Source organism: Marinobacter gelidimuriae (genome assembly GCF_000372805.1).
GTDB classification, from domain to species: Bacteria; Pseudomonadota; Gammaproteobacteria; order Pseudomonadales; family Oleiphilaceae; genus Marinobacter; species Marinobacter gelidimuriae.
Window position 1 is genome coordinate 1 of sequence record NZ_KB889869.1, and the last position, 54,688, is coordinate 54,688.

65 protein-coding genes, 3 tRNA genes and 4 pseudogenes are annotated in these 54,688 nt (G+C 55.0%); 22 read left to right on the forward strand and 50 right to left on the reverse strand.

All coding sequences use genetic code 11. The features are described 5' to 3' along the window. Positions 1-626: 626 nt before the first annotated feature. The 3 genes from A3OI_RS19315 to A3OI_RS0104195 form a co-directional block, all read right to left on the reverse strand. On the reverse strand, positions 627-1,007 hold the full coding sequence (locus tag A3OI_RS19315) for a hypothetical protein (protein WP_018403079.1): 381 nt from the start codon (positions 1,005-1,007) through the stop codon (positions 627-629). 240 nt (positions 1,008-1,247) lie between these two features. Continuing rightward, the gene (locus A3OI_RS0104190) at positions 1,248-1,472 is read right to left on the reverse strand and encodes a BrnA antitoxin family protein (RefSeq protein ID WP_018403080.1); all 225 of its coding nucleotides are present in this window, start codon (positions 1,470-1,472) and stop codon (positions 1,248-1,250) included. Next, positions 1,469-1,813 carry a BrnT family toxin gene (locus A3OI_RS0104195; protein WP_228702884.1) on the reverse strand — a complete coding sequence of 115 codons (345 nt, stop codon included), beginning with the start codon at positions 1,811-1,813 and terminating at the stop codon, positions 1,469-1,471. Before A3OI_RS0104195 ends, A3OI_RS0104190 begins: the two co-directional genes overlap by 4 nt. A 186-nt stretch (positions 1,814-1,999) precedes the next feature. Here A3OI_RS0104195 and A3OI_RS24595 point away from each other — a divergent pair. Beyond that, positions 2,000-2,592 (forward strand): annotated as a pseudogene (locus tag A3OI_RS24595) (SDR family oxidoreductase); the annotation flags it as partial. A gap of 868 nt (positions 2,593-3,460) precedes the next feature. Here A3OI_RS24595 and bamE read toward each other — a convergent pair. From bamE to A3OI_RS0104285, 16 genes are all read right to left on the reverse strand, one after another. Continuing rightward, positions 3,461-3,958, reverse strand: coding sequence for an outer membrane protein assembly factor BamE domain-containing protein (gene bamE, locus A3OI_RS21055; RefSeq protein ID WP_018403082.1), 498 nt, complete (start codon positions 3,956-3,958; stop codon positions 3,461-3,463). A 208-nt stretch (positions 3,959-4,166) separates the two neighbouring features. Continuing rightward, a complete protein-coding gene (locus A3OI_RS0104215) occupies positions 4,167-4,535 on the reverse strand; it encodes a hypothetical protein (RefSeq protein ID WP_155903016.1) in 369 nt (122 codons plus the stop codon). 178 nt (positions 4,536-4,713) lie between these two features. After that, complete coding sequence (locus tag A3OI_RS0104220) at positions 4,714-4,923, reverse strand: ribbon-helix-helix domain-containing protein (protein ID WP_018403084.1); 210 nt, start codon at positions 4,921-4,923, stop codon at positions 4,714-4,716. Continuing rightward, the gene (locus A3OI_RS22585) at positions 4,920-5,084 is read right to left on the reverse strand and encodes a hypothetical protein (RefSeq protein WP_018403085.1); all 165 of its coding nucleotides are present in this window, start codon (positions 5,082-5,084) and stop codon (positions 4,920-4,922) included. Before A3OI_RS22585 ends, A3OI_RS0104220 begins: the two co-directional genes overlap by 4 nt. 35 nt (positions 5,085-5,119) lie before the next feature. Further along, positions 5,120-5,788 (reverse strand): hypothetical protein, encoded by a 669-nt coding sequence (locus A3OI_RS19325; protein WP_018403086.1) that lies wholly within the window; start codon positions 5,786-5,788, stop codon positions 5,120-5,122. Then, positions 5,781-7,328: a YfjI family protein gene (locus tag A3OI_RS19330; RefSeq protein ID WP_018403087.1), complete on the reverse strand. Its 1,548-nt coding sequence runs from the start codon at positions 7,326-7,328 to the stop codon at positions 5,781-5,783. Before A3OI_RS19330 ends, A3OI_RS19325 begins: the two co-directional genes overlap by 8 nt. Further along, a complete protein-coding gene (locus A3OI_RS0104240) occupies positions 7,325-8,305 on the reverse strand; it encodes a toprim domain-containing protein (RefSeq protein ID WP_018403088.1) in 981 nt (326 codons plus the stop codon). The genes A3OI_RS19330 and A3OI_RS0104240 overlap by 4 nt, the downstream gene beginning before the upstream one ends. Then, positions 8,302-8,520 (reverse strand): hypothetical protein, encoded by a 219-nt coding sequence (locus A3OI_RS0104245; protein WP_018403089.1) that lies wholly within the window; start codon positions 8,518-8,520, stop codon positions 8,302-8,304. The genes A3OI_RS0104240 and A3OI_RS0104245 overlap by 4 nt, the downstream gene beginning before the upstream one ends. Next, positions 8,517-8,744 carry a helix-turn-helix transcriptional regulator gene (locus A3OI_RS0104250; RefSeq protein ID WP_018403090.1) on the reverse strand — a complete coding sequence of 76 codons (228 nt, stop codon included), beginning with the start codon at positions 8,742-8,744 and terminating at the stop codon, positions 8,517-8,519. The genes A3OI_RS0104245 and A3OI_RS0104250 overlap by 4 nt, the downstream gene beginning before the upstream one ends. A 146-nt stretch (positions 8,745-8,890) precedes the next feature. Then, entirely contained in the window at positions 8,891-9,718 is an 828-nt protein-coding gene (locus tag A3OI_RS0104255) for a hypothetical protein (protein ID WP_018403091.1), read from the reverse strand. Between the two features lie 134 nt (positions 9,719-9,852). After that, positions 9,853-10,068 carry a hypothetical protein gene (locus A3OI_RS19335; protein WP_040474917.1) on the reverse strand — a complete coding sequence of 72 codons (216 nt, stop codon included), beginning with the start codon at positions 10,066-10,068 and terminating at the stop codon, positions 9,853-9,855. Between the two features lie 15 nt (positions 10,069-10,083). Beyond that, positions 10,084-11,316: a tyrosine-type recombinase/integrase gene (locus tag A3OI_RS0104265; RefSeq protein ID WP_018403092.1), complete on the reverse strand. Its 1,233-nt coding sequence runs from the start codon at positions 11,314-11,316 to the stop codon at positions 10,084-10,086. A gap of 200 nt (positions 11,317-11,516) precedes the next feature. Continuing rightward, positions 11,517-11,592, reverse strand: a tRNA-Val gene (locus A3OI_RS0104270). 7 nt (positions 11,593-11,599) lie between these two features. Then, positions 11,600-11,676 (reverse strand) — tRNA-Asp (locus tag A3OI_RS0104275). 66 nt (positions 11,677-11,742) lie between these two features. Next, a tRNA-Val gene (locus tag A3OI_RS0104280) sits at positions 11,743-11,818 on the reverse strand. A gap of 176 nt (positions 11,819-11,994) precedes the next feature. Beyond that, a complete protein-coding gene (locus A3OI_RS0104285; RefSeq protein WP_026223992.1) occupies positions 11,995-12,990 on the reverse strand; it encodes a coiled-coil domain-containing protein in 996 nt (331 codons plus the stop codon). Between the two features lie 109 nt (positions 12,991-13,099). Between A3OI_RS0104285 and purE the strand changes: the two genes are divergently transcribed. From purE to A3OI_RS24245, 5 genes are all read left to right on the forward strand, one after another. Next, positions 13,100-13,591 (forward strand): 5-(carboxyamino)imidazole ribonucleotide mutase, encoded by a 492-nt coding sequence (gene purE / locus A3OI_RS0104290; RefSeq protein ID WP_018403094.1) that lies wholly within the window; start codon positions 13,100-13,102, stop codon positions 13,589-13,591. A 72-nt stretch (positions 13,592-13,663) separates the two neighbouring features. Next, positions 13,664-14,782, forward strand: a complete 1,119-nt coding sequence (locus A3OI_RS0104295; protein ID WP_018403095.1) for a 5-(carboxyamino)imidazole ribonucleotide synthase — start codon at positions 13,664-13,666, stop codon at positions 14,780-14,782. 108 nt (positions 14,783-14,890) lie between these two features. Then, positions 14,891-15,469: a superoxide dismutase gene (locus A3OI_RS0104300; RefSeq protein WP_018403096.1), complete on the forward strand. Its 579-nt coding sequence runs from the start codon at positions 14,891-14,893 to the stop codon at positions 15,467-15,469. 76 nt (positions 15,470-15,545) lie between these two features. Continuing rightward, on the forward strand, positions 15,546-15,857 hold the full coding sequence (locus A3OI_RS24240) for a LemA family protein (RefSeq protein WP_267283274.1): 312 nt from the start codon (positions 15,546-15,548) through the stop codon (positions 15,855-15,857). After that, positions 15,811-16,116: a LemA family protein gene (locus tag A3OI_RS24245; RefSeq protein WP_267283275.1), complete on the forward strand. Its 306-nt coding sequence runs from the start codon at positions 15,811-15,813 to the stop codon at positions 16,114-16,116. Before A3OI_RS24240 ends, A3OI_RS24245 begins: the two co-directional genes overlap by 47 nt. 259 nt (positions 16,117-16,375) lie before the next feature. On the opposite strand, the gene groL is transcribed toward A3OI_RS24245, so the two are convergent. The 3 genes from groL to A3OI_RS0104320 all read right to left on the reverse strand — a co-directional run bounded on the left by groL (position 16,376) and on the right by A3OI_RS0104320 (position 19,081). Beyond that, positions 16,376-18,028, reverse strand: coding sequence for a chaperonin GroEL (groL, locus tag A3OI_RS0104310; protein WP_018403097.1), 1,653 nt, complete (start codon positions 18,026-18,028; stop codon positions 16,376-16,378). An 82-nt stretch (positions 18,029-18,110) separates the two neighbouring features. Then, entirely contained in the window at positions 18,111-18,398 is a 288-nt protein-coding gene (gene groES / locus A3OI_RS0104315) for a co-chaperone GroES (protein WP_007348748.1), read from the reverse strand. Positions 18,399-18,559: 161 nt separating this feature from the next. Beyond that, on the reverse strand, positions 18,560-19,081 hold the full coding sequence (locus tag A3OI_RS0104320; protein ID WP_018403098.1) for an FxsA family protein: 522 nt from the start codon (positions 19,079-19,081) through the stop codon (positions 18,560-18,562). Positions 19,082-19,220: 139 nt separating this feature from the next. On the opposite strand from A3OI_RS0104320, the gene A3OI_RS0104325 reads away from it, so the two are divergent. The 3 genes from A3OI_RS0104325 (at position 19,221) to A3OI_RS19345 (ending at position 21,533) form a co-directional block, all read left to right on the forward strand. Beyond that, a complete protein-coding gene (locus A3OI_RS0104325; protein ID WP_018403099.1) occupies positions 19,221-19,982 on the forward strand; it encodes an SDR family oxidoreductase in 762 nt (253 codons plus the stop codon). 137 nt (positions 19,983-20,119) lie between these two features. Next, positions 20,120-20,362 (forward strand): helix-turn-helix domain-containing protein, encoded by a 243-nt coding sequence (locus A3OI_RS0104330; protein ID WP_018403100.1) that lies wholly within the window; start codon positions 20,120-20,122, stop codon positions 20,360-20,362. Beyond that, a complete protein-coding gene (locus A3OI_RS19345; RefSeq protein WP_018403101.1) occupies positions 20,352-21,533 on the forward strand; it encodes a type II toxin-antitoxin system HipA family toxin in 1,182 nt (393 codons plus the stop codon). The genes A3OI_RS0104330 and A3OI_RS19345 overlap by 11 nt, the downstream gene beginning before the upstream one ends. Here the strand turns inward: A3OI_RS19345 and A3OI_RS0104340 are convergent. From A3OI_RS0104340 to fliD, 6 genes and pseudogenes are all read right to left on the reverse strand, one after another. Further along, entirely contained in the window at positions 21,496-21,846 is a 351-nt protein-coding gene (locus A3OI_RS0104340; protein WP_018403102.1) for an MGMT family protein, read from the reverse strand. The two genes, A3OI_RS19345 and A3OI_RS0104340, sit on opposite strands and share 38 nt — an antisense overlap. 4 nt (positions 21,847-21,850) lie before the next feature. Beyond that, on the reverse strand, positions 21,851-23,197 hold the full coding sequence (locus A3OI_RS0104345; RefSeq protein ID WP_018403103.1) for an AmpG family muropeptide MFS transporter: 1,347 nt from the start codon (positions 23,195-23,197) through the stop codon (positions 21,851-21,853). Positions 23,198-23,271: 74 nt separating this feature from the next. Next, positions 23,272-23,754: a YajQ family cyclic di-GMP-binding protein gene (locus tag A3OI_RS0104350; RefSeq protein WP_007348755.1), complete on the reverse strand. Its 483-nt coding sequence runs from the start codon at positions 23,752-23,754 to the stop codon at positions 23,272-23,274. Positions 23,755-23,876: 122 nt separating this feature from the next. Then, complete coding sequence (locus A3OI_RS0104355; protein WP_018403104.1) at positions 23,877-25,088, reverse strand: argininosuccinate synthase; 1,212 nt, start codon at positions 25,086-25,088, stop codon at positions 23,877-23,879. Between the two features lie 88 nt (positions 25,089-25,176). Further along, positions 25,177-25,419, reverse strand: a pseudogene (gene fliS, locus A3OI_RS19350) (flagellar export chaperone FliS); the annotation flags it as partial. A gap of 57 nt (positions 25,420-25,476) precedes the next feature. Then, positions 25,477-25,794 (reverse strand): flagellar filament capping protein FliD, encoded by a 318-nt coding sequence (gene fliD, locus A3OI_RS0104365; protein WP_228702888.1) that lies wholly within the window; start codon positions 25,792-25,794, stop codon positions 25,477-25,479. Between the two features lie 447 nt (positions 25,795-26,241). Here fliD and A3OI_RS22590 point away from each other — a divergent pair, with 447 nt between their 5' ends. Beyond that, complete coding sequence (locus tag A3OI_RS22590; RefSeq protein ID WP_267283277.1) at positions 26,242-26,322, forward strand: flagellin; 81 nt, start codon at positions 26,242-26,244, stop codon at positions 26,320-26,322. 62 nt (positions 26,323-26,384) lie between these two features. Here A3OI_RS22590 and A3OI_RS0104375 read toward each other — a convergent pair whose 3' ends face one another. From A3OI_RS0104375 to A3OI_RS24600, 4 genes are all read right to left on the reverse strand, one after another. Further along, positions 26,385-27,794, reverse strand: coding sequence for a plasmid pRiA4b ORF-3 family protein (locus A3OI_RS0104375; RefSeq protein WP_018403107.1), 1,410 nt, complete (start codon positions 27,792-27,794; stop codon positions 26,385-26,387). 133 nt (positions 27,795-27,927) lie between these two features. Then, complete coding sequence (locus A3OI_RS0104380) at positions 27,928-28,218, reverse strand: helix-turn-helix domain-containing protein (protein ID WP_018403108.1); 291 nt, start codon at positions 28,216-28,218, stop codon at positions 27,928-27,930. Further along, positions 28,215-28,538: a type II toxin-antitoxin system RelE/ParE family toxin gene (locus A3OI_RS0104385; protein ID WP_018403109.1), complete on the reverse strand. Its 324-nt coding sequence runs from the start codon at positions 28,536-28,538 to the stop codon at positions 28,215-28,217. The genes A3OI_RS0104380 and A3OI_RS0104385 overlap by 4 nt, the downstream gene beginning before the upstream one ends. 51 nt (positions 28,539-28,589) lie before the next feature. Further along, positions 28,590-28,694, reverse strand: coding sequence for a BrnA antitoxin family protein (locus A3OI_RS24600; protein ID WP_155903017.1), 105 nt, complete (start codon positions 28,692-28,694; stop codon positions 28,590-28,592). 95 nt (positions 28,695-28,789) lie between these two features. Here A3OI_RS24600 and A3OI_RS0104390 point away from each other — a divergent pair, with 95 nt between their 5' ends. Next, the gene (locus A3OI_RS0104390; protein WP_018403110.1) at positions 28,790-29,050 is read left to right on the forward strand and encodes a type II toxin-antitoxin system RelE/ParE family toxin; all 261 of its coding nucleotides are present in this window, start codon (positions 28,790-28,792) and stop codon (positions 29,048-29,050) included. Between the two features lie 13 nt (positions 29,051-29,063). Then, complete coding sequence (locus tag A3OI_RS0104395; RefSeq protein WP_018403111.1) at positions 29,064-29,351, forward strand: HigA family addiction module antitoxin; 288 nt, start codon at positions 29,064-29,066, stop codon at positions 29,349-29,351. Between the two features lie 242 nt (positions 29,352-29,593). Here A3OI_RS0104395 and recJ read toward each other — a convergent pair whose 3' ends face one another. The 9 genes and pseudogenes from recJ to ffh all read right to left on the reverse strand — a co-directional run bounded on the left by recJ (position 29,594) and on the right by ffh (position 38,086). Then, positions 29,594-31,324, reverse strand: coding sequence for a single-stranded-DNA-specific exonuclease RecJ (recJ, locus tag A3OI_RS0104400; protein WP_018403112.1), 1,731 nt, complete (start codon positions 31,322-31,324; stop codon positions 29,594-29,596). Between the two features lie 5 nt (positions 31,325-31,329). After that, positions 31,330-32,730, reverse strand: coding sequence for a threonine synthase (gene thrC, locus A3OI_RS0104405; protein ID WP_018403113.1), 1,401 nt, complete (start codon positions 32,728-32,730; stop codon positions 31,330-31,332). A gap of 12 nt (positions 32,731-32,742) precedes the next feature. Then, on the reverse strand, positions 32,743-34,044 hold the full coding sequence (locus tag A3OI_RS0104410) for a homoserine dehydrogenase (RefSeq protein WP_026223994.1): 1,302 nt from the start codon (positions 34,042-34,044) through the stop codon (positions 32,743-32,745). 159 nt (positions 34,045-34,203) lie between these two features. Then, positions 34,204-34,386, reverse strand: a pseudogene (locus A3OI_RS0104415) (thioredoxin fold domain-containing protein); the annotation flags it as partial. A gap of 195 nt (positions 34,387-34,581) precedes the next feature. Further along, a complete protein-coding gene (gene rplS, locus A3OI_RS0104420; protein WP_018403116.1) occupies positions 34,582-34,938 on the reverse strand; it encodes a 50S ribosomal protein L19 in 357 nt (118 codons plus the stop codon). Positions 34,939-34,963: 25 nt separating this feature from the next. Beyond that, positions 34,964-35,722 carry a tRNA (guanosine(37)-N1)-methyltransferase TrmD gene (trmD, locus tag A3OI_RS0104425; RefSeq protein WP_018403117.1) on the reverse strand — a complete coding sequence of 253 codons (759 nt, stop codon included), beginning with the start codon at positions 35,720-35,722 and terminating at the stop codon, positions 34,964-34,966. A 1-nt stretch (position 35,723) separates the two neighbouring features. Then, positions 35,724-36,251 (reverse strand): ribosome maturation factor RimM, encoded by a 528-nt coding sequence (gene rimM, locus A3OI_RS0104430; RefSeq protein ID WP_018403118.1) that lies wholly within the window; start codon positions 36,249-36,251, stop codon positions 35,724-35,726. Between the two features lie 50 nt (positions 36,252-36,301). Beyond that, entirely contained in the window at positions 36,302-36,541 is a 240-nt protein-coding gene (gene rpsP, locus A3OI_RS0104435; protein WP_007348783.1) for a 30S ribosomal protein S16, read from the reverse strand. 159 nt (positions 36,542-36,700) lie between these two features. Continuing rightward, entirely contained in the window at positions 36,701-38,086 is a 1,386-nt protein-coding gene (ffh, locus tag A3OI_RS0104445) for a signal recognition particle protein (RefSeq protein WP_018403119.1), read from the reverse strand. 192 nt (positions 38,087-38,278) lie between these two features. Between ffh and A3OI_RS0104450 the strand changes: the two genes are divergently transcribed. Together A3OI_RS0104450 and A3OI_RS0104455 are read left to right on the forward strand one after the other, a co-directional pair. Continuing rightward, entirely contained in the window at positions 38,279-39,085 is an 807-nt protein-coding gene (locus A3OI_RS0104450; protein WP_018403120.1) for a cytochrome C assembly family protein, read from the forward strand. 99 nt (positions 39,086-39,184) lie between these two features. Next, positions 39,185-40,465: an HlyC/CorC family transporter gene (locus A3OI_RS0104455; RefSeq protein WP_018403121.1), complete on the forward strand. Its 1,281-nt coding sequence runs from the start codon at positions 39,185-39,187 to the stop codon at positions 40,463-40,465. 242 nt (positions 40,466-40,707) lie between these two features. On the opposite strand, the gene grxD is transcribed toward A3OI_RS0104455, so the two are convergent. Beyond that, entirely contained in the window at positions 40,708-41,034 is a 327-nt protein-coding gene (gene grxD / locus A3OI_RS0104460; protein WP_018403122.1) for a Grx4 family monothiol glutaredoxin, read from the reverse strand. A gap of 306 nt (positions 41,035-41,340) precedes the next feature. Here grxD and argF point away from each other — a divergent pair, with 306 nt between their 5' ends. Next, the gene (argF, locus tag A3OI_RS0104465; protein ID WP_018403123.1) at positions 41,341-42,255 is read left to right on the forward strand and encodes an ornithine carbamoyltransferase; all 915 of its coding nucleotides are present in this window, start codon (positions 41,341-41,343) and stop codon (positions 42,253-42,255) included. Beyond that, entirely contained in the window at positions 42,256-43,371 is a 1,116-nt protein-coding gene (locus A3OI_RS19355) for an ABC transporter ATP-binding protein (protein ID WP_018403124.1), read from the forward strand. A gap of 186 nt (positions 43,372-43,557) precedes the next feature. On the opposite strand, the pseudogene A3OI_RS21655 reads toward A3OI_RS19355, so the two are convergent. The 5 genes and pseudogenes from A3OI_RS21655 to dinB form a co-directional block, all read right to left on the reverse strand. Beyond that, positions 43,558-43,798, reverse strand: a pseudogene (locus tag A3OI_RS21655) (DNA-binding response regulator); the annotation flags it as partial. A gap of 22 nt (positions 43,799-43,820) precedes the next feature. Next, complete coding sequence (locus A3OI_RS0104480; protein ID WP_018403125.1) at positions 43,821-44,291, reverse strand: FKBP-type peptidyl-prolyl cis-trans isomerase; 471 nt, start codon at positions 44,289-44,291, stop codon at positions 43,821-43,823. A 17-nt stretch (positions 44,292-44,308) separates the two neighbouring features. After that, entirely contained in the window at positions 44,309-46,501 is a 2,193-nt protein-coding gene (locus tag A3OI_RS0104485; protein WP_018403126.1) for an acetyl-CoA hydrolase/transferase C-terminal domain-containing protein, read from the reverse strand. A 117-nt stretch (positions 46,502-46,618) separates the two neighbouring features. Next, complete coding sequence (locus tag A3OI_RS23085; protein ID WP_177313680.1) at positions 46,619-46,768, reverse strand: hypothetical protein; 150 nt, start codon at positions 46,766-46,768, stop codon at positions 46,619-46,621. Between the two features lie 117 nt (positions 46,769-46,885). Beyond that, complete coding sequence (gene dinB / locus A3OI_RS0104495; RefSeq protein ID WP_026223995.1) at positions 46,886-47,950, reverse strand: DNA polymerase IV; 1,065 nt, start codon at positions 47,948-47,950, stop codon at positions 46,886-46,888. Positions 47,951-48,108: 158 nt separating this feature from the next. On the opposite strand from dinB, the gene A3OI_RS0104500 reads away from it, so the two are divergent. From A3OI_RS0104500 to A3OI_RS0104525, 6 genes are all read left to right on the forward strand, one after another. Then, positions 48,109-48,387 (forward strand): DUF1244 domain-containing protein, encoded by a 279-nt coding sequence (locus A3OI_RS0104500; RefSeq protein ID WP_026223996.1) that lies wholly within the window; start codon positions 48,109-48,111, stop codon positions 48,385-48,387. Then, positions 48,387-49,145 (forward strand): septum site-determining protein MinC, encoded by a 759-nt coding sequence (gene minC, locus A3OI_RS0104505; protein ID WP_018403130.1) that lies wholly within the window; start codon positions 48,387-48,389, stop codon positions 49,143-49,145. Before A3OI_RS0104500 ends, minC begins: the two co-directional genes overlap by 1 nt. 76 nt (positions 49,146-49,221) lie before the next feature. Beyond that, positions 49,222-50,034 (forward strand): septum site-determining protein MinD, encoded by an 813-nt coding sequence (minD, locus tag A3OI_RS0104510; protein WP_018403131.1) that lies wholly within the window; start codon positions 49,222-49,224, stop codon positions 50,032-50,034. 3 nt (positions 50,035-50,037) lie between these two features. Then, entirely contained in the window at positions 50,038-50,295 is a 258-nt protein-coding gene (gene minE, locus A3OI_RS0104515) for a cell division topological specificity factor MinE (protein ID WP_018403132.1), read from the forward strand. 57 nt (positions 50,296-50,352) lie between these two features. Then, positions 50,353-50,844 (forward strand): CBS domain-containing protein, encoded by a 492-nt coding sequence (locus tag A3OI_RS0104520; RefSeq protein WP_018403133.1) that lies wholly within the window; start codon positions 50,353-50,355, stop codon positions 50,842-50,844. An 85-nt stretch (positions 50,845-50,929) separates the two neighbouring features. After that, a complete protein-coding gene (locus A3OI_RS0104525) occupies positions 50,930-52,285 on the forward strand; it encodes a PhoH family protein (RefSeq protein ID WP_051078065.1) in 1,356 nt (451 codons plus the stop codon). A gap of 82 nt (positions 52,286-52,367) precedes the next feature. Here the strand turns inward: A3OI_RS0104525 and A3OI_RS0104530 are convergent, their stop codons facing one another. The 3 genes from A3OI_RS0104530 to A3OI_RS0104550 all read right to left on the reverse strand — a co-directional run bounded on the left by A3OI_RS0104530 (position 52,368) and on the right by A3OI_RS0104550 (position 54,652). After that, on the reverse strand, positions 52,368-53,117 hold the full coding sequence (locus A3OI_RS0104530; protein WP_018403135.1) for a ZIP family metal transporter: 750 nt from the start codon (positions 53,115-53,117) through the stop codon (positions 52,368-52,370). A gap of 444 nt (positions 53,118-53,561) precedes the next feature. Continuing rightward, a complete protein-coding gene (locus tag A3OI_RS0104540) occupies positions 53,562-54,170 on the reverse strand; it encodes a Yip1 family protein (RefSeq protein ID WP_018403137.1) in 609 nt (202 codons plus the stop codon). A gap of 212 nt (positions 54,171-54,382) precedes the next feature. Continuing rightward, positions 54,383-54,652, reverse strand: coding sequence for a hypothetical protein (locus A3OI_RS0104550; RefSeq protein WP_018403139.1), 270 nt, complete (start codon positions 54,650-54,652; stop codon positions 54,383-54,385). Positions 54,653-54,688: the final 36 nt, after the last annotated feature.

Here is a 54,688-nt window from a genome sequence, read left to right on the forward strand (position 1 = left end):
TGTAAAGCTGAAAGAAAACAATCGAACACTGTTAGAACAGGTGCTACTTGCACTGAAGGAGTTTGAGCCGCCGCCCATTTAACCCAATACCGAACAGGAATGACGGCTTATACAGGATAGGTCCGTCCAAAATGGCCAAATAGGCACTGAATATGCGCCGAGGAACGGTTTTTGACTAAACCTCTCTGCCATATCCGCTGTGCTGGCCAGCAATAAGACGTGAAAGAGGGACTCAGAGGCCCTTGAGGCGCTAGCGGGGCTCTATCTGGGGATTTGGGATTGATGCCGCAGTTGACGCTGCCGACCAAGATGACTTCCGAGAACGCAGCAAGAACGAGTGCCTGTCCATGCGTCGATGCGTCGTGCGCCAACACTGCGAGGCTCACGACCCAAGTGAAAACCACACAACGCTAAAGTCACTTGAGCCAGGAATCCCTAGTAGCCGCTGCCAACACAGCAAGCTCTGTCGTACCACTGGCTCGCTTGGCAAGCACTACCTGCTGGGTATCAAACTGGATCCTGGGATGCCCCTTGTAGCAGCCTGAGGGCCGTTACCTCCATATAGATACAGCAAGGGCAGCCAATGGGCTGCCCTTGTCATGTTTGTAACTCACATTGAATATCGGTCAGTGCTTGATCTCTGGCCTTAACCGACTGACTTCATCAACTGTCAAACCAGCAATCTCTGCAATCATCTGATCATCCATTTCGGTGCGGTTGATCAGGTTGCGGGCGATTTGTTCAGCCTTCATGTGTTCACCTTCTTGGCGACCTTCTTGACGGCCTTCCTGGCGCTCTGCCAGCATGCCTTCAAGCCGTTCTTTCTTAACCAAATTCTCTAAGTTCTCTGCCAACATATCTCTGTCCTCCACCAAATGGCTCCTGAGTGTGCTGAAATCCATCAGGCTCGCAATCTCGTTCGGCGCAAAGCCCTCTACCAGCTGCTGAACAAATTCCGGGTGACTGAACAATTCCTTGTAACCGGTATCGTGGTGGTTCGTTGCCATGCATCCTCCTGATTCAACGAATTCCACTATACCACGCCAAGGTTTTTCATTAGAGGGAACAGGAATGCATGAGGAAGGAGTGCCTGTCCATGACTTACTGACCTCAAGGCGGCAGCTTCGGTGCAGACGTTACCCAACTGACCGCGGTGCGCACCATTTCAGATGACGATGGCTGGGGCTGACCGGGGACAGATTTGAAATCTGTCCCCTATATTGAATCATCCGGACGCGCGCGTATTGTTAGGGCTGTGATGGCCAGTCGATACTCAACTTGCGATGTTGAGCCACACAATCTCTGAGATACAGATTGATAAGGCTTTGATAAGGAACTCCAGACTCATCTGCCATGCCCTTGAAATAAGCAATGACATCTTCGCTCAAGCGCATAGTGACAGGCTTCTTGAGTTTGGAGGCATAAGGATTCTTGCGGGAACTCATTTTCGAAAGATCATATTCAGTTTTCATGATAGCCCACCGTGGTAATGCATACATTCGTTGCTAGTGGCTTTGCGAGCAGAGATAATGCGAATCGTATCGCCACCGTCACGCTCGCAGTGACAAACGAGGAGAAGCTTAGCCTCACCACTCATGCCGAGCATGAAAAAGCGATCTTCAGTTGCTGAATTCTCCGCATCAAAAAACTGAAGGGCGAACTCGTCATAGAACACCGACTGTGCCTCTCCGAAGGAGACGCCATGTTTCTTCAGGTTTGAAGCTGCCTTGACGGAACCCCACTCGAATTTAATCATTTGTACATTGTATGTATGGAAATGTGCGGCGTCAAGAAGCCCTAACGCCCGGTTCACACGCCGGTCTGAAGCCGCGGAGCGGCGTAAAATCGGTCATTGTGCAGCTGATTGTTAAATCTTTATACGGACCGGGGACAGATTTGAAATCTGTCCCCTATATTGATGCCGCAGTTGACGCTGCCGACCAAGATGACTTCCGAGAACGCAGCAAGAACGAGTGCCTGTCCATGCGTCGTCCTTTTCGTGTTGAGGGTAACCACGGGCGCCCAAAACAACCTGAACTCCAGCCTGCGGTTTTTCTGTCCGCGAAATCAGCGTATGTGTCCGGACAGATTGTACAGATCGATAAAAGTACCAGCGCAGCAGCCACCAACCCTGTAGCACCTCTTACCGGCAAGCTGGCCCTGGTTACCGGCGCGGCCCGCGGTATTGGCTTGGCCATCGCACAAACCCTAAGCCGCGACGGCGCTACCGTCATCGGAGTGGACTTGCCCGCGACAAAACCCTGGGTAATATGCCAGAACAGTCCTGGGACGCAGCCATTAGTGTGAATTTGACAGCGGCCATGGCCATTACCGAAAGAATTCAAAGGCATCAGTTATTGCACACCAACGGGCACATTGTGTGCCTGTCATCGGTTAGCGGTATTGCCGGCAATCGCGGGCAAAGCAATTACGCTGCGGCAAAAAGCGGGCTTATTGGCCATGTACAGGCTGTCCCAAGGTGGGCAGCCTGTGGATGTGGCCGAAACCGTCAGCTGGCTTTGCAGCCCGGGGTCGGGTGGCTTAAACGGCAATGTGGTGCGGGCTTGCGGGCAGTCTTTACTGGGCGCTTAGCGCCGGCAATTATCATTGCACATAAAAAACGGGCAGCCTCAATGAGACTGCCCGTTTTTCAAATATGGTGGGTGGTACTGCCCCCACATAGACTACCTAAGTAATTGAATTTGAAAGCCATATAAAAATTACTTCAGTTTCATACCCACAACGATACCCACAACTGAACACCTATACCCCGTGGAACTTACAGGCAGTTAAAAGAGCAATGGCAGGCTCAGAAACTTTTTCACGGTGCGGAAATTACTTATAAGAATACCCTCCCCGTCCGCTCGCTGCCAGGCAATCCGCCAGCCGCGACGTTGTGGGTGTGCAAAGTTATTGCAGCCCCTACCCCAGACCGCCAGCAGCAGCCCTTTTATAGTCGGTAAATATCATCAGACACAAAAAAACCGGCAGCGGGGTGTGCGAAGATTTCGGATGCCCCGTGGCCAGCGGGTAAACTCTCAGGCGTTGCGGATATGCGCTCCCGTGTAGGCTTTGGCTTACAAGGTTGTCAGCGATAGCGTACAGGCTTTGTAGGCTGTGGCTTACAAGTTGTGTAAGTTTCGGCTTACAGGCTTGTCAGCAATCACTTACAGGTGGTGTAGGCGCTGGCTTACACGGTCCACACACTCAAAGCTCTACCGCCCCCACGGCCTTTTCCAGCGTCCTTGTCCGAATTGCATGTGAAAACATACAGGGTTCTGATTGCGGCTTGCTGGCGGGCTCTCTGGGGCGTCCTGCCTGTTATGGCCTGTATGCAGGTAAGCAACGCTCCCGAACTTTTGGGGACGCTCACGGGCGCGTATTGCGCAGAAACTGCACCCGCATGCAGGGTGTTGTGGGGGCTCAGAGTTAGATACCCTCGGCTACCCGATTAGCGCGCTTACTTGCCAAACGACGCGGGTATCATTGGAACACTAACCACAACGCCCTCTTTAAACTCGGCGCTCATTTTTTCAGGACTACCGCCAGTCAGCATATTGACATTCACCCATACCCATCGGTAAGTACCATCGTTCCCCACTACTTGGGCTTGATACGGCCGACCCATAAGTGAAGCCACCTGTGCCTCCGTCATACCCACTTTAAGTGAACGAGCTTGATCCCACTTTATTGTTCCACTACCGGCACAGGCCGTAAGCAGAGCCGCCACTAGTATTGCAACCCATTTTTTCATGTGTTTCTTCCTTGTTGAAATTTCGCGGGCCTGTTTGGTTTCCGTCACAATGTTGGCCAGCTTCCCCCACTGGGGGAACACTGCCAGCTTTTCAGCAGCGTCACCAGTGATTTGGTTTTCAGGTTTTATCAGGTTCAAATGCCTACGATTGCTTACAATATTCCAGTGCGCACCAATGCCGCGTACTAGCTTGAACCTTAGCATTTCTCAGCATCCTAGACCCCTACGTCTTCACGCGCACCCACGTACTGCGCCGAAAGTCCCAGTGCCTTTTTTATAGTCGGGAAATATCATCAGACACAAAAAAACCGGCAACTTGGCCGGCTCCCCCCTTTACGGTTACTCGAAATCATCAAGCCCTCGCGTAAAGATACGCAAAAATTATCAATGGCTGGCGGTGTAGCTACTTTTTTCACTCGTATGGACTCGGGTAGAACTTCCGCATCATTGAGTCAAGTGCGGCTTCCGACCTTGCAGTGGATCCAGCCAGCCATTCATCAGCCCGCGCTTTATCCTGCTCCATTGTTTCCGCGTTCCAGTAGCAGGCGACGGCGCGCGGGTAATGCCCTGGCTTCGGTACGCTACACCACTGGTCACGTAATCGCGTTTCACTCACTGCCAGCCCCTGGCCAGTCATCAGCCGCAGCGTTCTGGACGTGTTGGGCACGTTGCCGCCAATCATTAACACCACATCAGCGGCGCAATAGGGCGGCGGGCCGTACTCTATAAATTCGCCATCGCCTCGCAAGGCTTCCAGCATACGGCGTTTGTTCTCGGTCATTCGCATTAGGTCAGCCCAACGGTGGTTATCAATAAGGTTTACAGGCTATGGCTGGCGGTGTAGCTAACGTGTGCAAAAATCATCAGCTTCACGTGCGCGCGATACTTGTTCCGAAATTCTAATCAGCCTCGCGCGCGTTACCTGTTCTGACATATTCCCTGCTCCAGGGATTTGCGACCTAATCAGCCTCGCGCGCGTTACTGGTCCGAAAATCATCAAACTGGCATCGTCTAAGCTCACGCTCTACAGCAAGGCGGACGAATTCCGAACGGTTGCGGTGGCAGTGATAGCCGGACTTCATCAAGGCATCAATCGCGTTCACTGTAACGGCTTCCACTGAAACGATGAGGCGGACGGGTTCTCGAAACTTGCGGGGATTACTACTCATCGCTTCACCCCTTCCGTTGGCGCTGGCAACTCCAGGTCAATATCCGGCAACTCAAAATCAATCAGCGGCAACTCCAGATCAAAAGCCGGTGCTGTGAAGTCAATCGGCGGCTCTGCCTCAAGTGCAAAAATGTCTGTGACGGTTACGGGGTTATTGCTCATAAATGCGGCTCTCTCTGGTAAAGGGTTTTTTGGTTTCAAGTTTTATCAACACCTGGCGGGCTGGTGGCGCTCTGGTGAGCCTCCAAGTAAACCCGGCGCAAGCCTGCCCCCTCGTTGCAATACCGGCCCTGTGGGGCACGGCAAGCGGTGCAGCCCGTAACGTGGTTCATCATGGCTTCGTGCGCTGGCTTCCATGCCTGTGCGCTCTCTAGGTAGCTCTGCGGTGGTTCGGTGGCCTTGGCTGGCAGTGGGTCTGTGCAAACGGGTAGCGTTCCATCAGCTCGCATCAGTCGGAAGTATTCCAGCATATAGGCCCGGCTGTTCGCCCCATCGGCTATGTCCTGAAGGTCGTCTGTACTCAGCAGGGCGCGTAACTGGCCGGGGCTGGCCTGAAGCATTACGGCAATATCCAGCAGTAGGGCATCAGGGTTTTGCTGTTTCTGTTCTACGGGGGGCTGCGGATTCTGCGGATCTGCGGATAAATCAGCGAAGCCCCCGCCAATAGGGGCTTTACAGACATTTAGCGTTTGCGGATTTTTGCGGATAGTTGCGGAAAAATATTCACCCGCTGAAAAATCCGCAGTTTTCCGCAAATTATCCGCAAGTTCTAAGCCGCGTGGTTGTGGGCTTTCCGCAGTTTCCGCAGAATCCGCAGGGGGTGGCGCTTGCTGTTTTTTGCGTATGGCTCCCATCAGGTCAAACATCGCTCGATTCCTTCCGCAGTTTCCAGGCGCGGGGCTTGCCGTTCGGGCCATTGGCTGAAACGACTGCATGGCCATACTCCACCAGCAGAGATAACAAGGCGCGCGCCTTCGTTGCCTTGCGGTAGGCTGGGGGTAGCTTTTTGAAGTTGTCCGCGCTCAGTTCCCCGCCGGTCTGGTGGATCCAGTCGAACAACTCCCCCGCCTCCTGTTCGGCTATGCTTTGGGCGGCTTCCTGTGTGCGTTGAATCATCGTTTGCAAGTAGTAGTTAATAAGCTCTGAAGCCCGGTTGATATGCTCCGGCGTTGGGTCTGCGCGAGTTTCAAAGTAGGCCAGAACCGCTGCTATCCGGGCGGCATTGTCGGCAGCTTTGGCGGCGAACTCTTTGATTTCGGATAGCTCACCATGGCGTGATAACTGTTCCTCTATCGCATCGTGGGTGATTACCCATGCGTCATACGCGGGGCCTGTAATCGTCAGGGTTTCCGGTTCAAGTTCCCCTGCATCACTAGTGGTGAGGGGCTGGCGGATAAGCTCCCCCAGGGCATCCCAGAACCGGGTAACGTCAGGATCACGCCTTGGGTCTTCATCATACGGGCGGCTGGCCAGCATTCGAGTTCCTGCCAATGATGTATCCATGCCTATCAGGAACCGAGCTAAAAAGCCTTGCCCCATCATCAGCGGGTCAGACAATGCCTTGTCAGCTATCACGGGTTGAACCATAAGATGCGCAGCCAGGCGGCGGCCCGCCAGTACGCCAGACTCCCCGGCCCCGGCTCTGGTGCGGCTCAGGGGCTTTCCGTCCCATAGTTGGGAAAGCATGGTAATGGTGCGGCCCTTGGCTTCGTCTGCCATGCCATGCCCGCTAAAGAATCCCCCGCCTTCATCAGAAAATAATCCAGCGTTTGGCAAGCCTTCCAGCAAATGCTTATAGACACCTTCCGCCGTGGGTTCTTCCATCAGGATATGCGGGCGCGTCGGTGGCTTCGGCTTTGTTTTCTCCAACTCTGCCAGCTCTGCGGCAAGGGCTTGCTGTTGGTCATGACTCATGGGCTTTGGGTTGCTACCCTTGCCCTTGTAGCTTTTTACAATACTGTCATACCGCAATTCGTGCGCGTCCAGTTCGGTCCGGTGCTCTGCCTGTAGGGTTTCATATTCTGCCCGGCGCTCTGCCTGATACTCATAAACGGGTTTCATGGCTAGGCCATCAACCGAACTTTTACGCTCCCCACTGCCCGCAATCGTCAGGCAATACAGGGTTGTTGGACTGGTGCCAATGTTTCCTTTCTGAATGTTCACGTGGCCCTGAACCGCCAGCGAAGCTACCGCCAGGATAGATTGCGCGGCCATGCCAATTGGAGCTTGAACGTAATAGGCCAGGGCCTTTGCCGCGTTGCCCAGCAGATCCCCCAAGGCGTCTACCGGATAGGGTGGCGCGGGCGCTCTATTGGCCAGCGGCAGTGGATTGAAGTCGATAGCAGGCAGCGGGGCAGTAATGCCGGTTCTCGGGTCTGTGGCGCGGATAGGCGGTTGCTGTGTCATAAGGCCCCCTTTAGCCAGGTATGCAAATCGTTGAAGTCGGAAAGGTTCAGCGGTGCGGCTGGCGGCCATTCTGGCAAGGCGTAACGTGCCCCGGCTGCGATTGCTGCGGCGCGGGCTTTGGTGGCTCCGGGGTTGCCTTCGGTCTGGCGGTCATCGTCACCGCAAACAACGATGTCAGCATCAGGCCAGCGTTTGCGGGCTTCGGTTGTCACGGCGTAAAGGTTGCCAGCATCAACGGCGGCCAGTACCAGGGCGGCGGGGTCACTCTCTGCCAGGGTGCAGCCGGTGGCGTAGCCCTCGCATATCAGAATGCGGGCGGGGTAGTCCGGGCCATTTACCACAATAAAGTTCCCGGCCTTGCGTCCGCCAGCCATCAGGCGTTTACCCCCGGCTTCGTTTACTGTTTGCAGGCTCCAGGCTTTGCCGGTGAAGTCAGTCAGCAGCAATACAAGTTCTTGGCCTCGCTGGCGGGCGCTGTGGGGCTGTGTGCGCTTGCGTAATAGATACGGGTGGCCTTGGTCGGCTGGAACGCTATCACGCCAGACACGGGCGGCTCTGGTGGCTGCCTGTTCCCATTGGCTGGCCTGCTCTGTTTCCCTGGCTTGCTTGGCGTCTGCCATCCGGCGTTTCAGTTCACGGCGTTCGGCATCGGTCAGGGTTTCGCCAGTGTCGGCTACCCACTTGGTTTCGGCTCCGGTGCTCCAGTCTCCAGCGACAACAACGAACGGTAAGCCCCGGTCGTGGTAAACAATCAGCCAGCCGTTTTTGCTGCGGGGCTTGCTGGCGGTCGGAAAGCGTAGCAGCTTGCCATCGGCACCAGGCAGCGCGGCTAACAGTGCACCCAAGTCGTGCGGCTCTATGCCTGCATTCAGCAGGGCGGCGCGTATGGCGTCTATGCGTTCAGCGTATCCGCCAGCGGTGGTGGTATAATCGCACTGGGTATAGCGTCTTGCTGTGGTGGCGGGCGCTTTTTTCATGCCTTGCCTCCTTTCTCTACCGGCTCTGCAAATCCCATTGTCTTGAGCATTGCCCGCGCCTGATCCTCTGGCACGCCTTGCTTTGCTAGTACCTTTCGCATTTTCCTACGGCCAATGCTTTTGGCCATGGCGGGCAGCTTGTACCTGCCGTGCATAGCTTCACCGCCAGCTTTGCAGATCGCGTTAATGCTCGGGGTTAACAATCCGTTTTTCATGCCCGGCCCCCTTCCATGCGTTCAGCGATCCAATTACGGATTGAAGACTCCGGCCAGGCAACGGCTCGTGCGCCGATTTTGACGGGCTTGGGAAAGGTACCGGCGGCCATGCCTTCATAGATTGCGCTGCGGCTGCGGGCGGTTATCTGCTCCACTTCCTTGCGGCGTAACATGCGGTCAAGTTGCTGGTGGTCGGTCTGTGCGGTCTGTGTCTGTGCGGTCATGGATTACCCCGTGGTTCCTGTTGGATTCGGGGCAAGCCTGAACTGTCTGATTAGCTTTATGCAGGTGTAAGGGTTGCAGGGGTAGGGGTATAGGCCACGGCTCCAAGCGTTGGGGCGTATGGCCTAAAGGGGGTGCAGGGGTGAATTTACCACCCCTTGTCTGTGGCCCATTGCGGTTTGATTATCGTGGCCCCGGCGTCTGCATTTTTGGCGCTAAACCCCTGCCCCATCAGCCAGTCTTTTACGCTCTCTTTCTTTGGGCAGGTGCTCCGGTCGGCGGGGTCTGCGTTCTTCCAGTTCTTCCGCCAGGCAAGGGTAAGGGCTTCCAATTGGGACGGGTATTCCTTGCGGTCGTCATCGGCTTGTCCGGTGGCTGCGGTGCTGGTGTCCTCTGAAAGTAGCCTTGAAAGTTCGCTTTGTTTAACGACAAGATAGGTACCTTCGGGGATCCTTTCAGGTGGCACACTTATGATGACGTTTAAATCTATATCGAAAATCACTATCTTGTCATCGTAGGGCCCGTAGTAAAGCGATTTAAAAGTCCAAGGGTTGAGCCGGTCGATATCTGAATCTATCGATGTCTTGGAGTCGCCCCACAGCTTGTTTAATATCCGTTTGGCCGATTGAAATTCGAGATCCCATAACCCAACGTCAAGCATTACGTTTCCTTGATAGGCTACGTGAAATTTCTCACTGTTTATTATTGTTGGCGATGTTAAACCGCTTATTTCGACTTCTCGGTTTAGAGCATCCATTCTCTCACCATCGGATAGTACGCCAAGCGGTATTAGATGCCCGAAGGGTACCGAGTAGTCGCTCACCCCAGTAACTTTAATCGAAAGGGCGATTTGTTCGTTCACAGCCAGTTGCAGAACATCAGATACGGTTACTTCTGAATCACCCTCGGTGTTTCGCGTCAGATAGTTTGCGGCCTCGGTGAGGGTGTACCAGAGTTTGCGAATTAAAGGTTTCATTGTCGTTGCGCACCCATTAGCGCCCCTATGAGAAGGTAGGCCATGCCAGGCGGGTAGGGTTCCCGCTTTTCTCCTGGCCGGGATAGGCATGGCCAAAACGGTTATGGCTTACGCGCCGCTGGGTCTGGTGATCTTCATTGCCGCGTCTCCCATGCTGTAGCTCCATCGTAGTCATTGCCGCCAGCAGCTACCCACTCACAGCCGTTCGGTGCAATCGCTACACATCCAGGTTGCCAGCCTGCGGCATTGTCCAGACTGGACACCCAACCGGCTACGGCATCGCCTGAAACGACAACAAAACCATCAGCGTGCTGTTTTCGGTATTCGGCTATTTCGGTTTGTAGACTCATGATTCACCCCTTGGGTTATTTGCTGGCGGTCTGACCTATGGCCACCACGTTTCCGCCGGTTCTCAGGTTGTCCAGGTAATCGGCCCATTGCTGCATCATCTCTTTGCGCTCTGGTAGCCAGGTGGTGCGGTTGTAGGCTCTGCCGTGAACGTCACGAACACGGTGGGCCATTTGCATTTCTATGATTTCAGCGCGAAAGCCTAGGCGCTCTGTGAGCACGGTGGTGGCCATTGCCCGAAAGCCGTGGCCAGTCATCAGCCCTTTGAATCCCATTCGATTCAGTGCAGCAGAGACGGTGTTCTCGCTCATCGGTCGGCCCCTGCCATGTCCACTGGGGAATACCCACAACTCATGGCCGTTGAGGGTATGCATCTCACGCAAGATACCCACAACCTGGCTGGCCAACGGAACCACCAGAGGTTCCCCGTTCTTTGTGGTTTCCGTTGTCCAGGTGGCGGCGTCCCAATCAATCTCACTCCAGCGCATTTGCCGTAGGTTGCCGGGGCGCAAGAACACATATGGCGCAACTCTCAGCGCGGCGCAAACGGTGGGGTGGCCCCAGTAGGTGTGAAGCTCTTTCAGCAGCTTGGCGATTTCGTCAGGGGTTACTATGGCCGGGTAATGTTTGACGTCCGGTGGTGCGAGTAGCCCGCGTAGGTCGGCGGTGATGTCGTTCGGAGTGCGGCCTAGGCTCACGGCGTAGCGGAACACCTGGCCAATCAGGGTTTTCAGCCGGTTGGCGTTGTCGGCCTGCCCTTTGTTTTCAACAATGCGAAGAACGTCCAACACTTCCATTGGCTTAATCTCGGTAATCGGGCGGCGGCCCAACTTCGGGAAAGCGTGCATTTCAAAGCGGCGTTTGTTTTTCGGGTAGGTGTTAGGCCCAACGGTCTTTTTGTGAACGGTCTCCAGCCATTCCAGGGCTATGGCCTGAAACGTGTTGGCGCTGGCGTCCTGGCGGTCGGTCTTGCCGGTGGCGCGCTGGGTTACGGGATCTTGCCCTTCATCAATCAGGCGCTTGGCTTCCTCACGTCCGGCGCGGGCATCTTTCAACGATACAGCAGGATACTTGCCCAACGTGTAGGTGCGTTCTTTGCCGTTGTAGCGGTAGCGCATCCACCAGACTTTAGAATCAGGCCGGACGACTAGGGTTAGCCCTCCCCCGTCCGCCAACTTGCGTTGCGCTTGGCCTTCGGCGGTGGCGTTCTTTACTGCGGCGGCTGTTAGCTTGTTGGTGGCTTTGCTCATGGGTTGCGGCTCACACTGTGGGTATGAATCTGGCCAAAAACGGGTATGGCCAAACGATACCCACAACCATACCCGCAACTATTGCCGGATTCTAGCGGTACAGTGTGGAACTAACAGGATGGTATTTTGTGCGAAAGCGCCATTTGGCGCGGTTTGACGGGGTGTTTTGAGTTCCGAGAAGGTACTGCAAAAACCAGAAATGGTGGGTGGTACTGGGATCGAACCAGTGACCCCCGCCTTGTAAGGGCGATGCTCTCCCAGCTGAGCTAACCACCCAGATAGTTGGCGGAGCGGACGGGACTCGAACCCGCGACCCCCGGCGTGACAGGCCGGTATTCTAACCAACTGAACTACCGCTCCGCAGCCATCCGGATTTACCCGAATGCAATGTCAGGCAGTGTGCCTGACCGATCTTTGAAGGGTAAGTGGTGGGCGGTACTGGGATCGAACCAGTGACCCTCGCCTTGTAAGGGCGATGCTCTCCCAGCTGAGCTAACCGCCCGCTTTGGCCTTTCAAAGATTCACTGTCTGCATCTGCCACTTGGCAAACGTGTCTCAAACAAGTGAGCTGCGCATTCTAAGTATTTCTGCCCCGGTGTCAAATGTTTTGCTGAAAATTCCCTTAAAAAGCCGTCTCGCCGGAAAACCGTTCACTTACCGACCCGTTTACTGATGCGCCTACTGACCTGCAAGCTTTGTCTGCACGTCATTCACTTCCTGCGACAATCGCACCAGGCGCGATGTCATTTGCGAACGCGACGAATCAATCACCTCAACGGTTTTTTTCAGCCCGGCGATTTCCCTCTGCACGGCGTCCAGCCCGTTACCACTGGCTGTGCTTGCAACCTCTTTTTCCAGGGCAGCAATACGGCTTTCAATACTGCTGGTGGTCAGTTTCTGCTCTTGTTCGAAACGGCGGATGGACGTCGCAATGCGCTCGCCAACACTCTTGGCTAAGGTCTCAGTTTTCTGATTTGCCGCAGATAATTCAGTTTTAAGCGACGATGCACTGGTCTGAACAGCACTTACTCTGGCCGCCAGCTCGGCGCGCTCACTCTGTTGCAGTTTTACGGCTTCGCTCAAAGCCGTTTCTGCGCTCGCCACCGAGACCTGAACGCTCACCAAATCATTACGATTTTTGCCAAGTGCCGTTTCAAGTTCGCTAATCGCAGCCGCTTGCTGCTCTAGCTGCTGCTTGTTGCGCTCATTGGCAATAACCCACAGCTTGCGGATTTCACTATCGGCGTTGTCCAGCCGCGTCTTCTGTGACGCCAGTTGTTCATCCAAAGACACACCGGCTTGCTGGAGGTTTTCGCCAGTTTCAGACAAGGTACCTTCAAATCGCGCCAGCGCCAGCTTACTTTGGCGTACCCAGCTGTCGGCTTCCTCCACCTGGATTTCCAGTGCCTGAATACGCTGACCCTGAATGTACCAGCCGCCACCGGCCACGCACGCCAACACAATAACCAGCAGCCACAAAATTCCCGCGCCACCGTTGCCATTACTATTACCCTGCGATCCGCTGCCAGCCGAGGCTTTCGGGGTTTCCGGGGCCTTCGCAGACTTGCTCTGGCTGGCTGGCGTAGCTTTGGCGTTGCCCGCCTTGGCAGAGCCCATTGGGCTATCCGGCCGCTCGGCTCTTAATTCATCTCTCTCTGGTCGAATAGGTTCCATATTGCGTCCTTATCTGAGTAGCTGTTCTGTGCTTGCGCCGCGCTGATTGCATGGCTTTGGGCCACATTATACAATAGCCGGCTTTCCAATCATCGAAGGATTGTTGCTTATGCAACCGCTGGTAGGACTCATCATGGGCTCCAAATCCGACTGGCCCACCATGGAAAACGCCGCCAACATGCTCGACAAGCTTGGCGTGGCCTATGAAACCAAAGTCGTCTCCGCCCACCGTACCCCCGACCTGCTGTTCGAATACGCCAAAACTGCAGCCGATCGCGGCCTGAAAGTTATCATAGCCGGCGCCGGCGGTGCAGCCCACCTACCGGGCATGGTAGCCTCGCAGACATCCTTACCGGTGCTGGGCGTGCCCGTACAGTCCAAAGCCCTGAACGGACTAGACTCATTGCTGTCTATCGTACAAATGCCCGGCGGCATCGCCGTGGGCACCCTGGCCATCGGCAACGCCGGCGCCACCAACGCAGGTTTGCTCGCCGCGCAGATTATCGGCACCTTTGACCAGACCGTGCGCCAGGCTGTTGACGAATTCCGCAGCACGCAAACACAAACGATTCTGGACAACCCGGACCCGGCAGTTCCGTGAGTCAATGGTGGCACCATCAAAGCTAGCGAGCTGTGCGAAAACTCAATGCCACAAAATGACAGGAGAACACAAATGAGAATTGGCGTACTAGGCGCCGGCCAACTGGGAAGAATGCTCGCCCTGGCAGGTTACCCACTGGCCAAAGACTTTGTATTCTACGACATGTCAGGCAGCCCCAGCGGCGGCATAGGCGAAACCATCAGCGACCCCAATGGCCAAAGGCTGGACGAGTTCCTAAGCAAGGTTGACCGCGTAACTTACGAATTTGAACACCTGCCGGTAGAAGTAGCGGAGCGCATTGCAGCGAAAACCATCGTGCACCCCTGCCCCCGTGCACTGCAGATATGCCAAAACCGTGAAGCCGAAAAAACACTGTTTGGCCAGCTCGGCATTCCTACACCGCAATGGAAAATCGCAGACAGCGCCGAAGCCCTAAAAGCCGCCGCTAAAGAACTCGGCTGCCCTGTTGTAGCCAAGTCCAACACCGAAGGCTACGACGGCAAAGGCCAGGCCGTATTGAAAAGCCCGGAAGACGCCGCGGCCGCCTGGAAGAGCATTGGCCACTCACGCCTGATGGTCGAAAAGCTTGTCGACTTCAGCCGCGAACTGTCGATTATTGCGGTGCGCGCCGAATGCGGCGATGTGGCGTTTTACCTCATGGCGGATAACGACCACCATCAGGGCATTCTGCGCTACTCCGTTGCCCCGGCGCCAAAACTGCAACCCCACCTGCAAAGCGAAGCAGAAGACTATATCCGCGGCTTACTGACCGAATTGGACTACGTGGGCGTATTGACACTTGAACTGTTTGAAACATCAAACGGCCTGGTAGCGAATGAAATGGCGCCGCGAGTGCACAACTCCGGGCACTGGACCATAGAAGGCGCCATGACCAGCCAGTTCGAAAATCATATACGTGCCGTCAGTGGACACGCTCTGGGTAACGTAGAACCGCGGGGCGTTAGCTGCATGATCAACATTATTGGCGAGCACGGCGAGATCGAGCGGATTTTACAACTGCCCTACGCCCATGTTCACCTGTACAACAAGCAGGAGCGTCCTGGCCGCAAACTGGGCCACGTCAATATTCTGGCCGACAGTTACCAAGAGCTGGTATGGCGGGTGCGTAATTGCGCTCAATTTTTGCCCGGTTGCCCGGAATTTAACAGTTCCTTAATTTCAAAGGGTTGATCTGGCCCAAACCGGACCTATAGTTAGTAGTTGTAGCGAAGCACTAATAACGAAGCTCTGATAACGAAGCTATTCATATAAAATCGAGAGAAAACGGAGAACGACCTCATGGCCTTTGAACTACCTGCACTGCCGTACGCAAAAAACGCCCTGGAACCGCACATTTCTGCGGAAACTCTGGATTATCACTACGGCAAGCATCACAACACCTATGTCACCAAGCTAAACGGCCTGGTTGAAGGTACTGACGACGCCAACAAGTCGCTGGAAGACATCATTAAAAGCGCCAGCGGCCCGCTGTTCAACAACGCAGCCCAGGTGTGGAACCACACCTTCTACTGGCACTGCCTAAGCCCGAACGGTGGCAACGAGCCAACCGGCGCAGCTAAAGAAGCTATTGAAAAAGCCTTCGGTTCTTTCGATGACTTCAAAAAAGAATTCAACGACAAAGCCGCCAACAACTTCGGTTCTGGCTGGACCTGGCTGGTGAAAAAATCCGACGGCAGCGTTGCCATCGCAAACACCAGCAACGCAGAGACGCCACTGACTGGCGCAGACAAGCCTGTGCTGACGGTCGACGTTTGGGAACACGCCTATTACGTGGATTACCGCAACTCACGTCCAGATTACCTGGCCGCTTTCTGGAAGCTGGTAAACTGGGACTTCGTGAACAAAAATCTGGCTTAAGCAGGTCAAACCGGGGACGGATTTGAAATCCGTCCCCGTTTTTGTCCCTGCTTTAAAAACACCGAAAGGACACACCATGACAACTACGATCGGCCTGATTATTATTGCCGCCATTGCCCTGTTCCTGGTCATTATCTACAACCGGCTGGTGGCTTTGCGCAATCAGTTCCGCAACGGATTTGCCCAAATTGACGTGCAGCTGCAGCGCCGCCACGACCTGATCCCTAATTTGGTAGAATCCGCCAAAGCCTATTTAAGCCATGAAAAGAACACCCTCACCCAAGTGATGAACGCCCGTAACAACGCCGTTGATGCACAACAGGAAGCGGCTAAAAATCCCGATGACGGCAAGCGCATTCAACGCCTGGGCGGCGCCGAAACATGCTGACCAAAAAGCCCTCGCCAACTTTTACGCCGTGGCCGAAAACTACCCGGATCTGAAGGCCAACGAAACCATTCAGCAATTGATGGAAGAGTTGTCCAGCACCGAAAACCGCGTGTCATTCGCGCGCCAGGCCTATAACGACACAGTGATGACCTACAACATCCCCAACAACGTGATTGCCGGGTTGTTCGCCTTTCAAGAAACCTCGCAGCTGCAGCTGGAAACCCCGGAAGCTCGCTACGTACCCAAAGTCTCGTTTTAAGCGGCGCCGACACCCATGGCCCATTCGCCTTTCTTTCAGCGCCAGGCCAAAAGCCCGGCGTAACACCTTACTGTTGGTGGCGCTGTTTTCAACCGCAGTCATGCTGATTACGCTGTCGGTGTGCGTGGTGGGCTACATGGTTAAATGCGAGGCCATAAAAAAACCCCGAAGGTGGCCGCAGTTTTATGCGGGACACCATTCGAGGGTTTTAAGCTATGGGTATAGCAGGCTGGCCGCTGTTAACCAGCGGCCGGGGGCATTACATCATGCCGCCCATGCCTCCCATTCCACCCATTCCACCCATATCGGGCGCGGCGCCGCCAGACTTCTCGTCTTCTGGCTCGTCGGCAATCATCGCTTCGGTAGTGATGATCAGGCTGGCTACGGAAGCCGCTGCCTGCAGCGCAGAGCGGGTGACTTTGGCCGGGTCAAGAATACCCATCTCCAGCATGTCGCCGTACTCTTCGGTGGCTGCGTTGTAGCCGTAAGCACCGGTGCCTTCACGTACTTTCGCAACAACAACAGAGGCTTCGCCGCCCGCGTTGTATACGATCTGGCGCAACGGAGCTTCCATCGCACGGCGCAGAATGTTCACACCGGCTCTTTGCTCGTCGTTAAAGACCTCAACGTTATCCAAAGCCGCAATCGCACGGATCAGAGTTACGCCGCCACCAGGCACAATGCCCTCTTCAACCGCTGCGCGGGTGGAGTGCAATGCGTCTTCAACGCGGGCTTTCTTTTCTTTCATTTCTACTTCGGAACCGGCACCAATCTTGATAACGGCAACACCGCCAGCCAGCTTGGCTACACGTTCCTGCAGCTTTTCTTTGTCGTAGTCTGACGTGCTGTCTTTGATCTGCTTACGGATTTGCTCAACGCGGGACTTAATATCAGCCTGTGCGCCGGCACCGTCAATAATGGTGGTGTTTTCTTTGGTCAGGTTCACACGCTTGGCGGTACCCAGATCGTCCAGAGTGATGTTCTCCAGGCTCAGACCCACTTCTTCGGAAATCACAGTTCCGCCAGACAAGATGGCGATGTCCTGCAGCATTTCCTTGCGACGATCGCCGAAACCAGGCGCCTTCACAGCGGCTACTTTCACAATGCCGCGCATGTTGTTGACGACCAGAGTAGCCAACGCTTCGCCTTCAATGTCTTCAGCGATGATCATCAGCGGCTTGCCCGATTTGGCAACAGCTTCCAGCACCGGCAGCAATTCGCGGATGTTAGAGATTTTCTTGTCTACCAGCAGGATGTACGGGTCATCCAGCTCGACGCTCATGTTGTCCTGGTTGTTGATGAAGTACGGCGACAAATAGCCGCGGTCGAACTGCATACCTTCAACTACGTCCAGCTCGTCTTCCAGGCCACGGCCTTCTTCAACGGTGATAACGCCTTCTTTACCCACGCGCTGCATGGCGTCAGCAATCAGCTGGCCAATGGTTTCGTCGCCGTTGGCAGAAATGGTCGCTACCTGGGCAATGCTGCGGCTATCGCCGCAGGGCTTGGACATATCACCAATCGCTTTAACCGCAACGATAGTGGCTTTGTCGATGCCGCGCTTCAGGTCCATCGGGTTCATGCCAGAAGTAACGGCTTTCAGGCCTTCGTTAACGATGGCCTGGGCCAGACCGGTAGCGGTGGTGGTGCCGTCACCGGCTGTTTCGTTGGCCTGTGAAGCAACTTCCTTCACCATCTGCGCGCCCATGTTTTCGAACTTGTCTTTCAGTTCGATTTCTTTGGCTACAGATACGCCGTCTTTAGTGACTACAGGTGCGCCGTATGACTTTTCCAGTACCACGTTACGGCCTTTGGGGCCCAGGGTGACTCGTACTGCGTCGGCCAGAACGTTAACGCCTTTAACCATGCGCTTGCGTGCGCTGTCACCAAACTTAATTTCTTTAGCTGCCATGTCTTCTGTTCCTGTCCGTTAAACCGAAATGATGAAATCACCGGGTTAATGAAAATGTGCGCAATATGCCAGAGCTTTCAGATCACTCAAGCACGCCGTAAATGTCGCTTTCACTCATGATAAGCAGGTCTTCGCCGTCGATTTTCACGGTGTTACCGGCATACTGGCCGAATACCACGGTGTCACCAGCCTTAACAGCCAGAGGGCGAACTTCGCCGTTGTCTTGAACGCGGCCATTGCCCACAGCGATCACTTCACCCTGGGACGGCTTTTCTTTGGCATTACCCGGCAGCACGATGCCGCCTGCGGTTTTCTCTTCTTCTTCTTTACGGCGCACGACAACACGGTCGTGTAGCGGACGAATTTTCATTGCTCGAATGCTCCAATAGTCAGATTAAAATCAGCCCCGGATTACCCGGCCTGCTCGCCTGCTCGCCTGCTAACGTATCAGCGGCTGCCTGCCTGCGGTGAACTTGTAAAGGGTATTTGGGGTAGTGCGTAGGGGTTTTCAACGCCCGCACGAAAAAATTTTTATTTTTTATCTATACGATCGTGGTGGGTTTCAGTTTCGTCGCGGTACTCGCCTTCAATGATGTCGCCGTTGGCGTCGCGGTCAAACGGTTTTTGGCGCCCGAACGGACCCTGCTCACCACCAAACTGACCGGGCTGGCCATTAAACGAGAAGCCACTGGCAGAACCAACAACCGTCAACCGCTTTATCGCTTGCCCCACCAGCCACTGGCGGGTGAACGGCAGCAAACACATAAAACCGAAGAAATCCGTAATGAACCCCGGCGTTAACAGCATCGCGCCGCCGGCCGCCAGAATCAGCCCCTCAGCCACTTCCTGAGCAGGCAACTCGCCAGAATTCATGCGTTGGCGGGCTCTTAGCAGCGTGGCCAGGCCCTGCTGCTTAAGCAGCCAGGCGCCCAGAATCGCCGTCAGGAATACCAATGCCACCGTCTGCAAAGCACCGATCATGGTGCCTACCTTTATCAGCACAACCAGTTCTGCAACGGGCACAGCAACAAATAGCAACAAAAAAAATGGCACCGAACTCTCCTTCAAGCGTAATTTCGATAGCAACGTACATATAACGACCTGTTATACTGCTTCGCAAAATACTTATAACTGCTCAGCGGGCACACAGTATCCGCAACCGTACTGTTCACTCACTATTTTAGGGCAAATTATGATACTTCAAGATTCCGTAGTTGCAATTACCGGCGGTGGCCAGGGTTTGGGGCGCACCATGGCTGAATTTCTGGCGTCCAAAGGCGTCCGTCTGGCGCTGATCGATCTGATGCCGGAAAAGCTGGAAGAAGCCGTTGCCGCCTGCAAGGAAGCCGGGGTTGAAGTAAAAGCCTACGTTTGCAACGTAGCAAAAGAAGAAGACGTTGAGAAAACCTTCGCGCAAATCGCTGAAGATTTTGGTCAGCTTAACGGACTGGTCAACAACGCCGGCATTCTGCGCGATGGCTTGATGGTTAAAGCAAAAGACGGCGAAATCGTTAAGCGCATGGAACTGGCAAGCTGGCAGGCCGTTATCGACGTCAACCTGACCGGCGTATTCCTGTGTGGCCGTGAAGCCGCCACGCAGATGATCAAGACCGGCAGCCGGGGCGCGATCATCAACATTTCATCCATTGCCCGCGCAGGCAACATGGGCCAGAGCAACTACTCAGCCGCAAAAGCCGGCGTAGCCGCACTGGCCACCGTATGGGCGAAGGAACTGGCCCGTTACAACATCCGCAGCATGGCCATTGCACCGGGCTTTATCGAAACCGATATGACCGCGTCTATGAAGCAGGAAGCTCTGGAAAAATTGTGCGCAGGCATCCCGGCCAAGCGTATGGGCCAGCCTTACGAAATCGCCCAGACTGTAGCGTTCATTCTTGAGAACGATTACGTCAGCGGCCGCGTCATTGAAGTCGACGGCGCCATGCGTCTGTAGTGTGTTAGCTGGATTCTGGCTAACTGAACAGTTAAATAGTCGATTAGCTGAAATAATCGCCTCGGCTGGCTAAAATACTTTACAAAAAGTGCAATTACAGCTTAAATGTAAAGTATATTAGCCAGCCGAGGTACATCGTGGATTATCAAAGCTTAGGTCAAACCCTCTCAACACTGCGCCAGCAAAACGGCGTATCCCAGCAAACGCTGGCAAACCACCTCGACATTTCTCGCGCCACCATCAATGCTGTTGAAAATAACCGATCAGGCGATATCGGCATCCGCAAAGTCATGAAGATACTCGATTACCTGGGCAAAGAGCTGGTTATTCGAGACAAATCGCCGTTCCCGACGTTTGAGGAGCTGCGCGATGGCCAATGAACTGAATGTTCAGGTGAACGGCACGCAGGCCGGCACACTGTTTCAGGAAGCTGGTGGCTGTATTTTTCGTTATAACGAGTCAGCGCTTCCCCATCAGTGTGTGTCGCTGTCTATGCCCGTGCGCAAAAAAGACTACAGTCATCACCGCCTACCCCCTTTATTCGAAATGCACCTGCCCGAAGGCTATTTACTCTCCATCATCAAAAAGCAATTTGCCAAAATCACCGACACCGGTGACTTCGGGCTACTAACATTGCTGGCGCCCAATATTCGCGGTCGCGTTGAATACGCAGGCAACAAGCATTCTGAAAAGCCGTCGCTCAATCTGGACACGCTACTGCATTCGGCCAATCCGGATTTGTTCAAAGAGCTGGTGACACGTTTTGCCCTGCGCTCGGCGCTGAGCGGTGTGCAGCCCAAGGTTTTGGCACAACTCGAAAACAAAGCCACTCTGAGCCTGGACGATTTTATCGTTAAAGCCTGGGGGCATGACTACCCTGCCCTGGCGCTGAACGAGTACTGCTGCATGCTGGCTTGCCAATACGCGGGTGTTTCCGTGCCAGAGTTTTACCTGTCTGATGACGAATCGCTGTTCATCATGAAGCGATTTGATCTGAATGACGACGGCACGGCCCTGGGCTTTGAAGACATGTGCGTACTTCAGGCAAAAACCCGCGACGACAAATACAACGGCAGCTACGAGCAAGTCGCCAAAACCATCAAGACCTTTGCCAGCCCTGCCCATAAGCAGGCCTCTTTGGAGCAGTTCTTCAAAGTCATCGTGCTTAGCAATGCGTTACACAACGGAGATGCCCATCTCAAGAATTTTGGCATGCTATACAGTGATATCAACAACATCCGCCTGGCGCCTGCCTACGATGTTGTGTGCACCACGGCTTATATTCAGCAGGACATTCCCGCGCTGACGCTCACTGGCAGTAAGAAGTGGTTTTCCCGCGTACATCTTGAGCGATTTGGTGTGCAAGCCTGTGATTTGAGTGCGTCCCGCGCCGGGGACTTGTTTGAAGAGTGCCTGAATGCACTGGGGAGGCTGTTGCCCTACCTGGCCACACGGCTGAACCAGAATCCCGACAGCGACCAGCTCAGGGTGCTGGAACATCTGCAGACTCTGATTACCAACCAAATTGCGACATCGAAACCCGGCCGTTAATCACTTCGACGCCTTCTTCCTGTAAGCAGCTGACCTGCTCTTGGTAAGTCTCTGAGCCTGGTGCAAACGCTATCTGGCCGTTACTGCGGATTACGCGATACCAGGGCACACTGTGGCCTTGTGGAAGCTTACCCAAAGCCCGGCCAATATAACGCGCCTGGCGGCCCAGGCCGGCCATTGCAGCAACCTGGCCATAACTTGCCACCTTGCCCGCCGGTATTGCCATCACTACTAACCAGATTTTCTGGTCTTTGTTGGGCTCTGCAACGCTATCAGGCTTTATCGTCTTACTTTCCACAGAACTACCTTTCATAGCCCTATTCCCTTGCTGTCTCGCTCGCAGGCGTATCCTCGCTGCCCGAGTTGTCCGGCGCCAGCGCATCCAGGCGTTCGCCGTGGCGCATCATTATCATAGTCAGCACGATGGCCGGCACGCCCAGCAATCCCGCCACCAGGAAAAATTCAGCGTAGCCGTAGCTGGCCACCACCATGCCCGAGAAACCGCCCAAGAATTTGCCCGGCAGGGTCATCAACGAACTGAACAGCGCGTATTGGGTGGCCGTGAAGGAAGCGCTGGTCATGCTGGACAACCAGGCAATCAGCGCCACGTTGGCGATGCCGCCGCTTAAGTTATCAGCGCTGACCACGACGGCAAGAGTTGCAAGATTCGGTGGATATTGTGCCAGCACCACAAACAGCAGGTTGGTCAGCGCCGTCATAATGGCGCCCAGCAGCAATATACGCCGCACGCCGTAACGTATTACCAGAAGCCCACCCAGCAGCGAACCACCGATGGTCATAAAAAATCCAAAGATTTTTGTGACGTCCGCAACCTCGGTTTTACTGAAGCCCATAAAGGTCAAATAAAACGGGTTGGCCATCACGCCCATGGCGATGTCGGAAATACGGTACACCGCCACCAGAAGCAGAATCGCCACCGCCAGTTCGCGATAGCGTTTAAAGAAGTCCACAAACGGCCCGGCAATCGCCACGTAGAACCAGCTTGCGAACCTGGCCAGGCGTGGCGGAAGATGGGCATGATGTGCGGCCTGCAGCTGAATTTTTTCGGCAATATCCTGCGCGGCCTTAAAGTGATTTACGGTCGGCTCACGCACGATTAGAACCGTCGCCATACCCACGCCCACCAGCGCCGCCATCACCTCGTAAGACACCTGCCAAGACCAGAATTCCGCCAGATACAAAGCGCCGGCACCGGCTACCAATAACGCCAGCCGGTAGCCGAAAATATAGGTGGCAGCCAGCGCGGCTTGCAGGCGTTGTTCGGCGATTTCAATACGATAGGCGTCTATGGCCACGTCTTGAGTGGCCGACGAGAAAGCCACCAGCAGGCCACACAGGGCCATCATTTCAGGCGCGCTAGTGGCATCGGTGTGGGCCATCAGATACAGGCCAGCGGCTATGCCTACCTGGGCCAGCAACATCCAGCTGCGGCGCTTACCCAGCAGTTTGTCCAAAATGGGCAATTTCAGGCGGTCGACCACCGGTGCCCAGAACACCTTTATGGAATAAGTAATGCCCAGCCAGCTGAAAAAGCCGATGGTGGCGGTTTCCACGCCCACATCTGCTAATCGGGCGTTCAGCGTGGAAAAAACCAGCAGAAATGGCAGGCCAGCCGAGAACCCCAGAAACAACAGGGCAACCACCTGCCAGCGGGAATAAAGTCGCAGGGTTTCCCGCCACGCGGCCCGCCGGGGTTCAGCAAAAATGATGAGCCACCTTAATCGCGGAAGTTGTTAAATTGCAGGGGTACGTCCAGCTCGGCTTCGCGCAGCATGGCCATGGCTTCTTGCAGGTCATCACGCTTCTTGCCGGTTACCCGCACCTTGTCGCCCTGAATGCTGGACTGAACCTTCATCTTCTGGTCTTTAATCAGTTTCACGATCTTTTTGGCCATGTCAGTTTCAAGGCCCTGTTTCAGCTCCAGGTGTTGCTTCACCAACTTGCCGGCTTTACTGTCACCGTTTTCAGACAGCGCGCGGCCGTCAATGTTGCGCTTGGCGAAGGCCATACGCAGCATGTCCAGCAGCTGCTCCAACTGAAATTCCTGCGGGGCGCTGATGGTAATGCCCTTGTCGTCCAGCTCTACATCAGCGTCTACATTTTTGAAGTCCCAACGATTGCCAAGATCGCGCTTGGTTTGGTCAACCGCGTTGGTCACTTCGTGCATGTCGATTTCAGAAACAATATCAAAAGAAGGCATGGGGAACCTGTTCTGGTGTTGTTACGGGAAATGAAACGCCCGCAGTGGAAATGGTGGGCGTGTTGTGAAGCTTACGCAGGGCAGCGGCTTGGCGCTGCCCTGTCGTTCAGTCTGATACAGACTTAAAGCTTACGGCCCTTGCTAGCCGCAATGCGCAGGCGCAGAGCGTTCAGTTTGATGAAGCCTTCGGCGTCTTTCTGATTGTAAGCGCCTTCGTCTTCTTCAAAGGTGGCAATCTTCTCGTCAAACAGGGAGTCGTCTGACTTACGGCCGACTACGTCTACGTTGCCCTTGTACAATTTCAGGCGCACGGTGCCGTTCACGTAGGTTTGGGTCTGGTCAATCAGCGCCTGCAGAGCTTCGCGCTCCGGCGACCACCAGTAACCGTTGTAGATTACCTCGGCATAGCGCGGCATCAGGCTGTCTTTCAGGTGCGCTACTTCACGGTCAAGAGTCAGGGACTCAATGGCGCGGTGAGCGCGCAGCATAATGGTGCCACCCGGGGTTTCGTAGCAGCCGCGGGACTTCATGCCCACGTAACGGTTCTCTACGATGTCCAGGCGGCCAATGCCGTTGTCGCCGCCAACCTTGTTCAGATGTTCCAGTACCTCGTGGGCTTTCATAGCCTGGCCGTCTACGGCAACAATATCGCCTTTGGCGTAGGTGACTTCAATGTAGGTCGGGGTATTCGGGGCTTCTTCCGGCGATACGCTCCAACGCCACATGTCGTCCTCGGCTTCGCACCAGGGGTCTTCCAGGTTCATGCCTTCGTAGGAAATATGCAGCAGGTTGGCGTCCATGGAATAAGGCGACTTGCCCTTCTTCATGTCGACCGGAATGTCGCGTTCGGCGCAGTAGGCCAGCAGTTTTTCGCGGGAATTCAGATCCCACTCACGCCAGGGCGCAATCACTTTCACGCCGGGCTTCAGGGCGTAAGCGCCTAGCTCGAAACGAACCTGGTCATTACCTTTACCGGTCGCACCGTGGGAAATGGCGTCGGCACCGGTGGAGTTGGCGATTTCAATCAGGCGCTTGGCAATCAGCGGGCGGGCAATGGACGTGCCCATCAGGTACTCGCCTTCATAAACGGTGTTAGCGCGGAACATGGGGAATACGTAGTCGCGCACGAACTCTTCGCGCAGATCTTCAATGTAGATTTCTTTTACGCCCAGCGCCTTGGCTTTTACCCGCGCCGGTTCTACTTCTTCGCCCTGGCCGATGTCAGCCGTAAAGGTAACCACTTCACAGCCGTAGGTGTCTTGCAGCCACCGGACGATAACCGAGGTATCCAGGCCACCGGAATAGGCCAGTACTACTTTGTTAATATCAGACATGCCCTTGCTCCACACAATACTATGGATGTATCGAAATTAAGCGACACAGTGTACGGCAGCAAGGTGGCCTTGGCTATTAGGCCTTATACAGCCTGGCCGACAGCTCGCCGCCTTTTTCAAAGTCCAGAAAACTGCGCAGCCCGCCAATAATCTCTATGGCTTTGCTGATCAGCTTGCCCTTGCCTTCAAAATCCTTGGCTTGCATGCGGGCCTTGGCCATATTGATGCGCTCCAGCGCACCATTGTAAAGCAGCTGAATTAGCCGGTGCGGGTCCGCATCGGTGATGCTGGTTTGGGTGTTTACCTGCTGGTACGCTTTTAAACCTTTCATGGGTAACCTCGTTTCTCGCCGGCTGCGCCGGACTTATCAAAGCGTTAGCCGGAATGACTACTTGTTGAAATTCTGGGGTGCCAGCACTTCAAGCTGCTGGGTTACAAAATCGCGGGTGTTGTTGAGCTGGGAAATCAGCGAATCGGCGGCGCTAAACTGCTTCACCAAGCACTCGCGGTAGGATTCGATGCGAACATCCAGCTTTATCTGGTTTTCCTGAATCTCTCTCAGATCGCGGCTCAGGCTGCTGGTGCGGGATTCTAATTTGCCATCGGCACCCACAAAGCTATTAACCAGATTGACGGTGTTTTTGCCCAAACCCTGCACAAAATTGATAGAGCCACGGCTGCCGGTCTGGTTACCTAAAATCCGCACTTGCAAGCCAGATGCCGGGCCCTTGTTAGCTTTCCCTGAGTGGCTAACGCGCCCGTTTTCGGATCGGTGCTTACGCCCACATCGGCTAAACTGCGCACGCTTGCGTTTTCAAGACCTTGACCCGCTCACTGTCGGAGGTGTGAGGCCAATGGGTAAAGGGTCGGGTGAATCGCCGATAATCAGCTTGCGCAATATCGCTGTAGGTAGGGTTACCATGTTCGATGCATGAAAAATGCCACCCGAAATGAGTTTTAGTGCGGAAGCCTGCTGCGACTCCATCGCCCGATCGTCCGAGGCTTGAGAGACGCCCCATCGCATGGGCGGTTTCTGCATCGCTGAGTACGCGATCCTGCGGGTAATCTGTCCGCGTAAGGCAGCCATCGTGGATAGGGTAAACTATACCATTCGAGACGAAAGCCAATTTAGCCGCCGCGCGAGCGGCCCCAGGTGTTGCAGCAGGCTGGTTTGTCGGTTTTGGCCCAAGCCAATGCGCGGCCGCAGCAGGTATTGCAGCTGCTGCAGGGTTAAAGCCGGACAGACGAAGCCGGGATGGGAAAAGCGGGGACAGATTTGAAATCTGTCCCCTTTTTTTACGCCCGAACAAACATCGTTTCAAACAACGCCGTTCGTCGCATCGTTTGTTTATATGCTTCCTGAAACTCGGCCTGCTCCGGGTTTCGCTCTATAAGGCCGAGTATCCGGTAAAGGGTCAGCATTCTGGCATCTAGCGCCCATTTAGCCTGCTGTTCCCCACTTATGTAAGCGCTGGGCTGGGCGGTCAGCGGCAACTGCGGAAAGGCTTTAAGCATGTCAGCCAGGTAGTCGTGCACCGGCTGCCACTGGCCACCCTTTTCTGACAGCAACCAGAAACAGAACGGGGCAACGTGTTGAACCCCTTCCATGCCTTCACGGTTATCTATCCAGGCCCAGTTTAACTGTGACAGTGCTGCGGAGAAGATGTCCTGATAAAAAGTCAGCCAGCCTTTTTTCGCCAAGCGGGTTTCCGCTGTCTTTTTCAGCAACAGGTGGCCTTTTTGCGTTTTTGTAAAACCGGCAAGCTCCAGCAGCACGCGGGTAAGATGGACGGCCAAAACGTGTTCCTCTGAACGTGCTTTGCCAAACCTGGCCATGGGAAAAACAATCTCTTCGCCACCGGCTTGAATCATGGCTTGAACCTGTTTCAAAGGCAGATTTCCCTTTCCGGTCAGGCGAATGCCTTTGCCTTCCATCGCGGTCACCAGCACCTTGGCCATGCGGATTATCGGGGCGGTATCGAGCACCTGGTTCACGGCTTCTGCATTGAACAAAGGTTTGAATACTGAGGGGCAATTGAAAGGGTTTTGTAATAATTCGTGCATCTGGTTTGGGCTGAGGCCGCAGAAATCGATGGCTGCCATCGGCGGTTCATCACAAGCGTATTGAGCAAACAGAGCGTCGCGTTCGAGAAGATCTTCGTTGATCTGATTCAGGTTTACATATTCGGGGTCAAACCACTCGCCGCCACGCCATTCCCGCATCGCAGCGTGCTCGGGGTGCGTGGCATCTTCCATGGCTTCGAGAAAATTATAAAAGCCCGGTAGCCCGCCTACATCCTCTGGCGGGCACTGCCGCACAGCTTTTATGCACCGGGGCAGTGGCTCTTCTTGGTTGCCCGGCAGAATTTTTTCAAGCTCCACTTCATGCTCCCAACTGTCGCCAAAGTCATACTCGTACTTCAGCGCCTGCCCTTCTCTGGTCAGCAGGCTGGAGACTGGCACAGTGGACTCGTCTTCAAAATTCATCATGCCGTCTTCGTCTTCGGCCAGGTCGCCCAGCAAGCGGCCATCTTGGGCCTGGAATAAATGCAGGTGCGAAACCTGCCAGCCCATTGCCAGCTGGATGATGCGGTGGAGGTCTTGAAAGGTTGTGTCTGGATCAATCAGTAATCGGCGCCAGATGGGTGGTTTTGCGCCGGTGAGTGATATTTTTATTTGGTATAGATTGTTACTTGTTTTCGTCATGAAACCTCCACAGTGATGGAAAGAAAGCCGGGACAGATTTGAAATCTGTCCCGGGAGGGCACGGAGTTCAGTGCTTAAAGCCGGGACAGATTTGAAATCTGTCCCCTTGTATCAGCCTCATGTAACCTGACTATCACGCAGACGAGAGCTTGTCCAAAACAGTTTGCAGCTTCACTTGATAGCCGCAGGCGTTGGCGTACTTTTCCAATGTCGCCCAACTAGGGTTTCCTTTACCGCGTTCGAGCCTTGAAATGTTGCCTTTTGCAGTCCCAATTCGCTTGGCCAACTGTTCTTGAGTTAAGCCGGCGCTTGTTCGCATGGTGATTAATTGATTCATAAGGTCAAACTCACCCGCCAGCTTTTCATATTCAATGCGAACCATGTCGTTCTGGAGCGCTTTCTGTTTCAGTGCTTTTAAGCTCATGATTGTTTAACCTCCCGCAATCTATCTAGTGCTAGCTTCAACTCTTTTTTCGGGATTTTCTGATCCTTCTTCACAAAGGCATGCAAAACGGTTACCGCCTCATTGTCCATATAACAGAAAATCCCTCGCCCAATACCCTCCTTGGCCTTGGCGCGTATCTCGAAGAGCCCAGCTCCTATTGATTTGGTGTGCGGTTCCCCAAGATTGGCACCGTGCATTTCAATCATTTCCAGGAGCCTGATCATCCGCGCCTGTATCATCGGTGGTATTGCAAGAATGTCGCCCTGCACTCCAGCGTAGAATTGAATTTTCCAGGTCATACTATAGCCCTTCCTTAGCTTTAGTTATCATAATTGATAACTAAAGCCCTTTCAAGCAAAGGTGGCAAGTCTCAACAGCTTATTAATTGGGGCCTGATATCCTCGCCACTGCGCTTTGAACCAAACCAGGACATCTTCATCAATGCGCAGGGTCACTGGCTGTTATGCTGGCACGCGAAGTTCTGCATTCTGAAAGAAATTATCATCCAACTCAAATTGCATCCCGTAACGCTACAAGATACACTCTCGCCATGATTATAGGATTTCGACACAAGGGGCTCGAGGCCTTTTATAAAACAGGGACAACCCGAGGCGTCCAGGCACGGCGAATTCTTGCTTTATTAGACGTTGCCGCAGGCCCAGGTGATCTCAATATACCTTCGTTCAAACTGCATCAGTTGAAAGGCGATTTGAAGGGGTATTGGTCACTTTGGGTAAATGGCAACTGGCGAGTGACCTTCCGTTTTATCGGCGTTGATGTCGAGCTGGTCAATTATGTTGATTATCACTAAAGGAGATTACACCATGATGATGAACCCTCCACACCCCGGCGAACTACTGCGAGAGGACGTGGTCTCGGAACTTGGCTTGTCAGTCACCGAAACCGCTGCCCGACTTGGTATGTCTCGCGTCGCCCTGTCTCGCGTATTGAATGGCCGCGCCGCAATTAGCCCTGATCTGGCTTTGCGCCTGGAAATGGCCGGCGTAAGTACTGCCCGCGCCTGGCTTGCCATGCAGGTGAACTATGACCTTGCCCAAGCTAAGCTACACGTTCAACCGCCGATTCGCGCACTGCAGCCAGCCCAAGGCTAGTTTGGAAAAAATAATCAAACAGCACTGGCCGTCTGGACAGAAAAAGAATTTAAGACGGTGCGCGTGGAGCAGGCTATGCGTGACATAGAAGACGAGCCAGAGCTTTATTCAGAGGAAGATGTTCAGGAGCATTGGCAAACGAAAACGGGGACAGATTTAAAATCTGTCCCCTCAAGCGGCGTTTGGGCGGATGGAGAACGACAGAACGGGGACGGAATTGAAATCCGTCCCCGCCCTCCGGGTCAGCGCGGCTCCAGGTAATCAATCATCAGCTGTAAGTTGGTTCTGCCGCGGAAGGTGTTGGCGTCTGGTTTGTACACCACCCTCACACCCGTATGGGTATAGTCCGGCACTTCGGGGCCGGTATTGAAGGCTATGCCGTCGATGATATTGCCGCCGTCGGTGGGCTGTAACACCAGCTTTAGGTGGTTCTGGCCTACGATACGCTGGCTGACTACGCTGAATTCACCGTCGAACAGGGGTTCGGGGAAGTGCTGGCCCCAGGGGCCGGCGCGTTTTAACAGGGCTGCGGTGTCCAGGTTGAGTTCGCTGGCGCTTAGGGGGCCGTCGGTGGTGATGGCGGCTTCCAGGTCTGCGGCTGTTAGCTTGTCGCGTACGGCTTTGTCGAAGGCGTTGGAAAAGGCTTCCAGGTCGCCGGCGGCCAGGGTCATTCCGGCGGCCATGGCGTGGCCACCGTATTTTTTCAGCAGGCCGGGGTGGCGGGCATCGACGACGACCAGAGCATCGCGAATGTGCAGGCCGGGAATGGAGCGGGCGGAGCCTTTTATGTCTTCGCCGTTTTCATCTGACGCGAAAGCCACCGTGGGCCGGTTGGTTTGCTCGCGGATGCGGGCGGCCAGTATGCCGATCACGCCTTGGTGCCAGTCCGGGTCGAACAGTGCCAGACCCCAGGGCAAGCCTTCCAGATCCAACGACATAGACGCCAACAAATCCTGGGCCTGGGTTTTCATGTCTTTTTCGATGGTGCGGCGTTCGCGGTTGAAGGTGTCCAGCTCTTGGGCCAAACGGCGGGCTTCGTCTGGGCTTGAAGCCAGCAGGCAGGCGATGCCCACGCTCATATCGTCCAGGCGGCCGGCGGCGTTCAGGCGCGGGCCCACTACGAAGCCTAAATCGGTGCTGCTGATGGCCGTGTGGTCGCGGCCCGCTACTTCCAGCAGCGCCAGTATACCGGGGCGGGTTTTGCCCTGACGTATACGGCGCAGGCCCTGTTCTACAAATATGCGGTTGTTGTGGTCTAGCGGCACTACGTCGGCCACGGTTCCCAAGGCGACCAAGTCCAGCAAGGTGCCAAGGTTGGGTTCGGGGTCTGGCAACCGGCCCTGTTCGCGCAGGTGTTTGCGCAGGGCGGTTAGCACGTAGAACATCACGCCTACGCCGGCGGCGTTTTTGCTGATGAACTCACAACCTGGCTGGTTGGGGTTCACAATGGCGTCGGCCTGCGGCAGTTCGTCGCCCGCCAGGTGGTGGTCGGTTACGACCACCAGCATGCCCAGTTCGCGGGCGGCGCGCACGCCTTCCACGGCGGCTATACCGTTATCCACCGTCACAATCAAATCTGGCAGCGGGCCGTCTTCCTGCAAACGGTAAATAATGCCGGGGGTTAACCCGTAACCGTCCGAAAACCGGCTTGGAACTTTAAAATCCACCTGCTTTAAGCCCAGCATGCCCAGGCCCAATAGGGCGACGGCGGTGCTGGTAGCGCCGTCGGCATCAAAATCCCCGAGTATCAGCACCCGCTGCTGTTTTTCGATGGCTTCGGCGAGCAATTCAACGGCACGGTCTATGCCCCGTAATTGCAGCGGCGATGCCAGGTGGCGCAGGGTGTAGCTGAGTTGGTCGTCAGAGGTAACACCACGGGCGGCGTACAGGCGGCGTAATATGGGCGGCAAATCTTGCCCCCAGCCGGGCACGTTGGCTGGCTGGGGGCGACGCAGGATTTTTTTGGGGGTCATGCCGCTCAGGTGTTTTTCCAGTGTTTGGCAATAAAGCCCTGAACGTCGGCGATGTTGTTGTCCAGCACGGTGTATTTCTCTTCCCGCTCGAACAGGTCGGCCAGGTGCGCCGGCAGTTCGGGCTTGGCGCTCACGCCAGATGCTGCTATCGCATCGGGAAATTTCGCCGGGTGGGCGGTGCCCAGGGTAATCATCGGTATGCTGGCATCGCGGCGGCAGTTGCGGGCGGCGCGCACGCCAATGGCGGTGTGCGGGTCTAGCAGATATGCGTTCTGTTGGAACACGTCGCGGATGGTGTCGCAGGTGTCTTTGTCGTCTACAGCACTGCTGTTAAAAAGACTGCGGGCCTGCTTCCAACGGAAGTCGTCGATGCTGACCGGGCCTTTGGAGGCGTCTTCCAGCAGCGTTTTCACGGCATGGCCATCACGGCCGTGCAGATCAAACAGCAGGCGCTCAAAGTTGCTGGACACCATAATGTCCATACTTGGGGACAGCGTGTGCTCCAGCTGGTGCTGTTCGTATTTGTTGCCGCTCATAAAGCGATGCAGTATGTCGTTGCGGTTGGTGGCAATCACCAGCTGGGAAATGGGCAGGCCCATTTTCCGCGCCAGGTAACCGGCGAAAATATCGCCAAAGTTGCCGGTGGGCACCGAGAACGCCATGCTGCGGTCCGGCCCACCCAGAGCCAGAGAGGCATGAAAATAGTACACAATCTGGGCCATGATGCGCGCCCAGTTGATGGAATTCACCGCCGCCAGCTGGGTTTTGCCACCCAGGAATGACTGGTCGCCAAAGCTGGCTTTGACCATGCGCTGGCAGTCATCAAAATTGCCACGCACGGCAATATTGTAAATATTGTCGCCTTGCACCGTAGTCATCTGCCGACGCTGTACTTCGGACACGCGCTGGTAGGGGTGCAGTATGAAGATATCCACGTGTTCGCAGCGGCGGCAGCCTTCGATGGCGGCCGAACCGGTATCACCAGAGGTAGCGCCCATAATCACCACGTGCTGCTTACGCCGTTCCAGCACGTAATCCAACAGGCGGCCCAGCAGTTGCAGTGCGAAGTCCTTGAACGCCAGGGTCGGCCCGCGAAACAGCTCCAACACCCATTCGTTGCTGTCGATCTGTACCAGCGGGGCGATGGCTTTGTGAGCGAACACGCCGTAGGTGTCGTCCAGCATGGTGCGGAAATCGTCGGCGGGAATAGCGCCTTCCACAAACGGGTACATCACCTTAAACGCCAGTTCGCTGTAGCTCAGGCCGCGCCAGCTGCGAATTTCTTCCAGATTGAACTGGGGCAGGCTTTCGGGCACGTACAAACCGCCGTCTGGCGCCAGGCCGGTCAGCAGAACGTCTTCAAAACCCAGTGCGGGCGCTTCACCCCGCGTGCTGATGTATCTCACGTGGACACCCTGTTAGTTAAAGTTTTCAGCGCGAATACGAACCACCTGGCCGTCTATGTCTGGCAGGTTTTCCAATTCTGCAATGGCGCCGTTCATCTGCCGTTCCTGCACTGTGTGAGTCAGGATAATCACCGGGATGCGGCCGTCTTTCACTTCGAATTCTTTTTGCATGATGGATTCGATGTTGATGCCGCTGTCGCTCAAAATAGCCGCGATATTGGCCAGCACACCCGGGCGATCAAACGCGGTGATACGCAGATAATACGCCGACTGCACGTCTTCCATTTCCAGTACAGGCAGGTCTTCCATCGCTTCCGGTGCAAAACCCAGGAAGGGTACGCGCAAGCTGCTGCCGCTGGCGACTATGCGGGCAACGTCGATAATGTCGGCAACCACGGCGGAACCGGTGGCTTCGTCGCCGGCACCGGGGCCGTAGTACATGGTTTGGCCAACGGCGTCGCCGTCTACCAGAATGGCGTTCAGTACGCCGTCTACCTGTGCAATCAGGTGGCTCTGGGGCACCAGCGTGGGGTGAACTCGCAGCTCTATGCCGTCCTCGCGGCGGCGGGCAATGCCCAGATGCTTGATGCGATAACCCAACTGTTCGGCGTGGGCGATGTCGTAGGGGGTAATTTTGGAGATGCCTTCGGTGTAGGCTTTGTTGAACTGCAGCGGCACACCGAAGCCGGCCGAGGCCAGAATGGTGAGCTTGTGGGCCGCATCTATGCCTTCCACGTCAAAGGTCGGGTCAGCTTCGGCGTAGCCCAGAGCCTGGGCTTCTGCCAACACGCCGGCGAATTCACGGCCGGCGCGCATTTCGGTCAGAATGTAGTTACCGGTGCCGTTGATGATGCCGGCAATCCAGTCAATGCGGTTACCCGCCAGGCCTTCACGAATGGCTTTGATAACCGGAATACCACCGGCCACGCCAGCTTCATAAGCCACGATGACGCCGGCTTTTTCAGCTGCGGCGAAAATTTCGGTGCCGTGCTCTGCAATCAGCGCTTTGTTGGCGGTGACCACGTGCTTGCCGTTTTTGATCGCGGTCAGCACCAGCTCTTTAGCGGCATCGTAGCCGCCAATCACTTCCACCACGATATCAATAGCGGGATCGTTCACCACGTCATAGACGTCGGTACTAAAAGGAACCCCGCCCAGGTCAATGTCTGAGCGAGGGGTTCGGCTGGCGATGCGGGTAATCTGGATGTTGCACCCTGTTCTGCCGGCAATGATCGCCGCGTTACGAGTGAGTACCTTGAAGGTTCCGCTGCCCACGGTTCCGAGTCCGCAAATTCCGACACTGACCTGTTTCACTCTTTTACCTCTGATGACGATGGCTGCTGATAGCTGATGGTTAAGGCCGCACAGTATACCGATTCACAGCTTGCGGAATAAGACCTGGCGGCGGCTGATTGCCTAAAGAATGCACATTATCTAAAGAATACCCAAACCGCGCGCCAGGGTTTTGGCGGGCACGTACTTGCGGAAGGATTCAGTGCCCGGACCGGAACGGGGGAAGCCGTAGTAATTCACGGTAATGCCCAGTTCGTTAAGTTCGTCCATTTCGCCGTGTAATTTGCGGCAGTAACCGCAATCGATGTCGGTAAACACGTCAATCACCGCTTTTTGTTCGCCTTTGGCGGCGTACTGGATCAAGGCGGGAGATAACAGGCAGAGAAAAAGACATAGGGGTGTCCGCAATGTGGGTAAAAACAGACCGAGTTAATTCAGCACGGGCTTAGGGTAGCAAAGAAGTCGCAGAAGCGTGCGATGATTGCGTCGTCTTCTGCCGAAACGCAAAAAAGGCAGCCGTGGCTACCTTTTTTAACACTGAGCATGGCGAAAGGCCAATCAGCCCAGCTTTTCCTTGATACGAGCTTTCTTACCAGACAGGTCGCGCAGGTAGTACAGCTTGGCCTGGCGAACAACGCCGCGACGCTTCACTGTAATGCTTTCAATCAACTTGGAAAAACTCTGGAATGTACGTTCTACGCCCACGCCGTAAGAGATCTTACGTACGATGAAAGAAGAGTTCATGCCACGGTTGCGCTTACCAATGACAACGCCTTCAAACGCCTGCAGACGCTCACGGGTGCCTTCAGTTACGCGAACCTGAACGACCACGGTATCACCCGGCGCGAACGGCGGAATTTCCTTGGTCATCTGTTCTGTTTCAATTTGATTGATGATGTTGTTCTTGCCGCTCATCGTTATGCTCCTGATTCCCAATCTTTTAATGCCCTGAGGATTCAGAGGCACACGGTTCGTTTAAAATCTCTGCCAGCAGCTTGCGCTCTTCTTCCGAAAACTCCCGCTTTTCAAGCAGGTCGGGGCGTCGCTCGCTGGTTCGCCTCAACGACTGTTTAAGCCGCCAACGCCGGATCTGATCATGGTGACCGCCCAACAAAACATCCGGCACCGCCTGACCTTCATACACTTCGGGCCGGGTATAGTGCGGACAATCCAGTAAACCGTCGGCGAACGAATCCTGCTCTGCCGACTGCGCATGACCCAGCGCTCCGGGGATGAGGCGCGTAACCGCATCAATCACAGCCATGGCTGCCAGTTCACCGCCGGAAAGCACAAAGTCTCCCAGCGACACTTCACGATCTACTTCTGCCGTAATCAGGCGTTCATCCACACCTTCATAACGGCCCGCCACCAGTATTAGCCGTTGCTCTGCTGCCAAAGATTCCACAACTGCCTGATTCAGGGTTTCACCCTGGGGCGATAAATACACCACACAAGCCGGGCCCGGAGCCGCTTGCCGTGCAGCGTGAATAGCGTCCCGTAGCGGCTGAATTTTCATCACCATACCGGGGCCGCCACCGTAGGGGCGGTCGTCTACCGTGCGATGACGATCATAGGTAAAATCCCGCGGGTTCCAGCTGTGAAAGGTTATTAACCCGTCACGTACGGCCCTGCTGGTGATGCCATAATCGGTTACCGCTGCAAACATTTCCGGGAACAGACTGACAGCGCCAATCCACACCCTAAAACTCCGGATCCCAGTCAACCACCATACGCTTGTTGGCTAAATCCACCTGCATAACGATTTCGTCAGGCAAGTAAGGAATCAACCGTTCGCGCTGATCAATAGAAGCAGGGCTTGCCTGCACCACCAATACGTCGTTGGCGCCAGTTTCCAGCATATGATGCATTATTCCCAGGCATTCATCTTCAACCGTGAACACTTCAAGGCCTTCCAACTGATACCAGTAATAGTCGCCCTTAGGCAGCTCTGGTAACTGTTCGGTTGGCACATGAATGTCAGCCCCGCAGTAACGCTGGGCAACATCACGGTCGTCAATACCCTTCAGCCTGATGACGATCCCCTGCCCTTGGCGACGACCCTCTTCAAGCTTGACGGGAATACGCTTGCCGTCCTGAACCAGGGTCCAGTTGCGGTAGCTCAGTACTCCGTCTCTGGGATCGGTGAAAGAGTAGACTTTTAGCCAACCCTTGATCCCAAACACCGCGGTAATACGGCCGATAACAGTTTCCTGCGAGGATTCTGCCATGTGTGTCACCCCGGTGCGTGTCAGGCTAATCTTCAGATTGCTCTAATAGACTAGTCTGCGGTTTTCAGCAGTTGGGCAACACGATCGCTAGGCTGTGCGCCTTGGCTGATCCAGTGCGCAACACGCTCACGATCAACGCGCAGACGCTCTTCTTGTCCACGGGCGATCGGGTTGAAGAAGCCGACACGTTCAATAAAACGACTGTCGCGTGCTTTGCGGCTGTCGGTCACTGTCAGATGGTAGAACGGGCGCTTCTTGGAGCCGCCGCGAGCCAAACGGATTTTTACCATTTAACCAATATCCTGTTCTGTTGTACGAACTTTGTACGATTCAATGCAGCCAGAAGCGGCTGACATGAAGACCCATACTCGAAAGGGGCGCTATTCTATGCTAAAAAAGCGCCAAAGAAAACAGCGAAACCGGTTTCCCTGTTTTAGGCGTAAGGCATTTTACATACGACCAAAGGGAGGCTGACCGCCTCCACCGCCGGGCGGCATCATACCACCCAAACCGCGCATCATGTTGGCCATTCCGCCTTTCTTACCGAATTTTTTCATCATCTTCTGCATTTGCTTGTGCTGCTTCAGCAGCCGGTTCACATCTTGAATCTGCGAACCGGAACCATTGGCAATACGGCGCTTGCGGGAGTTATTGACGGTGTCCGGGTAACGGCGCTCTTTGGATGTCATGGAACAGATAATCGCTTCCATTTGCCCCATAGACTTATCGTTTACCTGCTGCTGGGCTACTTTGGCCATCTGGCCCATACCCGGCAGCTTGTCCATCAGGCCACCAATACCGCCCATGCTTTTCATTTGCTGGAGCTGGTCGCGAAAGTCTTCAAGATCAAAACTTTTGCCTTTCTTGATCTTTTTGGTGAGCTTCTCGGCTTTGCTCTGGTCCAGCTTGCGCTCGGCTTCCTCTATAAGGGAGAGCACATCGCCCATACCCAGAATGCGTGACGCCACGCGGTCTGGATGGAACAGCTCCAAAGCGTCGGATTTTTCACCCACACCCAGGAACTTGATCGGCTTGCCGGTAATGTGGCGTACCGACAGGGCTGCACCACCGCGGGCATCGCCGTCGGTTTTGGTGAGCACCACGCCGGTCAGCGGCAGGGCTTCGTTAAAAGCCTTGGCGGTGTTGGCGGCGTCTTGCCCGGTCATGGCGTCTACCACGAACAGCGTTTCTATCGGTTTTACCGCGGCGTGCAGGCGGCTGATTTCGCCCATCATCATTTCATCAATGGCAAGGCGGCCGGCGGTATCCAGTATCACCACATCAATGTGTTTTTTGCGCGCTGCGCTGATGGCGCCTTCGGCAATGGCGACCGGGTCTTGATCGGCGGAGCTGGGGAAGAACTCTACGCCTACCTCGTTGGCCAGGGTCTCCAGCTGTTTAATAGCGGCCGGGCGGTAGATGTCGGCACTGACCACCATAACGCTTTTCTTTTGGCGCTCTTTCAGGAATCGCGCCAGTTTGGCAACGGTGGTGGTTTTACCGGCACCCTGCAGACCCGCCATCATAATGACCGCAGGCGGGGCAACCGACAGGTTCAAGCCGGTGTTGGCCTCGCCCATCACCCGCTCCATCTCCTGCTGCACCACTTTTACAAATACTTGGCCGGGTGTCAGGCTACGCTGAACTTCCTGGCCAATGGCGCGCTGGCGAACACTCTCTACGAAGTCCTTAACCACCGGCAAAGCAACGTCGGCTTCAAGCAGCGCCATGCGAACTTCACGTAGCGTATCTTTGATATTGTCTTCGGTAAGCCGCGCCTGACCCGTGATTTTGCGCAGACTGCCGGAGAGTCGGTCCTGTAGATTTTCAAACATGCGGTTCTTCCGTACCCGGATAAGAGTATTCAGGAATCAACAGACCCCGGGGTCTGTTGATTCCGGTTGCATAATTAGCACATTATAACCAGACTATCGTCCCGAAACGACCAGCTCAGTGAAATCACTTTTAATGCGCCGTAAACCTCAGCCTGAACAGCGGCATATAGGGCAGCCCAGGATTAACACTTTATGGGAACGCTGATTCTCGCGGTTACCTCACTTCTGTTATACAGCATTGGCACGGCCTTGCAGGCTCTTCATTTCCGCGGCCGGGTGCAAAGCAGCTTGGCAATGACCACTTTGGTGGGCGTTCTTGCTTTGGTGGGCCACGCACTGCTGATCACTCAGATTGTGCATCATGACGGCGGCTTCGATTTCAGCATTGTGCGCAGCTCGCTGGTTATCTCCTGGCTGATCACCTTCTTACTATTGGGGCTAAATCTTACCAAGCCCCTGCAAAACCTTCTATTGGGCGTATACCCCCTGGCCGGCATGACGATTATTGTTGCGCTGGCAGCGCCCACTCCGGCGCGGCTGGTGCCAGAGCACAGCTACGGCATGCTTACCCACATTGCCCTGTCAGTAACCGCTTACAGCCTGTTCAGCCTGGCAGCCATTCAAGCCGTGCTGTTGTCCATCCAGAACCGCCAACTTAAAAGCAACTACAACAGCCGCCTGTTGCGCAACCTGCCCCCCCTGCAAACCATGGAGTCGGTACTGTTCGAACTGGTGTGGGCCGGAGTTGTGCTACTGATTCTGGCCATTGTTACCGGCGCTCTTTTTGTGGAAGACCTGTTCGCCCAGGACATTGCCCACAAGACTCTGTTTTCGGTACTCTCGCTGCTGGTGTTTGTGGCCTTGCTGATTGGCCGCCACACCAAAGGCTGGCGCGGAGTGACCGCTAGCCGCTGGACACTGGCAGGCTGCGCGCTATTAATGGTAGCGTTCTATGGCAGCAAGCTGGTGCTGGAACTGATTTTCCATCGTGGCCTTTAGTAAGGTAACCAGGACGCTAACGCGCGCACCGCCAAAGCTGGCTATGCCGCTTTACTTCCCGCGCCTTCGACGCTCTCCACAAATACAAGGACACCTCGCTTGAACGAAACATCGCTGACCGCGCTGTTTATTACACTAGCCGGACTGATTCTACTATCGGCCTTCTTTTCCAGCTCTGAAACCGGAATGATGTCGCTGAACCGGTATCGCCTGAAGCACATGGCGCAAACCGGTCACAAAGGTGCCAAGCGCGCCCACAGACTTCTGCAACGAACCGATCAGCTGATCGGCGTTATCCTGATTGGCAACAACTTCGTTAACATCTTTGCCTCGGCCATTGCCACGGTGATTGCGATACGCATCTGGGGCGACGCCGGTATTGCCATAGCGACGGTGTTGCTGACCATTGTTATCTTGATTTTTGCGGAAGTGACGCCCAAAACCCTGGCCGCGCTGTTTCCAGAAAAAATCGCCTTTCCTGCCAGCTATGTGCTGGCTCCGCTGCTAAAAATGCTTTACCCGGTGGTATGGGCGGTAAACCTGCTCACCGGTGGCATTTTGAAAGTGCTGCGGGTGTCGTCGGAAGACATCGCCAACGATCACCTCAGCCGCGAGGAGCTGCGCACCCTGGTGAACGAAGCCGGCGCGCTGATTCCAGCCAAGCACAAAGATATGCTGGTAAGCATACTGGACCTGGAAAAAGTGACCGTGACGGACATTATGGTGCCCCGCAACGAAGTCGTCGGGATTGATCTGGATGACGACCTGGACAGCATTCTGCGCCTGCTACGCAACAGCCAGCACACCCGCTTACCGGTTTATAAAGGCGATATCAATGACATTCAGGGCATTCTGCATTTGCGCAATACCACCAAACTGCTGCAAAAAGATGACTTAAACAAAGACATGATTGCACAGCTGTGCACCGAGCCTTACTTTGTTCCGGAAAGCACACCTTTGAACACCCAGCTGATTAACTTTCAGAAGGGTCGCCGTCGCTTTGGCATTGTAGTAGACGAATACGGCGAAGTGCTGGGCCTGGCCACGCTGGAAGACATTCTTGAAGAAATTGTGGGCGAATTCACCACCGACTATGCATCCACCAGCCCAGACATTATTCCCCAGGATAATGGTACCTATATTATTGACGGCACAGCTTCGCTGCGGGTCATTAACAAAAGCTTGTCCTGGAAATTGCCAATAGATGGCCCTAAAACCCTGAACGGGTTGATTACCGAAACTCTGGAGAACATTCCCGACAGCAACGTGTGCCTGAGAGTTGGCGGGCATCGAGTTGAAGTGCTACAGATTAAAGATAATGTTGTGAAGGCGGCCATTGTGCATCCAAAAAAACGCAAGAAACGCGGGCTTGGCCGCTGAACATCACGCCGGCCTCAGTAACCGTTGATGCATGCTTGCGCACCAGCGTAGCAACGCCGGTATTCCGCAGCAACGTTCCGATAGCCGCCCGGTACACCGGGTGTCTGCTCAAACGAAAAATGCCGGCGTGTAGCCGGCATTTTTTATTTTCACTGCGCATTTTTTCAATTGCGCGAGTTTTATTCCAACTGCGCAGGTTTCATTCGCCCTGCGCAGCTTTTCTTGGCACTGAAAATTTCGCTTCAGGCTTCTGTTTTCTTACACGCAGCTTTTACAGCTGTGGCCAGTTCGCCGTTTTCCGACATTTCCATAATGATGTCGCAGCCGCCAACCAATTCGCCGCTAATATACAGCTGCGGGTAAGTAGGCCAGCTAGAGTGCACTTTCAGCGCTTCACGCAGTTCCGGGTTGTCCAGAATGTTTACAAACGCAAATTTCTCGCCGCAGGCCATTAAGGCCTGGACTGTTTTTGCCGAAAAACCGCACTGCGGCGCTTGAGGAGAACCCTTCATATACAGAATAGCCGGGTTTTCTTCGAGTTGGCTTTTAATGGTGTCGTTCATATCCATGTTATCTACCTCTGTGCTGGAAGCTAAAATGAAAAAGGAAAGCTTGCCTTGGGGCAATCGATTTTAGTCATTGTACACGGCCCCGGCAGACCTACCAACCGTCGCCGGTTGCCGCGCTTTCGAAAACCAGGGACAGATTTGAAATCTGTCCCTTATCGCTAAAGACGGGGCACCGGCGGGCCCTGATCGTTGTCATGCCACCGCAGAGCGGCTAGACTGATTGCCCCTATTTTTTCACTCTACATCCACAATCATCAGGCTAGAAGCCCCGGCAACCCGGGCCTCCAGCGAGGTAAGGGCCATTTCATGGCAGTACGACATTTTTTAACACTGAACGACCTGACACCCGATGAACTGGAAGCGCTGCTGGACCACGGCTCGCGCCTGCGTCGTGAATGGCACCAGGGCGTTACCCGCGACACCTTGAAAAATCGTGTGCTGGCGATGATTTTTGAAAAGTCATCTACCCGCACCCGGGTATCCTTCGAAGCAGGCATGATGCAGCTTGGCGGCTCGGCGTTGTTTTTGTCGCCCCGCGACACCCAGTTGGGCCGTGGCGAACCGATTGAAGATTCGGCCATTGTTATCTCCAGCATGGTCGATGCGGTGATGATTCGCACCTTCGCCCACAATACCGTGGAGCGCTTTGCGGCTGCCTCCTCAGCGCCCGTGATCAACGCGCTGACTGACGACTTCCACCCCTGCCAACTGCTGGCCGATATGCAAACCTATCGCGAAAACCGCGGCAGCATTCGCGGCGCCACGGTGGCCTGGATCGGCGATGGTAACAATATGTGCCATTCCTACATCAACGCTGCGGTAATGTTCGGCTTTCATCTGAACGTGGCCTGCCCGAAAGGCTATGAGCCTGACGCCGCCGTATTTGAAGCACACAAAGAACATGTCACCGTGATGCGCGAGCCGGCGGACGCCGCCCGCGACGCCAACCTGCTGGTAACCGATGTGTGGGCTTCCATGGGCCAGGAAAGCGAGCAGAAAGCCCGTAACCTGGCGTTTTCGAGCTACCAGATTAATCCGCAGTTGATGGCACTGGCCGCTAAAGACGCTTTGTTTATGCACTGCCTGCCGGCGCATCGCGGCGAAGAAATCTCGCAAGACATGATGGAGCATTCGGGCTCGGTAGTGTGGCAGGAAGCGGAAAACCGCTTGCACGCTCAAAAAACCCTGCTGGAATTCCTGATTCTTAAACGTCTGGATTGAATGATGAACAAGCCCGCAATCGCATCTGACTGGTTGCTTGAAGTCAACAATCTGTGCTGCGGCTATGGCGGCGAAGCTGTGGTGAAGAACGTCAGTTTTGCGCTGCACCAAGGCGACATTGGCTGCCTGCTGGGCCCAAGCGGCTGTGGCAAAAGCACTATTTTGCGCGCGCTGGCCGGCTTTTTACCGCTTAGCGACGGTAAAATCAGCCTTCAGGGCCAGGCCATCAGCCTGCCCGGCCGCGCTCTGCCGCCGGAAAAACGCCGTATTGGCATGGTGTTTCAGGATTACGCGCTCTTCCCGCACCTGAGCATTGCCGACAACGTGGGTTTTGGTTTGAACCGCCTGAGCAAAGCCGAGCGCCAACGCAAGGTCACTGAATTACTGGAACTGGTGCAACTGCAGGATCTTGCCAACGGCTACCCTCACGAATTGTCGGGCGGGCAGCAACAGCGGGTTGCGCTGGCTCGCGCGCTGGCGCCAGAACCCACGCTGATTTTGCTGGACGAACCGTTTTCAAATCTGGACGCAGATTTGCGCCGGCGGCTGAGCCTGGATGTGCGTGACATTCTGAAAACCCTGGGCATCAGCGCCATTCTGGTGACCCACGACCAGCAAGAAGCCTTTGCAATGTGCGATCAGGTGGCGGTGCTGCAAAAAGGCCGAATTCAGCAATGGGACGTGCCGTTTAACCTGTATCACGAGCCAACCAATCGTTTTGTTGCCAGCTTTGTGGGCCAGGGTAGCTTTGTACTTGGCAGCACCCTGGGGCCAGACGCCATACAGTCAGAACTCGGCGTTATTCACGGTAACCGGGCTTACAGATGGGAAGCAGGCACACCGGTCGATGTGCTGATTCGGCCCGATGACATCGTTTACGATGAACATTCGCCTTTACGGCCCAGGGTGATTGAAAAAACCTTTGCCGGTACATCCACGCTCTATCGTTTTCGCTGTGCCGAATCCACTGAGTTCGAGGCGCTGTTCCGCAGCCACCTGGATTTCAATGTGGGTGATCTTGTTCCTGTGCGGGTTGATGCAGACCACCTGATTGCGTTTGAACGCGGTATACCTTGGCCAGTGCCTCACTGGCGCCATCCACATCCAGCTCCATAACGACGGTTGGGTGCAAGAGCTGCTGCTGGGCAATGCGCAGGGCCACATTTGCTGGCGAATACCGTTCAAACCTTGGAACAGCAACATACAGAGCACTGCGATCAACAGCACAAAACCCGCTAGGCGGGCATAAAGTTTTAGAAAGTAAATCAGGGGGCATGGGGTCGTCACCAACTCGTTGAACTGCACCCGCAGTTGAACCGGTTTGCCAATGTAGTCATCGGCGCCCATTTCCAGACCCAGTATCTGGTCCATGTCATCGGTTCTGGCGGTTAGCATCAGTATCGGGCCGCTGTATTGCGGCCCCGCCGTGGGACTCAATAGACACCGTAAGCCCGTTATTCTGCAGGTAATCGCGGGTCAGGCTGGCCAGCCGTTCGTCGTCTTCTACAATCAGGATTCGCCAGTTGTCAGTCGTCCGTTCCATAACAGTCTTTCCTAACTTCAGGCTATGACAAGGGCCGGCCCTGGGCAATTTCCTCTGCACTGGCGCTGCGGCGGCCAACAATTTCCAAATCAAAATACAAGGTTAGACCAGCCAGCGGATGATTGGCATCAATACGCACCAAATTTCCGTCAAAACCCATCACCTGGACAATCTGCGCCTCGGTGCCCGTGTTGGTCTGAAACTTCATGCCCGCTTGTAAGTTCTCTACGCCTTCGAACATCGAGCGCGGTACTTTACGCACCAGGTCGGCCTGGTGTTCACCGTAGGCCATCGCCGGCGGCACGGTGACTTCCAGGCAGTCGCCCACGTGACGGTCTTTCACTGCACGCTGAATGCCCTCAACAATGTCCGGGCTGCCGTACACAAAGTGCAGCGGCTCACTGCCTTCAGAAGTATCTACCAGCTCACCAACGGCATTTTTAAGTACATAGTGAACGGTGAACACATCAATTGTAGGAGAAGAATCTTGCATAGGTTGCGTCATTGCTCTTATTGGGGTGTATTGGTCAGTTGCAGGCCGTAAATCAGTAACCGCTGGTCCAGCTTCTGGCGAAGCCCTTTAGGCGCGGCCAGTTGCATGCGTTCCAGCAGCGATTGGAAGCGGCTTTGGTCGTCGCGGGTACGGGCGGCCCGCACCAGGGTCATCAGTTTACCACGACCTGTGGTCGTTTCAGCCTGTATGCGTTTCAGTGCTTTAGCAATCACCAACTCTTCAGCGGTAAAGTCACAGCCAAAGGGAAACGGTGGAAAACGGTTGTTGCCCGGCACCGCTGCCAAGGCTTTGTGGATGTGTGCCGGCGTATTATCGGCCCAAGCTTTTGGCGGTTTGAAACTCTTCGCCACCTTGCCGGCCTTTTTCGCCTGCTGCAAAAGGCCGGTCTGGAAGCGGGCGTCGGCAATCGCGATCAGCCGCAGGTATACCTGCTCGTCAGACTGGCCCCGCAAATCGGCAATGCCATATTCGGTGATCACAATGTCCCGCAAGTGGCGAGGGATGGTGCAATGGCCGTAACTGAACACAATATTCGACAATACTTTGCCAGCCGCTTTGCGAGTGCTGCGTAAACACAAAATGGAACGCGCGCCCGCTAAATCCATACCCATGGCCACAAAGTTGTACTGACCGCCTACGCCGCTGACCACGCGGCCGTCTTCCAGGCCGTCAGACACCGCCGCGCCCGCCAGGGTGTACATCATGGTGGTGTTTATAAAACGACCGTGCCGGCGCTGGGCGGCTTTCAACGCCTGATTGCCGAAGCGGTGGTCGTACAGGTCATTGATGTAGTTCACGCTGGTCATGCAGATACGCTGGCGCTGCTGTGGCGACAGGTCACGCAGTGCCTGGTAGAAAGATTCGGGGCCGATGTAGAAGCCGCCGTGCATCACCACGCCGTCGCTCAGCTTGTCGCCCAAGCCGCCGTCTTGCAGTAGCCGGCGGGTGTCGGGGTGGTTGATGTCGGCAGGCACGGTGCGCTGCTGCAGCCCAAGCTGGCCATCCTGCAAACGCAGTTCAGAATGCACAATCCCGAATCGCTGCAGGAACTTCAAATCCTGCGGCCTCAGCGGCGAGGCAATAATGTGCTCACGCAATAGCACATCAAGTGACTCCAGGTTGATCTGCGCGCTGATGTCACCGCGGTTCAGCAACTCCTGCAGCCCTTGATGAGCAAACACTTCACGCTTTAACACCCCGGCTTCCACCAGGTGCAAAAAGCCGTCAATGATCATTTCGCTGCAACCGTAAAGGCCCTGATCAAACGTGCCGGTGCCACCAATACCATCGACGGCCGGATAGCGGGCGGCGATGTCCAGCTGCTGATATAAGCGTTTCCAGGCGTCGTTATGGCGGTGGCGCAAAATGGTGCTATTGATTAACGCAGACCCCAGGGAACCGATACCCACCTGCAACGTGCCGCCGTCTTTTACCAAGGTGCTGGCATAGAAACCAATGAGATGGTCCGGCGGACTGATGGCCATTTGTGGCGCCGGAAACATCGGGTAATCGCTTTGCGGTTGCGCCAAAACCACGTCTATATCGGCTTCGGCCATCTGGGCATCACGGCCCAGCCAGGGCAAATGCCGGTTCAGCTCACCCACCAATACGGTGGGCACGCCTTCTTCGCGCTGGCGCGCACGCAACAGCGGGATAATGTCCAGGGTCAGGTCCGGATTGCAGCTCAGGCTCACCTGCCCCGGCTCACCGTTTTGATCACCTGGCGCCACCATTTGAGCCACCACGTTGATACCCTTAGCCATCAAATCGCGCACCGCATGAGTATAATTCAGGCTGATATAGTGGCGCTGCTGCGACGAATTGTGCATAAAACTGCCGGCCTTGAAAAAGAACTCCGACACTTTCACATTCGGCGGCAGTTTGTTGGCCCGCAAATCCAGAGCGTATTCCAGATCCGGGATCGCGCCGTACAAGCGCTCTGAAAAAGGTTCGAGGAAGCGCTTTTCCAGGGCCGAACGGCCACTGGGTTTCACCAGCGACAAGGCGGTAAAAATGTGCAGTTCGATTTGGGGGTCGCGCTTGGCGCGCTGATAGAGGGCATTTGCAAAGCGCAGTGGCTTGCCCAAACCCAGAGGCAAACCAAGAATAATCTTGTTGCCAACACGGCGGATTACTTCTTCGACACAGGCGTCTGCGTCGTCCATTCGCATCGTGCAATCTTCGGCCATTTTCCGGTTCCCGTTAACCCATAATGAATTCTGTTAACAGAATCATCACACGGGTAGCACGGCCAAACAATGCGTCAAATCAGCAATCGGGTGTCCCGCCAGGCTGATTCAGCGGTTTCAGAAGGTCCACTTCAGATTCAGGCAGGCGCCTTCGTCAATCAGGGAAAAGCCACGATCGCTAACGCCTATTTGCTCGGACGCATCTGCGCCGACCGCAAAAATGGCAATGTTGATAACGAGCAATGTGAAGAATAGTCGAAGAATCATATCGGGAAACAATTGTTGGCTAGTCAGAAATTATACGAATTGAATAAGCCAAAGTTTAATACACTTCAGCATCTGCGCTGTGTTTCAGCGCACATTGTCACATCGTTTATTGCCTGATCAGTCAAACAACCGCAGTTGTGTGACCGGTGCCTCATCATTTCGAAACCTTACTCCCATTCCCAGCAGCCGCACCGGCCGCTGAGTGTCGGTCATCAGTTCATTCAACAATTGTTGGTAGTCCGCAATAACGGGCAGCGCCGCGGATTCACGCACCCGTTCCAAGGTGTGCGTGGAAAAATCGCTGTAACGGATTTTTACAAACAGTTTGTGTAAGGGCTTGTGCTCTGCCTTACGGGCAAGGCGCGCGTGTAAGTCATCCAGAAGGTTCACCAGCACTGCGTCACAAGCGGCTTTGTCTGGCAAATCCTGCGCAAAGGTGCGCTCAACGCTCAGGGATTTCGCAATGCGCGACACCACCACCGGGCGTTCGTCGCGGCCATGGGCCATTTCGTGCAGGCGGTAACCCTGCTTGCCAAAACGCTCTATCAGAATTTCAGCGCCCAGCTGCTGCAGGTCGCCACAGGTTTGGGCTCCCATGGAGTGGAGCTTGCCCGCTGTTACCTGGCCCACACCAAACAACTTTTGCACCGGCAGATTGGCCACAAACCCGGCAATGTCCTGTGGACGAATCACAAACAAGCCGTCGGGTTTTTCCCAATCGCTGGCAATTTTGGCCAAAAATTTGTTGGGCGCCACCCCGGCGGAAATAACAATGCCGGTTTGCTGCCTTACCCGCTCGCGCAGGTGGCGGGCAATCAGCGTAGCGCTGCCCTGGTGTTCAGTAACGTCAGACACATCCAAAAAAGCTTCATCCAGCGACAGCGGCTCTACCAAATCGGTCACCTCGCGCAATATGGCCATCACCTGCTGCGACACCGCCCGGTAGCGCGGCATATCCACCGGCACGGTCACCAGGTCCGGGCACAGGCGCCGAGCCTCGCCGCCCGGCATGGCTGAGCGCACGCCGTAAGCGCGGGCCTGGTAATTGCAGGTGGTCACCACGCCGCGCCCACCCTGCCCGCCCACCGCCAGAGGAACATGCCGTAGGGAAGGGTCATCACGCATCTCCACGGCGGCATAAAAGCAGTCGCAATCTACGTGAATTATCTTGCGTTGAGACATAAAACCCCGCTTAACCACACCCGCTGTATATGCATACAGCCTTGTATCTTACCTCCAGTTGCTCAAAATGTCAGGATTGTCCACGGCAAGCCGCTTATAAAGCCGTATTGCAGGAATTTCTATCCATCTTTCTGACATCGAAAAAGGCCATCTATATCATGACCCAACCCATTTCAGACGCCCAGCGCACCGAACTGGAAGCGGCCGCTTTCCGTTGCCTTATTAGCCACTTGCGTGAACATACCGAGGTGCAAAATAGTGACCTGATGAACCTGGCCGATTTTTGTCGCAACTGTCTGTCAAAATGGTATCTTGCCGCAGCACAGGAGCAGGGTGTAAATATGACCGACCCGCAAGCGCGCGAAGCCATTTACGGCATGCCCTACGATGAATGGAAACAACGCTACCAGAGCGGCCCAAAGCAGGATTACCATTAATGACCGATACCCCAGCCACCGGCGCTAAACAAGGCTTTCAGCTGAAAAGCGCCAGTGTGTCGATGACAGCTCTGGCGCTTTATTATTTCGAGAGCGAAGATTTTGAAGCCACCCTGCGGGACAAAATCAGCCAGGCGCCCGGCTTTTTCAAAGACGTTCCGCTGATTATAAGTCTTGAAAAGTACGAAGGCCTGGACAGTGATCTGGATTTTTTCAGCATTATTGGCACCTGCCGGCGCCACAATATTCATGTGGTGGGCGTGCGTGGTGGCAATGAAAACCACCGCCGCATGGCCCGCGGTGCGTCGCTGGCATTAATACCCGGCACCAACGCGCGCGATAAAGATCATGCCAGCGAGCCGACCACCGAAGCGCCTACCCCCGAACCCGTTGCAGAACCCATACCTGTGCCATCGGTGGCGGTGCCCGCCAAAATCATCAGCCAGCCGGTACGTTCCGGCCAGCAGGTTTGTGCCGCAGGGGGTGACCTGGTGATTTTAGCGCCAGTGCAACCCGGCGCCGAAGTGATGGCAGCCGGTAATATTCACGTGTACGGCCCGCTGCGCGGTCGCGCACTGGCGGGTGTAAACGGCGACGAGAACGCGCGCATTTTCTGCCAGTCGTTAGAAGCCGAACTTGTATCTATCGCCGGGCAATATAAAATCTTTGAAGACTTGCAAGGAAGCGGCTGGAAAAGCGCCGTGCAACTTCAGCTCACGGACAATCTGATGGTGGTAACGCCACTGGAAAAGGCCTGATCAGACCCGGGTTTGCCAGCAGTAACCGGTTTGCCAGGCCTCGACAACCACGACATCGCAATGCGGGAACCAAATTTTGGCTAGAATTATTGTAGTAACCTCAGGAAAAGGCGGCGTTGGCAAAACCACCACCAGCGCTTCGATCAGCACCGGCATAGCCAAACGTGGCCACAAAACCGTGGTCATCGATTTTGATGTTGGCCTGCGTAATCTGGACCTGATCATGAACTGCGAGCGCCGGGTGGTGTACGACTTCGTTAACGTCATTCAGGGCGAAGCTTCACTGAGCCAGGCATTGATCCGCGACAAGCGGGTAGACACCCTGTTCATTCTGCCGGCCTCGCAAACCCGGGAAAAAGAAGCGCTGACCAAAGAAGGCGTAGAGAAGGTCATCAACGAGCTGTCACAAACCTTCGACTACATCATCTGTGATTCGCCCGCCGGCATTGAACACGGCGCTCAAATGGCTCTGTATTTTGCAGACGAAGCGATTGTGGTGACCAACCCGGAAGTGTCATCCGTGCGCGACTCTGACCGCATTCTGGGCATTCTGCAGAGCAAGTCACGCCGTGCCGAAAAGGGCCAGGACCCAGTAAAAGAACACCTGCTGGTTACCCGCTACAACCCGGCTCGGGTAGAACGCGGGGAAATGCTGTCGGTGGCCGATGTGGAAGAAATTCTGGCGATACCTCTGCTGGGCATTATCCCCGAAAGCCAAGTGGTGCTGAACGCCTCTAACCAAGGCTTACCGGTCATTCTGGAGACCGAAACCGATGCTGGCCAGGCTTATGATGACGCCGTGGCGCGCCTGCTAGGAGAAGAACGGGAACACCGTTTTATGACAGCCCATAAGAAGGGCTTCTTTTCACGGATGTTCAAGGGGGGCTAAAGCATGAGTTTTCTGGACTATTTCAGGGGCAAAAAAACCAATACTAATACCGCTAACGTGGCCAAAGAACGACTACAGATTATTGTGGCCCACGAGCGGGGCCACCGCAAACAGCCGGATTACCTGCCGGCGCTGCAGCAGGAACTGCTGGCAGTTATCCGCAAGTATGTGGACATCAGCGACGACATGGTACAAGTAGAGATAGACCGCACCGACACGTGTTCGGTGCTTGAACTGAACGTAACGCTGCCCGAGAAGTGACGCCGGCACGGGTTCGGGCTACGCTTTTACCCTCTTTTAAAATAGGCTGCCTGAACCATGCCGTTGCTTGCACGCGAGATAATGACCCCGAGTATCAAAGCGGTGCCCCAGTCCTGGACTATGGACAGGTTGGCCCGCTTTCTGACCGACAACGAAATTGCCGGCAGCCCGGTTACCGATGACAGCGGCGACATCATCGGCATTGTTACCCTGAAGGATATTACCGAATTTCGCTGGAACGCCAGCCGCCCGGAAACCGAGGCCCAGCTAACGGAAGACGAGGCCCGCGAGGCCCGGCGCCTGCGCATGGTTATTTACAAGGGTATGGGTAAACTGCCGGTGGAGGTCAGGGACATAATGACCCCTATTCTGCTGTCGGTTGACGAAGACACGCCGGTGCGCGACATTGCCAAAACCATGATGGCCGAGCATTTGCACCGTATATTTGTCATCCTTGATGGAAAAATCACCGGAATCATAACCACTTATGATCTTCTCAAGATCATTGCCGACCGCGATATGACCCAGCGCTGCGCGATGCAAGACTGAACCGGCCAGCCCGTATCCGCCATCCGATTCGCCCGTTTTAGAGGTACTGCCCCTTATGCCCGCAGCATCGCAAGACCGCCTCAAAATGTACGTACTAGACACCAATGTCCTGATTCACGACCCCAACGCCCTGCTGAATTTTGAAGAGCACCAGGTCATCATTCCGATGACCGTGCTGGAGGAGCTCGACAGCCTGAAATCCGGCAAGCAGGCGGTAGCGGCCGATTGTCGCCAGGCCATTCGCACCATTGACCGGCTGTTAGGCGACGCCAGCCCGAAGCAGATTGAAAGCGGTGTGCCTATTGCACGGGGCGAAAAAGCAGAGCCCATGGGAACGCTGTCAATCCTGATGAGCTCGGAACTGGTAAGCGGCCACGCCCTGCCCGAGCACCTGAACGATAACAAAATCATCAACAGCCTGGCCGCCCTGCAGGAACGCCACACCAACCGCGACATCATTCTGGTTAGCAACGACATCAACATGCGGCTGAAAGCCCGCGGCTTTGGCGTAGAAGCCGAGGTTTACCACAACGACCAGCTGGTAGACGACATAGGCCTGCTGCCCCGGGGCTATATCGAGTTCCCCGGTTCGTTCTGGGACACCATCAGCAAAGTGGAAACCAAGCAGCGGGATGGCGCCACCGAGCACAGATTCAAGCGCGAAGGCGAACTGGCGCGGCTGAACATCAACGAGTTTGTGCTGGACCAACAGGGCTTTGTAGGCAAAGTGTGCGAGCTGGGCGACGACTACCTGGTCATTCGCGACCTGCACCAGCACGACCTGATGAACGAAGAAGTCTGGGGGCTGATTCCCCGCGATATCTATCAGGCCATTGCCCTGAACCTGCTGCTAGACCCAGACATTCACCTGGTGAACCTGACCGGCGCCGCCGGCTCTGGAAAAACCATTCTTGCGCTGGCGGCCTGCATTGAACTGACCGTGGCCAGCAAACTCTACAAGCGTATTATTGCTACCCGCAGCATCCAGGGGTTAGACGAAGACATTGGCTTTCTGCCGGGCACCGAAGCGGAAAAAATGGAGCCCTGGCTTGGCGCCATTGTGGACAACCTGGAGGCGCTGCACGAAGACGACGAGAACATGACCGCCAGCGTGGATTACATCCTCAGCAAAGTGCCCCTGCACTTTAAATCCCTGAACTACATTCGGGGCCGCAGCTTCCAGCACAGCCTGATCATTATTGACGAATCCCAGAACCTGACCCCGCACCAGATTAAAACCATCATCACCCGCGCCGGAAACGGCTCGAAGGTGATCTGCCTGGGTAATCTGGCGCAGATTGACACCCCTTACTTGAGCGCTCTGAGCTCCGGCCTGACCTACATGACCGAACGCTTCAAAACGTTTCGCCACGGTGGCCACATACACCTGCAAGGCGTGCCCCGTTCGGCATTGGCGGAATTTGCGGAAGCCAACCTGTAAACTATGAAGACAATACCGCCTGCCAAGTGGTTAAAACCTGAATAAAAAAGCCCGGTCAGTTCCTTTACTGACCGGGCTTTTTTCAACCTACCGCCAATTGGCCCAACACCCCGAACAAAAACCCTAGAACTGCGCCCATAGGCGGCAGCCAGTGTTTTTCTAACTTTGCCTGCGGAGCAATGTCCTGAAACACCAGATACAAAATACCGCCAGACGCAAACAGCATAATAAAGTCCAGAACCTCATCGTATTGCGCCAGCCAGACGTGCCCGACAACACCTGCCGCCGGCCCCAAAGGCACCAGGCAGCAGAATATCAGCAACACCTTTTTACCTTCGATACCCTGGGCTTTGCGGCTGCGATGAATGGTGAGCGGATTTTCCGCCGCGGTCATCTCGCGATAGGCGTTGAAGCCTTCCGGTAAATTTTGCACCGCAATCAGCAGCGCCAGCAGCATGCCGCCCTGGCCGCCCACCGCAAACATAGCCCCCAGCGCCAGCGCTTCCGGTATGAAATCCGCCAGCATCGCGATCAACTGCGACACCGAGCCCTGAGCCTTCGCCAGCACCACATCCAGCAAGCCAAATCCCAGCCCGCCGATTATCATCGCCAGTGCTATCCACCAAGCGTTTAACAATTCAACGCTTTCTGGCACCAACACCAACGCAACCGCCGATAATAACGCGCCGCCACCGAAGGCAATCACACCGTGGCGGAATTCGCTTTCCAGCCAGCTTGGCCCAATATGCTCAAACTTTGCCAGAACCGCGCCGATTGGAATGGCGGCTCCAGCCAGCGTTGCTAAAATAACGGCTGTCCATAACGACGTCATAAACGCATGTCTCACCTTGATGAATGTAAAAACCGTAGCTTACACACTAAGTGCAGCACCACTTGTTTTGAGGACGCCTGAGTACTCTCCCCAAAATATCTCTGCCGGTGTTCGATACCCCAGGAGATCCCGGTCATTAGCAGAATCGATATCCCAACAAAAGCGGTGATGGTGATGAACATCGTCGAGGTAATGGGGTGGGCGTGATGATTCACCAAGGCCAGACTTGGCCGAAGACGCCTTCGAGCGTGGGAATCAGATCGCGATCCCGATGACGATCGCAATAAGTGCTGGCATCGGGCGGAAATTGGACGTGGAAGAGGGCATCACGAAGCTCCTTTAGTGATGTTTGCAACCTCCTTTGACCTTAACGCATTGAGTCCCAAAGTTTCCAGCTTCGAGGCTCAATGCAATCATGGTGAGCTAGCGTGACGGCGAGTCGCGTTACCCCACGAAAACAGGGGACGCAACGAAGTTCCAGATAATCACCGAACCCACGCGAGTAGCCACCAGAATAACAAGAGCCACGGTCAGCAGTGCGCCGCCATAAAATACGGCTCTGTCCTGATCAATACCCATCACAATGGGCAAACCGTCGTACATTAACCAGGCGCCGTAGCAGGCGGCCGCCAAAAATACCATCGCATTGAACCAGGGCACCGGATACAGCAGAGCGAAGCCTGCCAGAAACATCGGTGTGCAGGAGTACGCCGCCAGTGCAATGCCGTTAGACGGCGTTATCTCTTCTTTGGCGCCGTAGGTTTTAGCCATCCAGTTCACGGCGTAACCCAGTGCAAAAACGCCCACCAGCATGGCAATATACGTTAGCACACTGAGTTGGGCCGCGCTGATTTCGGTCAGCTTGACAATCCTTTCGCTGCCCACTGTCCAACCAAAAATAGCTGTTGATATATAAGCACAAATCGGCGCTATCGCCGCCAGAATCACAACGTAGGCAACGTAAAGCCGGCGGGGTGTTTCGTGCTCGTTACGAATGGCAGCCCATTCGGCGCCCGGTTTCGTGAATAATCCAAAAGCGTGTGAAAGAAGCATGGGCACCACCTATTATTGTTACTGTTGTTGTGTACCAGAGTATATACGACACTTCCGATTCCGCCAGATCAGCGGCGATTGAAATTGGAAATTAAAATTCACCCCATATCGCCACATAAAAGCCTGTTGGAGGATACCATGACAGAAATTCGCCTGAAACGCGCCTACGATGACGCTGCTAATTCCGACGGGCCGCGCCTGTTGGTAGACGGTCACGCAAGCTGATCCTCCCACCACTGGTCCGATTCCAGGATTACCAGCACATCGGGCTGGTGCTGCTTGACCAACGCAATCAAGGCCCCTGCGTTGCGGTTGGGCGTTAACACGTTCGAGGTCATAATCGTAATAACCCGCGCCGAATCGCCAGTAGCCGCAGATTTAACTTCTTTAGGCCACAGCGGCGTGTACGGCAGAACCCGCCATAACGGCAATAGCGTTGCCAACACGATAAAAGCGGTAAAAAAAACAAGAGTCAGAGTCATTAGGCTACAATTTCAAAATGAATGAAGTTGGTTATA

Bases quoted from the DNA above. Each gene is read 5' to 3' on its own strand.
- A3OI_RS19315 (WP_018403079.1), bottom strand. From the start codon at position 1,007: ATGGCAACGAACCACCACGATACCGGTTACAAGGAATTGTTCAGTCAC.
- A3OI_RS0104190 (WP_018403080.1), bottom strand. From the start codon at position 1,472: ATGAAAACTGAATATGATCTTTCGAAAATGAGTTCCCGCAAGAATCCT.
- bamE (WP_018403082.1), bottom strand. From the start codon at position 3,958: ATGCTAAGGTTCAAGCTAGTACGCGGCATTGGTGCGCACTGGAATATT.
- A3OI_RS0104215 (WP_155903016.1), bottom strand. From the start codon at position 4,535: ATGACCGAGAACAAACGCCGTATGCTGGAAGCCTTGCGAGGCGATGGC.
- A3OI_RS0104220 (WP_018403084.1), bottom strand. From the start codon at position 4,923: ATGAGTAGTAATCCCCGCAAGTTTCGAGAACCCGTCCGCCTCATCGTT.
- A3OI_RS22585 (WP_018403085.1), bottom strand. From the start codon at position 5,084: ATGAGCAATAACCCCGTAACCGTCACAGACATTTTTGCACTTGAGGCA.
- A3OI_RS19325 (WP_018403086.1), bottom strand. From the start codon at position 5,788: ATGTTTGACCTGATGGGAGCCATACGCAAAAAACAGCAAGCGCCACCC.
- A3OI_RS19330 (WP_018403087.1), bottom strand. From the start codon at position 7,328: ATGACACAGCAACCGCCTATCCGCGCCACAGACCCGAGAACCGGCATT.
- A3OI_RS0104240 (WP_018403088.1), bottom strand. From the start codon at position 8,305: ATGAAAAAAGCGCCCGCCACCACAGCAAGACGCTATACCCAGTGCGAT.
- A3OI_RS0104245 (WP_018403089.1), bottom strand. From the start codon at position 8,520: ATGAAAAACGGATTGTTAACCCCGAGCATTAACGCGATCTGCAAAGCT.
- A3OI_RS0104250 (WP_018403090.1), bottom strand. From the start codon at position 8,744: ATGACCGCACAGACACAGACCGCACAGACCGACCACCAGCAACTTGAC.
- A3OI_RS0104255 (WP_018403091.1), bottom strand. From the start codon at position 9,718: ATGAAACCTTTAATTCGCAAACTCTGGTACACCCTCACCGAGGCCGCA.
- A3OI_RS19335 (WP_040474917.1), bottom strand. From the start codon at position 10,068: ATGAGTCTACAAACCGAAATAGCCGAATACCGAAAACAGCACGCTGAT.
- A3OI_RS0104265 (WP_018403092.1), bottom strand. From the start codon at position 11,316: ATGAGCAAAGCCACCAACAAGCTAACAGCCGCCGCAGTAAAGAACGCC.
- A3OI_RS0104285 (WP_026223992.1), bottom strand. From the start codon at position 12,990: ATGGAACCTATTCGACCAGAGAGAGATGAATTAAGAGCCGAGCGGCCG.
- purE (WP_018403094.1), top strand. From the start codon at position 13,100: ATGCAACCGCTGGTAGGACTCATCATGGGCTCCAAATCCGACTGGCCC.
- A3OI_RS0104295 (WP_018403095.1), top strand. From the start codon at position 13,664: ATGAGAATTGGCGTACTAGGCGCCGGCCAACTGGGAAGAATGCTCGCC.
- A3OI_RS0104300 (WP_018403096.1), top strand. From the start codon at position 14,891: ATGGCCTTTGAACTACCTGCACTGCCGTACGCAAAAAACGCCCTGGAA.
- A3OI_RS24240 (WP_267283274.1), top strand. From the start codon at position 15,546: ATGACAACTACGATCGGCCTGATTATTATTGCCGCCATTGCCCTGTTC.
- A3OI_RS24245 (WP_267283275.1), top strand. From the start codon at position 15,811: ATGACGGCAAGCGCATTCAACGCCTGGGCGGCGCCGAAACATGCTGAC.
- groL (WP_018403097.1), bottom strand. From the start codon at position 18,028: ATGGCAGCTAAAGAAATTAAGTTTGGTGACAGCGCACGCAAGCGCATG.
- groES (WP_007348748.1), bottom strand. From the start codon at position 18,398: ATGAAAATTCGTCCGCTACACGACCGTGTTGTCGTGCGCCGTAAAGAA.
- A3OI_RS0104325 (WP_018403099.1), top strand. From the start codon at position 19,221: ATGATACTTCAAGATTCCGTAGTTGCAATTACCGGCGGTGGCCAGGGT.
- A3OI_RS19345 (WP_018403101.1), top strand. From the start codon at position 20,352: ATGGCCAATGAACTGAATGTTCAGGTGAACGGCACGCAGGCCGGCACA.
- A3OI_RS0104340 (WP_018403102.1), bottom strand. From the start codon at position 21,846: ATGAAAGGTAGTTCTGTGGAAAGTAAGACGATAAAGCCTGATAGCGTT.
- A3OI_RS0104350 (WP_007348755.1), bottom strand. From the start codon at position 23,754: ATGCCTTCTTTTGATATTGTTTCTGAAATCGACATGCACGAAGTGACC.
- A3OI_RS0104355 (WP_018403104.1), bottom strand. From the start codon at position 25,088: ATGTCTGATATTAACAAAGTAGTACTGGCCTATTCCGGTGGCCTGGAT.
- A3OI_RS0104375 (WP_018403107.1), bottom strand. From the start codon at position 27,794: ATGACGAAAACAAGTAACAATCTATACCAAATAAAAATATCACTCACC.
- A3OI_RS0104380 (WP_018403108.1), bottom strand. From the start codon at position 28,218: ATGAGCTTAAAAGCACTGAAACAGAAAGCGCTCCAGAACGACATGGTT.
- A3OI_RS0104385 (WP_018403109.1), bottom strand. From the start codon at position 28,538: ATGACCTGGAAAATTCAATTCTACGCTGGAGTGCAGGGCGACATTCTT.
- A3OI_RS0104390 (WP_018403110.1), top strand. From the start codon at position 28,790: ATGATTATAGGATTTCGACACAAGGGGCTCGAGGCCTTTTATAAAACA.
- A3OI_RS0104395 (WP_018403111.1), top strand. From the start codon at position 29,064: ATGATGATGAACCCTCCACACCCCGGCGAACTACTGCGAGAGGACGTG.
- recJ (WP_018403112.1), bottom strand. From the start codon at position 31,324: ATGACCCCCAAAAAAATCCTGCGTCGCCCCCAGCCAGCCAACGTGCCC.
- rplS (WP_018403116.1), bottom strand. From the start codon at position 34,938: ATGAGCGGCAAGAACAACATCATCAATCAAATTGAAACAGAACAGATG.
- rimM (WP_018403118.1), bottom strand. From the start codon at position 36,251: ATGGCAGAATCCTCGCAGGAAACTGTTATCGGCCGTATTACCGCGGTG.
- rpsP (WP_007348783.1), bottom strand. From the start codon at position 36,541: ATGGTAAAAATCCGTTTGGCTCGCGGCGGCTCCAAGAAGCGCCCGTTC.
- ffh (WP_018403119.1), bottom strand. From the start codon at position 38,086: ATGTTTGAAAATCTACAGGACCGACTCTCCGGCAGTCTGCGCAAAATC.
- A3OI_RS0104450 (WP_018403120.1), top strand. From the start codon at position 38,279: ATGGGAACGCTGATTCTCGCGGTTACCTCACTTCTGTTATACAGCATT.
- grxD (WP_018403122.1), bottom strand. From the start codon at position 41,034: ATGGATATGAACGACACCATTAAAAGCCAACTCGAAGAAAACCCGGCT.
- argF (WP_018403123.1), top strand. From the start codon at position 41,341: ATGGCAGTACGACATTTTTTAACACTGAACGACCTGACACCCGATGAA.
- A3OI_RS19355 (WP_018403124.1), top strand. From the start codon at position 42,256: ATGATGAACAAGCCCGCAATCGCATCTGACTGGTTGCTTGAAGTCAAC.
- A3OI_RS0104480 (WP_018403125.1), bottom strand. From the start codon at position 44,291: ATGCAAGATTCTTCTCCTACAATTGATGTGTTCACCGTTCACTATGTA.
- A3OI_RS0104485 (WP_018403126.1), bottom strand. From the start codon at position 46,501: ATGGCCGAAGATTGCACGATGCGAATGGACGACGCAGACGCCTGTGTC.
- A3OI_RS23085 (WP_177313680.1), bottom strand. From the start codon at position 46,768: ATGATTCTTCGACTATTCTTCACATTGCTCGTTATCAACATTGCCATT.
- dinB (WP_026223995.1), bottom strand. From the start codon at position 47,950: ATGTCTCAACGCAAGATAATTCACGTAGATTGCGACTGCTTTTATGCC.
- A3OI_RS0104500 (WP_026223996.1), top strand. From the start codon at position 48,109: ATGACCCAACCCATTTCAGACGCCCAGCGCACCGAACTGGAAGCGGCC.
- minC (WP_018403130.1), top strand. From the start codon at position 48,387: ATGACCGATACCCCAGCCACCGGCGCTAAACAAGGCTTTCAGCTGAAA.
- minE (WP_018403132.1), top strand. From the start codon at position 50,038: ATGAGTTTTCTGGACTATTTCAGGGGCAAAAAAACCAATACTAATACC.
- A3OI_RS0104520 (WP_018403133.1), top strand. From the start codon at position 50,353: ATGCCGTTGCTTGCACGCGAGATAATGACCCCGAGTATCAAAGCGGTG.
- A3OI_RS0104525 (WP_051078065.1), top strand. From the start codon at position 50,930: ATGTACGTACTAGACACCAATGTCCTGATTCACGACCCCAACGCCCTG.
- A3OI_RS0104530 (WP_018403135.1), bottom strand. From the start codon at position 53,117: ATGACGTCGTTATGGACAGCCGTTATTTTAGCAACGCTGGCTGGAGCC.
- A3OI_RS0104540 (WP_018403137.1), bottom strand. From the start codon at position 54,170: ATGCTTCTTTCACACGCTTTTGGATTATTCACGAAACCGGGCGCCGAA.
- A3OI_RS0104550 (WP_018403139.1), bottom strand. From the start codon at position 54,652: ATGACTCTGACTCTTGTTTTTTTTACCGCTTTTATCGTGTTGGCAACG.